We start from the raw sequence: 55354 nt of genomic DNA on the forward strand, positions 1-55354 counted from the left end.
TCGCCGATCGGGATGCCGACCGCCTGAACCGGGGCCAGCCACGCCGGGAAGGCACCCGCGTAGTGCTCCAGGAGCACCGCGAAGAAGCGCTCGATGGAGCCGAACAGCGCGCGGTGGATCATGACGGGGCGCTGCTTGGAGCCGTCCGCGGAGGTGTACTCCAGGTCGAAGCGCTCCGGCAGGTTGAAGTCGAGCTGGATCGTCGACATCTGCCAGGTGCGGCCGATGGCGTCCTTGGTCTGGACGGAGATCTTCGGGCCGTAGAAGGCGGCGCCGCCCGGGTCGGGGACGAGGGGCAGGCCCTGCTTCTCGGCGACCTGGCGGAGCGTCTCCGTGGCCTCCTCCCAGGCCTCGTCCGAGCCGACGAACTTCTCCGGGTCCTTGGTGGACAGCTCCAGGTAGAAGTCGGTCAGGCCGTAGTCGCGCAGCAGGCCGAGGACGAAGGTGAGCGTCTTGTCGAGCTCCTCCGACATCTGCTCGCGGGTGCAGTAGATGTGCGCGTCGTCCTGGGTGAAGCCGCGGGCGCGGGTCAGGCCGTGCACGACGCCGGACTTCTCGTACCGGTACACGGTCCCGAACTCGAAGAGGCGCAGCGGCAGTTCACGGTAGGAACGCCCGCGCGCGTCGAAGATCAGGTTGTGCATCGGGCAGTTCATGGGCTTGAGGTAGTAGTCCACGCCCTCGTCGAGCTGCATGGGCGGGTACATGCCGTCGGCGTACCAGTCCAGGTGACCCGAGGTCTCGAAGAGCTTCCCCTTGGTGGCGTGCGGGGTGTAGACGAACTCGTAGCCCTCTTCCTCGTGGCGGCGCCGCGAGTAGTCCTCCATGACCCGGCGGATGATGCCGCCCTTGGGGTGGAAGACGGCGAGGCCGGAGCCGATCTGCTCCGGGACGGAGAACAGGTCGAGCTCGCTGCCGAGCTTGCGGTGGTCGCGCTTCTCGGCCTCGGCGAGGAACTCCAGGTGCGCCTTGAGCTCGTCCTTGGTGGGCCAGGCGGTGCCGTAGATGCGCTGGAGCATGGGGTTCTTCTCGCTGCCGCGCCAGTAGGCGGCCGCGTTGCGCATCAGCTTGAACGCCGGGATGTTCCGGGTGGTGGGCAGGTGGGGACCGCGGCAGAGGTCCTTCCAGCACAGGTCACCGGTCTTGGCGTCCAGGTTGTCGTAGATCGTCAGCTCGCCGGCGCCGACCTCGACGTCCGCGCCGTCGTCGTGCGAGGCGGAGCCCTTGAGGCCGATCAGCTCCAGCTTGTACGGCTCGTCGGCCAGTTCCTCGCGGGCCTCGTCGTCGGTGACGACACGGCGGGAGAAGCGCTGGCCGCGCTTCTGGATCTCCTGCATCTTCTTCTCGATGGCCTTGAGGTCATCGGGGTGGAAGGGCTTCTCGACGTCGAAGTCGTAGTAGAAGCCGTCCTTGACGGGCGGGCCGATGCCGAGCTTGGCCTCGGGGAAGAGCTCCTGCACGGCCTGTGCCATGACGTGCGCGGTGGAGTGGCGCAGGATGTTCAGGCCGTCCTCGGAGGAGATCTCGACGCCCTCGACCTCGTCTCCCTCGGACAGGGCGTACGACAGGTCCCTGAGCTCGCCTGCCACGCGCGCGGCGATGATCGAGCGCTCGCCGGCGAAGAGCTCGGCGGCCGTAGTGCCCGTCGTCACCACGCGTTCTTCCCGCTCGGAATCGCGCTGGATGATCACACGGACGTCTGACACCGGTCTCTCCTGACTGAAGGGGGCTGCGGCGCCATACCCGAGCGCGCGCACGAGTAAGGATCGTACCGACCCGGGACCGCCCTACGCGAAATCAGTCCCCGCGGTCACCTCCGGAGGCCGCCGCGGTCCCTCCCGCAGGCCGCCGCAGTCCCCTTCCTCGGACGTCCGCAGCCCCTCTCCCAGGCCCCTTCAGTCCCCGCCGCAGGCCTCCTCGAAGAAGTCGATGTTCTCGTGGAGCTCCTTCATCAGCCGGTCCCGTTCGGCGTCGTCGACCTGGACGGGGACGACGCCGTGGGCCCCGGTGAGGCGCCGGAAACCGCCCCGGCTCTCCAGCCGCCCCTGCACCCGTACCGGGAGTCCGACCAGGTGGGCGTGCCCGGCGATCCGGTAGGCCTCCTCGTCGAGGGTGATCCGCACATTCGGCACGTCGGCCCCGGCCAGCACGCGCAGCCGCACCGTGCCGTCGCCGCGCGGCCCGGACCTGCGCAGCCGTACGACCGCTCCCGTGATCCGCACCGGGACGGCGGGTTCCTCGCGCAGGTAGCGGGCGCCCGCCTCGCGCAGCACGGCCAGGTCGCCGGGTGAGAACTCGACGGGCTCGGCGGAGGGCGCGCAGCCCTCGGGCACACCGGCCGCCGGGGCCCACTCGACGGCGATCCGGGCGCCCTCCGTGCCCCGGACGAGGGCGACGAGGGCCTCGGTGAGCTCATGGCTCACTCCTGCTTGGACGGCGGCGTCGAAGGCGTCCATCCCGCCGGTGGCCCGCTGATAGTCGATGGCCTCCCGGGCGGCGAACAGGGCCTGGTGGAGGCGGACGGCCAGAGGGCGGCCGCCGGCGACCGGCACGAACGCGGTGAGCCGGCCGTCGGTGGCGGAGCCGACGAGGACGTTCTCCAGGGCAGCGGCGGCGGAGCGCCGGTGCCGGGCGCCGTGGTAACCGGCCCGGGCACGGGTGGCGAGGGCCGCCGCGAGCAGCATCCGGCGGGCGGCCCCGCGCAAACGGTCCTCGACGGTCCAGGAGGCCGCGCCGGCGGGTCCGGCGGGGACGTCGTGCCACCAGCGGATCTCGTCGCTGGGCACGGCGAGGGAGACGAGGACCTCGCGGGCGGAGGGCGAGCCGCTGCGGGACAGGGCGAGCAGGGCCTCGCCGAGCAGGTCGTCGCTGTCGGGGAAGGCGCGGCTCTCCGGCACCAGGAGGCTGGTGCCGCTGCCGCCGGGCCCGGGCGGGGTCCAGCGGCCGTAGCGTCCGGGGGCGCCGCCGCGCCGCTGCCAGCCGTGCCGGCGCAACAGGGCGCTCAGCACGGCCGGGTCGACGTCGACGGGCTCGGGCAGCGGGTCGCTCCAGGTGGTGTCGGCGGGGTGCGGCCGGACCTGCCTCAGTGGCTCCTCGGTCGGGCGGTGCGTCACGGTTTCCCTCCCGTCCCGACCCGCGTCATGATCTCGCAGAGGGCCCGGTCGTCGAAGATGCGCGAGGTCGGTATCCGCACGGTGGTGCGGCGGCGGCCGGTGATCGGCTGTCCGGCGAGGTTGGTCCAGTAGCAGCAGTGCCTGAGGTCGAGCCGGTCGTGGCTGGCGCGCAGCCAGTCGTCCTGGGAGCGCGGCACCAGCATCACCACCAGGATCTTGTGCACGGACACGGGGGTGCGGGCGAGCTTCGCCAGGTGGTCGTTGTCGAGCGTGAAGGAGAAGGTGCGCCCCGGTGGGTTGGGCGGCACCTGGTAGGTGGCCTTGAGCTGCACCTTGATGGTGACCTCGTCGTCGACCGTGTGCCCGGGGGCGCTGTGGCTGACGTGCCAGTCGATGCCGTTGTCGGGAAAGGGCTGGGACAGCGAGCAGCCGGCGGCCGCCGCGACGGCGTGTAGATAGCCGACCTGCAGTGTCTCCATGCAGGCGGTGGTGGCGAGAGTGCCGCGAGAGGGAGCCGTGCGCTCGGGCAGCAGCCCGCCCCGTTCGGGCTGCGCTATGGCCATGGCCAACAGCCTTCCAGAACAAGTGATTCCCCACTGCGGGCCGCTGAACTGCAACAACCCGTACTCCTGTTGTCTCCTTCCGGCGTACGGCGCAAACAGCCCGGGTATCACCGAATCGGGCAGCGGACGGTGCGTCAACTGCCGACGGTGAACGAGGGGTTGTGTGGCTATGACGACGTGCTGGTACGAGGGGCCGCTGGCCGCCTTCGACACGGAGACGACGGGCGTCGACGTCGAGACCGACCGGATCGTGTCGGCCGCCGTGGTCGTCCAGGATGCGCCGGGTGTCCGGCCGCGGGTGAGCCGTTGGCTGGTGAACCCGGGGGTGCCGGTGCCCGCCGAGGCGACGGCGGTGCACGGACTGACGGAGGAGCACCTGCAGCGCAACGGCCGGTGGCCGGCGCCGGTGGTGTACGAGATAGCGCAGGCGCTGGCCGAGCAGGCGCACGCCGGGCGCCCGGTCGTGGTGATGAACGCGCCGTTCGATCTGACCCTGCTGGACCGGGAGTTGCGCCGTCATCGCGCCTCGGCGCTCGGGCGCTGGTTCGAGTCGGCGCCGCTGTCCGTGCTGGACCCGCGGGTCCTGGACAAGCATCTGGACCGCTACCGCAAGGGCCGTCGCACCCTGACGGACCTGTGTGCGCACTACGGCGTCGCGCTGGACGGCGCGCACGACGCGGCGGCCGACGCCGTGGCGGCGCTGGAGGTCACGCGGGCGGTGGGCCGCCGGTTCGCGTCCCGGCTGGAGCGTCTCGCTCCGGATAAGCTGCACACCCTGCAGGCGGTGTGGCACGCGGCCCAGGCGCGGGGCCTGCAGGCGTGGTTCGCGCGCAGCGGTGTGGACGAGGCGGTCGACCCGGCGTGGCCGCTGCGTCCGGATCTGCCGGCGGCGGCTGCCTGAGCAGCCGGCGCGGGGCCGCGAGCGCATGAAAAAACCGGTCCGTCTGCGACGGACCGGCTGTTTCCGGTGGGCGATACTGGGTTCGAACCAGTGACCTCTTCGGTGTGAACGAAGCGCTCTCCCACTGAGCTAATCGCCCGGGAACGCACTGAACCATACAGGTCCGGGCACGCTTCCTTCAAACCGCTCGGAGGTGCCTGAGGAGTCCGCGCCGCCCGGACCGCATCATCAGCGCGTGGTTGGCGCGGAAGACGGGCCGTCCCGGTACGGCGAGCCGCCGCAGCAGCGGCTTGTTCACGCTGACGACCTGGTCGTACCGCGCGAGACTGCCGCTCCCGTGCGGCGTGACCGTCCAGCGCGCCCAGCCCTCCATGTCCCCGGTCAGGGCGGTCTCCAGCACACCGGCGGCACGGTCGCGCCGCACCTCGCGCGCCGTGAAGGTCATGTCGTACGGCAGGAGGGATCGGACGCGGATCACCCCGGTGGTGTCGTCGAGCCGGGTCACCTCCCGGACCTGGCGCCACCAGCTCGGGTAGCCCTCGGGACGCTCAAGCACGTCGTAGATGGCGGCGGGGGGTGCGGGCAGGGGCCACAGGCTGCGGAAGCGGTATTGGTTCCAGTCCATCCCGGTAGTCTGCCCACGCGCGGCACGGACTGTCTGAGTACGCGCCTGAGTACCCGCACTCATGCCGTGCCGGGTGACGCGGACCACACTGCGATCCATGACCCACCTACCGCCCCCGGCCGAGGAACTGCGGCTCCTCGACGCCGAACTCCGGCAACTGGACGCCCGGCGCTCGCAGTTGCTGACCCGTCGCGCCTGGCTGGTCGCGGCCCTGCGGCAGACGCAGCAGCAGTCGCGGCCTTGGGCCTCGGCGCAGCCCCCGGCCGCCGCACCGCCGCGTCCCGAGACGGCGGCGCCCAGCGTGCAGAACGTACTGCTGGTCCTCGGCGGTGTCCTGCTCACGCTCGCGGCGGCGGTGTTCACGCTGGTCAGCTGGGGGCAGATGGGGATCGCCGGGCGGGCCCTGGTGCTCGGCGCGGTCACCCTGGCCACGCTCGCCGCGCCCGTGGTCCTGCTGAAGCGGGGGCTGCGGTCGACGGCGGAGTCCGTGGCGGGCCTCGGGCTCGCCCTGACGGTCCTGGACGCCTACGCGCTGCACGCGGCGGCCCTCTCCGCGACGGACGGGACCGGGTACGCGGCCGCCGCGTCGGCGGTGCTGGCGGCGACATGGTCGGCGTACGGCCTGCTGCCGGTCACGTCCGCGCTGCGCCTGCCCCTGCCGTCCGCCCTGGTCGCGGCCCAGTTCCCGCTGCTGCTGTGGGCCCTGGCCGCCGACGCGAGTCCGTACACGATCACGGCCGCGTTGCTGGTGACAGCCGGGCTCGACGCGGTGGCGGCGGCGCGGTTGGCCGCCGGGGCGGTGCGGATCACCGCCGGCGTCGGTGCCTACGGCATGGGCGGCTGGGGTGTTCTGGGTGCCGGCTGGCTGTCCTTGACGGCCGGCGGTCCGGGTGACGCCTCCCGTGCCGGGGCGCTGCTCCTGCTCGCGGCGGCGATCGCCCTGGGCGCGGCCTGGCGGGGTCCGGGCATCGGGCACGCTCTCGGCCTCGCGGTCACGGCCGGTCTGCTCGTCGTGGGTGCGCTCGGTGGGGTGGCGCGTTCCGGGCTGCCCTCGGAGTGGGTGGTTCCGGCTCATCTGGCCGTCGGTGTGGCCCTGTTGGCTGCGGTGCGGGTCGAGCGGCTGCCGGACGCGATGCGGACGGGCTTCGCCTGGGCCTCCGGTGCCGTACAGGCGCTGGCGGTGCTGTGGACGCTGCCCGTCGTCGCCGTGGTGCTGCTGGGCCCGGCGGGTTGGCTGGGCCGGGTGTGGAGCGGTGCGCCGTCGGACGCCCGTGCGGCGGTGCTCGTCGAGGCGTCCTGGCCGCCGGACGCGGTGGTGGCTCCGGTCGTGCTGGTGGGCGTGGCGGCGGTGCTCGCCCTGGCGGTCCGTGCGCAGGTGTGGCGTCCGCGGGCCCGGCTCGGTGCTCTCTGCCTGCTGTGGGCCACGGCGCTGACACTCCCGGCGGTCCTGGAGATCCCGTATGTCGCGAGCCTGCTGGTCCTGGGCGTCATGACGGCGGCGGCGCTGTGCGCGTGCCGGGTCACGGCGTCGGCCGCGCGGGTCACGGCCCTCGTCCTGGCCCTGGTCACGGCCGCCGGCCTGACCCTGGCCTCCCTCGCCTCGCAGTCCGCGACCCTCGTCGTGCTGTCCGGGCTGACGGTGCTGTTCGCCGCGGCGTCGTGGCGGGCGGGTGTCGCGCCCTTCACGGCTCCGGCCGCTCTCGTCTGCGCCGCCGCGCTGGCCTCGGCGTCCGGCGCCGCAGCGGACTGGCCCGCGGCCCGAACCGCCCTGCTGGTTCTGCTGGTTCCCGCTGCCGCCGCCCTGCTGGCGGCGCGGCTGGGCGCATCCCGGGCGACGGTGCCCGTCGAGGCCGTGGGAGCCGCCCTCGGGCTGTTCGCCGTGGCGCTCACCGTCACCGACCCGCCGATGCTCGCGCTGGTGCTGGCCCTGTGCGGGGTGATCGCCGCGGGCACGGCCCTGCGCGCCGAGCGGCGTGCCGTCGGCTACGCGGCCACGGCCCTGTTCGTCCTGGCCGCGTGGGTGCGCCTGGCCTCCTGGGACGTCGGCACGCCCGAGGCGTACACGCTCCCGGTGACCGTCCCGGCGCTGCTCGTCGGAGCCCTGCGCCGGCGCCGTGACCCGCAGGCCTCCTCCTGGACGGCATACGGCCCGGGGCTCGCCGCCACGTTCCTGCCGAGCCTCGTCGCGGCCTGGGCCGATCCGCACTGGACGCGGCCGCTGCTGCTGGGCGTCGCGGCGCTGCTGGTCACCCTGCTGGGTGCCCGGCACCACCTCGGGGCACCCCTGGTGCTCGGCGGCGCGGTGCTGACCCTGGTCACGCTGCACGAACTCGCCCCGTACGTCGTGCAGGTGACGGGGGCGCTCCCCCGCTGGGCGCCTCCCGCCCTCGCCGGACTCCTGCTGCTCGCCCTCGGGGCGACGTACGAGCAGCGGATCCGGGACGTCCGGCGGGTGCGGGAGGTCCTGGGGAGGATGAACTAGCCCCTGGCTAGGGCATCTTGTCCCCGAGCAGGGCCAGGTTCTCGATGGCGGCGAGGCCGTACAGCGCGGTGTCGTTGGTGGCCACCCAGGTGGCCTCGCTGCCCGGCACCAGCGCGACCGGGCCGCTCACCTTCTCCGTCTTCCAGGGCGCGGACTCCTTGTAGCCGTCGGAGTTGTAGAACTTCTCCCAGGCCCGCTTGGCGAGCTTCTCGTCGCCGGTCTTGACGGCCGCGTACGCGTCGAGGCGCGAGTGGCCCTGGAAGAGCAGCAGGCTGCCGAAGTCGGAGCCGTAGCGGGCCTTCTGCTCGGCCTTGGTGGCGTTGAAGTAGCGGCAGTAGTCGAAGTACGCCTCGTTGAACTTCGGCATGTCGACCAGGTCGATGAGCTCGGCGCACAGCTCGTTGAGGCCGAAGACGGCCGACAGGTGCGAGACCTCCACCTTGGCCGCCCCGGCGACGGCGAACTTGCCGGTGTCGAGGTCGTACAGGCCGCTGCCCTGGACGAAGCCGTTGGGCTGGGCGGCGATGGTCTCCATCGTGGACAGCACGCGGGCCTTGGCCTTCTCCCACTTGGGGCCCTTGCGCTCCCACTCCGTCAGCCAGGCCGACACCAGGCCGCTCCAGTCCGTGCCGAAGCCGATCGACAGGGCGTGCCGGTCGGGGGTGTAGGGCTCGGTGCGGATCTTGCGGAGCGGGTCGAGGGCGAGGAACGTCTCGTCGGAGTCGACGTTGGCGTGCATGAGGTCGCCGACGCGTTCGTCCGCCGTGAGGAAGTAGTAGTAGCGCCGGTAGGTGGTGTTGGCGATGCGCTGCTGCTTGGCGCTGTCGGCGAAGTGCTGCACCCCATGGCGGGTGCCGAGGCCCGCCCACTTGCCCAGGTGGTAGACGTCGACCTCGCCGGTGTGCCGCGTCATCGCCTCGGCGAAGCGGAAGATGTCGGAGCGGCCGGAGCGCAGATAGGCGAACCAGAGCCACAGGTCCGGCGACAGCTCGGAGTTGTCCCAGGCGTAGCCGCCGATGTCGTACCGCCACTGGTGCCGGAACGTGTCGTAGGTGTGCATGATGTCGCCGTAGTCCCAGAAGCCGTACCAGCGGCGCTGCTCCACCTGGTCCTTGTAGTAGGTGAAGAGGAAGTCGAGGTGATCCTCGATCTTCGCCTTGGCCGGGGTGGAGCGGTCGGGCTCGGAGTACAGGTTCGGGCCGAAGACCTTGGCCTTGATGAGCTGCTTGGGCGGAGCGGCCAGCTGCGGCAGCACGCGGACGGCCTCGACCTGCTCGGCGAACCGGCCGGGGCTCGGGGTGGTCTCGTTGGCCCAGAAGAGGAGTTCGGAGGTGCGGGTGATGCCGTACGGGGTGCCGAACTCCGGCTCGTAGTCCTCGTAGGTGATGTTGAGGCCTTCGAGCTGCTCGGGGAAGGTGTCCTGGCCCATGCCGTCGTGGTAGAAGCGCATGTCCATGGGCTGCGCCTCGGGCGACCAGAGCCAGAGGGTCACCTCGGCCTCGTCGGTGTGGGCGTCCCGGATGTCGAGCTGGGCGGGGAACTTCTCCCAGAAGTCGCGCAGCCCGAAGGAGAACCCACCGCTCGCCCCGCCGACGTACCCGAAGCCGGAGGCGCGCCGGCCACCGCCCGCGGCGACCCAGCCGTGCCCCTTCTTGGTGCGCTTGCGCAGCGTGAAGCCGTCGGCGGACAGCTGCGAGAGGGTGTAGTCGCCCCACTCGGGGATGTACTGCAGCCGGGTCGTCACCCGCTGGTCCCAGGTGGCGGGGTCGGGCAGCTTCCTGCCCTCGAACTGGGCCGCCTGCACGGCCGCTCCGGGGTCCCGGCGCAGTCCGGTGATGCCCTTGACGGCCTCGCGCAGCAGCCCGGTGCCGTCGCCGCCGATGCGGATGTGGCGGTCGTACGACTCGTCCCGCAGGGGCACGGTGAAGCGGACGCCGAGGCCGCGGATGAAGTCGCCACTGGCCTTGCCCGGCTCCTGCTTGCCGTCGTAGGTGATGGTGTGCACCATGCGGAAGGAGTCGGCGCCCGCGTAGAAGTAGAGCCTGATCGAGAAGGGCAGCCAACCGCGGCCGCCCTTGCGGTGCTTGCCGTCGATGCGGACGACGGCGCGGACCGGGCCCGCCTGCTCGACCTCGACCTTGGAGATCGCGCCGTCGAAGCGCTCGGTCCTGACCGCGCCCTGGTCCTCGTCCTCGATCTCGGGCTGGCGGATCAGCACGAGCCGGCCGTTCCTCGCGATCTCCGTGGAGCCCCGGGTGACGGACTTGACGAGGGTGGAGCCGGACGTGCCGATCCTCGCGGTGATGACGCCGGTCGAGATGTCGATGGCGCCGCCGCGCTTGTGCACGGTCACCTTCTTCTCGGGGGCGGCGGGCGTCCCGGCGGCGAGGGTGAGCTTGCCGTCGCCCGAGGCGACCGCATGCGCGGTCCACTTGAGGGAGCCGTCGGGCCAGTAGGCGATCGGCCAGGACTGCACGGGCACGGCCTTGCCGCCCGCGTCCGTCAGCGCGAAGGTCTGGTCCTTCTGGTACGCGCCCTTGGGCCAGGGCACGCCGACGGTGGAGCCGGGTGCGGCGCCGAGGCCGCCGTCCTCCAGCCAGTCCAGGGTCACCGGGTCGGCGTCGGCCGCCTCGGCTCCGGGCGCTGCCTGGGCGTCCTGCGCGCCCAGCGCCCAGCTGAACTGGGCGGCGGCTCCGGTGACGGCGGCCGCCTTGAGGAGGGACCTGCGGGGGATGGGAGACATGGCGATGCTGCCTTTCCTCGTCCGTGCGGGAAGCGAATCCGTGCGCTGGTCAGGGCATGACAGAGAGAGGTGCGGCGCCGGGGCGCCGACCTGGAACATGGGGGGGCACCGCCGTTCAGCGGTGCCGGTACCGCTCCTCCACGGCGACGGCCGCCGCCACCACGGCCCCGAGGACGGGGAGCGCCAGCGGCGCGGCGAACCAGGCGGACACGGCCACCACGGCCAGCCCGCCGACGATCAGGAAGGACCCGGCCGGGTCGAGCACCGTGCGGCGCCCGGCGTGCGCGAGGAGCGTCCGCCAGCGTGCGCCCGGCTCCCAGACCGCCGCCGCACGCAGCCCCGCCACGACGAGCCCGATGAGCGCGACCACGCCGAGGGCCCCGACCAGCGGCCCACCGGGAATCCCCGCCCGGGCCGCCTGCACGTCCACCCAGACCGTGGCCACCGCCGCCCACCCGGCGACCCCGGCGAGCCACCCGCCGCGCAGTGCGGTGCGGAAGTCGGCGCCGAACTCCCGCCGGCCACCGCCCTCATGGGCGGTACAACGCCGCAGATGCCGCGCCCCGGCGGCGAACGCGGCGGGGTAGGTGACGACTCCCAGTGAGGCCACCGCGATCCACACCCCGGTCAGCAGACACTCGGCGAACACCGCGAACCTTCCCCAAGCTCGCGACTCCGCTCGAGCAGGGGACGCCCCATTGGCGAACGGCGACTCGCCCCGTGCCTTCACCCGTGTCCCGGCCATACCCGCCTCAGCCCTTCAGACCCGACGTGGCCATGCCGTCGATCAGATAGCGCTGGAAGGCCAGGAAGAAGGCGAGCACCGGCAGCAGCGCGACCAGAGACATGGCGATCATGCCGCCGTAGTTGGCCAGTCCCTCCTGGTCGACGAACATCTTCAGACCCAGCGAGACCGTGTACTTGTCGGGCTCGTTGAGGTAGATCAGCGGGCCCATGAAGTCGTTCCAGGAGTTGATGAACGTGAAGATCGCACTGGTGATCAGGGCCGGCCGGCTCAGCGGCAGCACGATCGACCAGTAGATCCGGAAGTGCCCGCAGCCGTCGAGCCGGGCCGCCTCGTCCAGCTCCTTGGGCATGTTGCGCATGAACTGCACCATCAGGAAGACGAAGAACGCCTCGGTGGCCAGGTACTTCCCGAGCAGCAGCGGCGTGTAGGTGTTGATCAGCTCCATGTTGCGGAACAGCACGTACTGCGGGATCAGCAGCACGTGGTACGGCAGCAGGAGCGTGCCGATCATCAGCGTGAACAGCAGATTGCGGCCCGCGAACCGGATCCTGGAGAAGGCGTACGCCGTCAGCGAGCAGGACACCAGGATGCCGATGACGGAACCGACCGCGAGAAAGAGCGAGTTGTAGAAGAACGTGGAGACGGAGATGTCGGCGATGCCGTCGGCGAGGCTCGTGTAGTTGGCGATGACGGGGTCGCTCGGCAGAAGGTCCAGGCTGCCGACGATGTCCTCGCTCTTCTTGAAGGACCCGCCGACGACCCAGACCACCGGGTAGAGGATCACCGCGAGGACCAGCAGGGACCCGAGGTGCCAGGCGAGGGAGCCGGGCAGCTTGTGCCGCGACGCCCCGGAGCCGGACGGCTTGACGTCGGTGGTGGCCTGCGCGCTCATCGGGCGCCCTCCTCGTAGTGCACCCAGCGCTTCTGGGACCAGAACAGCACCGCCGTCACCAGGGCGACCGCGACGAGCAGCAGCCAGGCCATCGCGGAGGCCAGACCCATCCGGCTGTTCTCGAAGCCCTGGACGTAGAGGTAGCAGGTGTAGACCATCGAGCCGTCGGCGGGACCGCAGGCGTTGCCGCCCGCACCGCCGCCGACGATGTACGCCGAGCTGAAGATCTGGAAGGAGTGGATCGTCTCCAGCAGGACGTTGAAGAAGAGGACCGGGGAGATCATCGGCAGCGTGATGTTCCAGAACCGCCGCAGCTTGCCCGCCCCGTCGACCTCGGCCGCCTCGTACAGCTCGCGCGGGACCTGCTTGAGACCGGCCAGGAAGATGACCATGGGGGCGCCGAACTGCCAGACGGTGAGCGCCACCAGGCTGTAGATGATCATGTCCGGGTCGCCGGTCCAGCCCCCGACGTCGATGCCGAAGATCTTCTGGGTACGGTCGACGATCGCGTCGTCCGAGAAGATCGCTTTCCACACGATCGCGACGGAGACGCTGGCACCGATGAGCGACGGCGCGTAGAAGGCGGCCCGGTAGAAGGCCTGCCCGCGCCGGCTCTGGGCGAGCAGCAGTGCCACGCCGAGGGCGGCGATCAGCTTGAGCGGCGTACCGACGGCGACGTACCAGAGCGTCACCTGCACCGAGTGGCGCCAGCGCGGATCGCCGAACATCTCGGAGAAGTTGTCGAGGCCGATCCACTGGGGCGCGTCGAACAGGTTGTAGTCGGTGAAGGCGAAGTAGAGCGAGGCGATCATCGGGCCCGCTGTGAGCAGCAGGAACCCGGCGATCCAGGGGGACATGAAGAGATAGCCGGCCAGGTTCTCCCGGCGCCGCCGCCGCTTGAGGGCGGCGGGGCGCTCGGGCTTCACCGGACCGTGCCGCGGCTCGGAGTCCTGGGACAGGTCCTCCATCGCAGGGGCGTGTGTCACGGTGGTTCCCATCAGGTGCCGAGAGCCGTCTTCGACTCGGTGAAGAACTGCTTGACGGCTTCCGCCACCGAGCGCTTGCCCAGGCCGAGTTCCTCGCCGATACGCAGGAACGCCGACTCGCAGATGTCCGCGCCGTTCGGGTGCGGGGTGATCGGCTCGAGGACGCCCGACTTGACGAGGGACTCCTCGTAGGCGGCTATCGCCTGGTTGACCGGGTCGGTCGGCTTGTACGCGTCGAACTGGGCCTGCGTCGCGGGCACGCCCCGGTCGTAGCCCATGATCTTGGCGACCTCGGGGTCGTGCACCATGAAGTCGATGAACTGGGCGACCTCCTTGGGGTGCTGGGTGCGCTTGGACGCGCTCAGCATGAGGGAGCCGAGGTACTGGCCGGTCTTCTTGCCGTCCGTCGTCGGGATCGGGGCCAGGCCGTACTCGCTCTTGCCCTCGGAGGTGTAGCGGACGGTGAAGTTGTCCCAGGTGAACTCACCGCCGGCGAGTTCCCCTGCGACCGCCGACTTGGGCTTGATCTGGGCGACCTTCTTCTGGTTGGCGTACGAGCCGTCCTCGACGCCTTCCTCGGCCTTCGTCCACCAGTCCGTCAGATCCGCCTCGGTGAAGCCGAGCGCGTCCTCGGTGAAGAACGCCTTGCCGTTCTGGCGCAGGTAGAGGTCGTAGAGGTACATGACGTTGTACGGGCCGGTGTCACCGGCACGGCCGGTCTTGTCACGGATCTTCTTCATCGCCGCGTGGTAGTCGTCCCAGGTCCACCCCTGCTCCGGCTTGACACCGGCGCGGGCGTAGACGGGCTTGTCGATGACGAGGGCCATCGAGTTGGAACCGACCGGGACGCCGAGGAGCTTGCCGTCGATCTCGCCGAACTTCTCGAGGCCCGCGCGGAATCCCTCCATCCGGAGGTGGCCGGCCTTGGCCTGCTCGCTGAGATCGAGCAGGACGTTCTTCGCGTCGTATTTCCGGAGGAAGCCGATCGCATTCTGGAACACGTCCGGCGGATTTCCGCCGGAGGCTTGGGTGTTGAACTTCTTCCAGAAGTCGGGATAAGGCTGGAAGTCCGTTTTCACCTTGATCTTCGGGTGCTTCTTGTGGAAGAGCTCGATCGTCTTGTTGATTCTCTGGGCGCGGTCCTCCGCACCCCACCACGCATAACGGATCGTCACCGTCCCGTCCGCGGAGGTCCCTCCGTCACCGCCGCACCCGGTCGTCGCGGCCAACCCCAGCGTGGCTGCCGTGGCTCCGGCCGCCTTCAGGATCGTACGTCTCTCAACATTCCTGCCGTTCACCACGGTTGGACCTCCCCGCACATCGTCCCGCTCGCATGAATCGTTTCAAGTAAGCGCTTGCTGGCACAAGGTACGGAGGGGCTGAGAGTGCGTCAATGATTCGGACAAGATTTTCTCAGCGGAGCGGTGGGTGACACAGCGGGCTGGAGAGGTGGGTCCCGGGGCGGGGGCCGGCGATGTCGCTGGTGGCGGCCGGGCGACCGAGGCGCCGAACGAGGAGGGGCGGCCGGGCCGATTTCGGGCATGACCGGAAGTCGACGGTGGGGGTGGCCGGAGGAGCTGCCGGGGCGGGGGTTCGTTTCAGCCATGCGGCGTCGGAGTGGGGGCGTTGCGGGTGGGGCGGCGACGCGAACGGGCCCCGGAGCACGGGCGGCGTTTCCGGGGTCCTGGCCGGCCCGACGGGCGGATCTCGGCCCCCGCCTGATCGACCCGCGGGACACCCCTTGACGCCCGCCCCCCGACGGTCGCGCCACCCGCCAGTCCGATGCGGCCCCTCCCGCAGGCTCCCGGCACGACCCGCTCGGCAGGGGGCGCGGCAGCCCTCGGCGGCCGGAACTCTGCGTGACCGGGGCGGTCGCGAGCGCCCGGCGGAGGGTCGCCGCCGGACACCTCGAAGCCCCGGCCTGGACGGAGCCTGGCGCGCGGTGTCCTGGCAGGCACAACGACAGCGGCCCACCTGCGTGGTCGCAGGTGGGCCGCCGATCCGGGTGGGCGATACTGGGTTCGAACCAGTGACCTCTTCGGTGTGAACGAAGCGCTCTCCCACTGAGCTAATCGCCCGGACGCAGGAAGAACATTACCCCATGTCAGGGGGTGCCTGTGACGCTCACTGGTCCTTGATCTTCCACGGCATCGTGATGCCGAACTTCCACAGGTAGAAGCCGACCAGGACGCCCACGATCACCAGCCCGATCGACGTCAGGATGATGTTGCGGCGCCGCACCCTGGGATCGAGGGCACGCTGGGCCGCCTCGGTGACCTTCCGCTTGGTCCAGCGGAGCACCAGCTGGGCCCAGACGAACTCCGTCGCCCAGATCGCCATACCGCCGAAGATCACGACCCAGCCCGGTCCGGGAAGGGGCAGCATGATGATGCCGGCCACCACGACCGCGAGCCCGATGATGAAAACGCCGACCTGCCAGCTCACGTGCAGCGCCCGACGGGCCTTGATGAATTCCGGCGCCCGCGAGCCGAGCCCGCGGTCCTGCTCGCCGTGCATCTCGCCCGTCCCCGTCTCGTCCGACGCCACGGCCACCTCGCCCGGCTCGTTACTCCCCGTATTCATACGACCAAACACTACCCGAGCGAAACCAGTCACCGGAATGGACGCACGACGCGAACGATCTCTCGGCCGGAAGAGTTACGTAAAGGCACGCAAAACACTCAGAGGGGTTTACAACGGCACCGTAGGTGGCATGTCGATTTCGCCGACGTGCGAATCCCCGAGCGCACACTGAGCGAAAGGCCCTGGCGCTTATGAACACCACGGTCAGCTGCGAGCTGCACCTGCGCCTCGTTGTGTCGAGCGAGTCCTCCCTGCCTGTCCCCGCAGGCCTGCGGTACGACACGGCCGACCCCTACGCCGTGCACGCCACCTTCCACACCGGAGCCGAGGAAACCGTCGAGTGGGTGTTCGCCCGTGACCTCCTCGCCGAGGGGCTTCACCGCCCTACGGGCACCGGCGACGTCCGCGTCTGGCCGTCGCGCAGTCACGGTCAGGGCGTCGTGTGCATCGCCCTGAGCTCGCCGGAGGGCGAGGCCCTGCTCGAGGCCCCGGCGCGGGCCCTGGAGTCCTTCCTGAAGCGGACCGACGCCGCCGTGCCGCCCGGCACGGAACACCGGCACTTCGACCTCGACCAGGAGCTCTCGCACATCCTGGCGGAAAGCTAGGGCGAGGCCCCCACAAAGCCGCCCGGCGCCGTCGACTCGGGGAGACGGCTCGGGCCCGGACAACCGCACATGGGATGACACCGGCGCCGTTACCGCGGCTCAACGCGGTACGGCGCCGGTTCGCGTCCTGAGCCCCTCCCCCGCTACCGCGACGCGGGAACCGTGGCGGGCCCGGCGGCGTTGTATTCGAAGCCATGTGCGGGCATGAGGGCGGTCCGGCGGTGGTGGAGCCGTTACCATCGGCCAGCATCGACGGGCGCCCGCCCGACCCTCAGGCCAGGGAGCAAATCGTGCTGATCACCCACGACACCCGGTGCGCCCTCGACACCGTGGTCGATCTGGTGAACACCGCACCGGAGGACGACCCGGCGTCGGACGGGCTGCCGGACGTGGCGACCCTCGCGGACTTCGTGCGGAACCACGAGATCAGCGATGTCGGGGTGCTCTCGGAGTTCGACCTCTCCGCGGTGCGCAAGATCCGCGAACGCTTCGCCGCCGTCTTCGCCGCTCCGGACGCCCGGGCCGCGGCCGGCCAGATCAACGAACTGGTCGCGGCCGCCGGCACCACGCCCCGGCTCACGGACCACGACGGCTACGACTGGCATGTGCACTACTTCGCGCCCGGCGCCTCCGTCGCCGACCATCTGGCCGCCGACTGCGGCATGGCGCTGGCGTTCTTCGTCGTCTCGGGCGAGCAGGAGCGGCTGCGGCGGTGCGAGGCGCCCGACTGCCGACGCGCCTTCGTCGACCTGTCCCGCAACCGCTCACGGCGCTACTGCGACAGCCGCACCTGCGGAAACCGGCTGCACGTGGCCGCGTACCGGGCGCGCCGCAAGGAGGCGGCGGGCTGACACCGTCGCCGGGTCGCAGGGCCGCACAGGACGTCGATGCCGACGCGGCCCCGGCGGATGGCGCCGGGGACCGCGGGTACGGCTCACAGCAACAGCAGATCGTGCAACGAGGCCATGAGCAGCAGGCTCCCGATCACCGCCAGGAAGATCATCAGCGGTGGCTGGGACAGGGCGAAGAGGCAACCACGCGGCTCGTCCCGCCGGGGACGTGGCTCGTCCTGCGGCGGTGCGGGGTCGCGCTGTTTCGTCGTGTCGAGCATCTCGCGGCGATGATGACGCAGTCGCCCCGCCGGACGCGATCAGCGCCCTCGTTCCGTGCGGGAGTGCGCCGATTCAGTGAGGTCCGGGGCGGGTTGTGATCACTTCGGCGCACGCGCGGACGCACTGTGACGATTCAGCCCCGGGCGGGGTGCTCCGTCATATGCCGTGCTTCTTGAGGATGGCCTCGATGTCGCTGAAGTCGTCGTCGCCGCGGGACGGCGGCGCGGGCCGGGTCGCCGGGCGGGTGCCCTGGCCCAGGGAGGGCGCCGCGGCGGCAGGGGCCACCGCATCGGACCGGCCGGCCTCGCGGGCCGCCGCCCGGCGCTCCTTGCGGGTGCCGCCACGGCGGCGCTCCACCGCCCGTGTGGTCATGAAGAGCACCCAGGCGACACCGAGCACCCCGAACCCGGCCCAGGCCGTCGGGCTGAACGCCGTGTCGGCCAGCCACTCGACGACTCCCGTCATCACCAGGCCGATCGGAACGAGGGAGTAGGCCGCGATACGGACCGCCGCGAGGTAGCGCTTGCGGTACGCCGTGACGACCGCAATGCCCAGGCCTGCCGCGGACACGGCGGAGCAGACGGTCTCGGCAATCATCCGGTCCTCCAGGCGTGGCGCGGTGGGGTCGGGGCACTTCGTCCCTTCCATCCTGCACCCGCCGTACCCCGGGGGGCCATGCCACGGCCCGACATCAGGGACATCTCCGGGTCACCTCCTCCGCAGGTGCCGGTGCGGACTGCGCCCTCGCCCGCGCTGCTGGGAGACTGTCGGCATGAGCGACTCCTCATCCGACCGTTCCGCCGCCCCCGTCCTCGAGGTCTGGTGCGACCTCCAGTGCCCGGACTGCCGCACCGCGCTGGACGATCTCCATGCCCTGCGCGCCCGCTACGGCGACCGCCTGGAACTGCGGCTGCGGCACTTCCCGCTGGAGAAGAACAAGCACGCCTTCGCCGCCGCCCAGGCCGCGGAGGAGGCGTGGGAGCAGGGCCGCGGATGGCCGTACGCGGAGGCCCTGCTGGGACGAGTGGAGGAGCTGTCCCGTAAGGGGGAACCCTTCCTGGTCGAGGTGGCCCGCGAACTGGACCTGGACGCCGAGGAGTTCGACACCGCGCTGGTCGACGGCCGGCACATCCTGATCGTGGACGCCGACCAGGCCGAGGGCAAGGCGATCGGCGTGACCGGCACCCCGACGTACGTCATCGGCGGTGAGCGGCTCGACGGCGGCAAGAGCCAGGAGGGGCTGCGCGAGCGCGTCGAAGAGATCGCGGACCGGCTGCTGGCCGGGCAGGAGCACTGACCGCCCTCGCCCGGCTCCCGGGCCGCTACAGCAGCGGCTTGTACATGGCGTACTGCTCGGTCTCGTAGCCGAGGGAGGCGTAGAGCCGTTCGGCCGGGGCGTTGCCGGCGAAGACGTTGAGGCCGAGGGTCCGCCTGCCCTCGGCGATCGTCTGGGCCTCGGCGAGCAGCATCAGCGTGCGGCCGTGGCCCTTCCCCCGGTGGGCGGCGTCGGCTTCGACGTCGAAGACGAACGCGCTGCTCTCGCGCACCGCCAGCCACAGCGTGCCCACCGGTGTCCCCAGGTGCTCGACGACGCTGATGAGCACGCCGGGGGTGGCGAGGCCCTCGGGCAGCAGGGTGGCGTGGTCGCGCTCCGACTTGGCCCGGGCTTCGGCCTCCGGGACGCCCCGTTCGATCCAGCTGCGCGCGTAGTGGTCCAGCCCCTTCTCCAGCCAGGGCCCGAACTCCGCCTCGGTCATGGGCCGGGCACGACTGCCGTCCGGCAGGTCGGGCGGGGTGTCGCCGAGCTGCTTCGCCATGCCGCGGTTGCGGACGACGTAGCCGAGCGCCGTGGCGAGCCGGAGGCCCGCCTCGGATGCCGCGGGGACCGTCGCCTCGACGCGGCGGCACCCCCAGCCGCGCGCCACCTCCTCCGCGGCGAGTGCGGCGACGGTGCCCCGGCCCCGCCTGCGGTCCGGTTCGTCGATGTGCAGCTTCGTGATCCGGGCCACCCCGGTGCCGAAGACGGGGTGCGTGCCGAGGTGTATCGCCCCCACGGGACGGCTGTTCACACACACCTGGAAGCGGCGCGAGCGCGTCCCGTCGGCGTTCTGCTGAAGCGGCTCGATCGGCCGCAGGGTCGTGGTCATCAGGGGTGTTCTACCCGCAACCACGGCCCTGGTCAGCCGAATTTCCGGGCCTGTCAGGGGTCGAGATCGTTCCCGGCCCGCTCGTCGAAGATCCGCATGGCCTTGGCGGTCACCGGGCCCGGCGCGCCGGACAGCTCACGGCCGTCGACGCGGTGCACCGCCTGCACGTCCCGCAGGGTGGACGTCAGGAAGATCTCGTCGGCCCGCTCCAGGACGTCCAGCGGCAGGTCGGTCTCCCTGGCGCCGGTCCATTCGACCGTCAGCGCGCGGGTGATGCCCGCGAGGCAGCCCGAGGCGAGCGGCGGCGTGTGGATCTCGCCGTCGAGGACCACGAAGACGTTCGACCCGGTGCCCTCGCACAGCTGCCCCACCGTGTTGCCGAACAGGGCCTCGGACGCGCCCTGTTCACGGGCTCGGGCGAGGGCGACGACGTTCTCGGCGTACGAGGTGGTCTTCAGGCCGGTGAGCGCGCCGCGCTCGTTGCGGGTCCAGGGGACCGTGATCACGGCGGTGGAGTCGGGGCGGCGAGTGGTCTCGCCGAGGGCGACGACCAGGGTCGGGCCGCGGTCGCCGCGGTCGGAACCGAGGGGGCCGTGGCCGCCGGTGTAGGTGATGCGGAGGCGACCGAGCGGCACGGGGTTGGCGTCGAGGACGGCGGCGCAGGCGCGGCGCACCTCGTCGTGGTCCGGGTCCGGCAGGCCGAGGCCGCGCGCGGACCGGGTCAGCCGGTCGAGGTGCCGGGTGAGCGCGAACACCCGGCCGTCCACGGCCTTCACCGTCTCGAAGATGCCGTCGCCCACGGTCAGCCCGTGGTCGAAGACGGAGACGCGGGCGGACTCGGTGTCCTGCAGACCGCCGTCGAGCCAGATCTTCACGTCAGGTCCTCTCCATTCACCTCGTACGCTCCCGACGCTATCGCGAGCAGCCGGGACGCCTTCAGCTCGGTCTCCCGCCACTCCCCCTCGGGGTCGGAGCCCCAGGTGATGCCGGCGCCGGTGCCGAAGCGCAGCATGCCGTCGGCCCGGTCGATCCAGAAGGTACGGATGCCGACGGCCAGCTCTCCGGTCTCCCGGTCGGCGTCGACCCAGCCGATGCCGCCGCAGTACGGCCCCCTGGGCGCCGTCTCCAGCGCGTCGATGATCCGCAGCGCGCTGGACTTGGGCGCGCCGGTGACCGAGCCGGGCGGGAAGGCCGCGTCGAGCAGCTCGGCCCAGCCGGCCCCCTCCCCCAGCTCGCCGCGGACCGTCGACACGAGGTGGACCAGCCCGGGGTGCTTCTCGACGGCACACAGGTCGGGCACCGTGACACTGCCCGTGGCGCACACCCGCCCGATGTCGTTGCGGACGAGGTCCACGATCATCACGTTCTCGGCGTAGTCCTTCTCCAGCAGGTCCGCCTCGGTGCGGCCGGTGCCCTTGATCGGCCCGGACTCGACGGTCCGGCCGTCGCGCCGCAGGAACAGCTCGGGGGACGCGGTGGCGATCTCCACACCGTGCCCGGGCAGGCGGATCGTTCCTGCGTACGGTGCCGGGTTGCCGCGGGCCAGCAGCGCGGTGAGCGCGTCCACGTCGGCGCCGGGCGGGACGGGCGCCGACAGCACCCGGCACAGGTTCGCCTGGTAGACCTCGCCCGCCGCGATGTGTTCGCGGATCCGCCGCACCCCGGCCGTGTACGCGGCGCGGTCGAGTGAGGACGTCCAGTCACCGGCAACGGGACCGCGCCATGCGCCGGGCGCGGGAGCGGGCACGTCCGTCGTCCGGACCTCCGCGAAGCGGGCGCAGGTCAGACGGCCCTCGAAGTCCGCACAGACGGCCCAGAAGCCGCTGGACTCCAGGGCTTCGGGATCGTCGGTGACATCGAGGAGCCCGGTGGCGACACGGTCACCGAAGCGGGCGAGAGGAGGGAGGTCGAGCACGTCGTCGAGTCTAGGGCGGGTGTCCTGCCGGTGGCGGGGGATGTCCCGTCGGGCGGCCCTGTGACCTCGCTGAGCAGGGGAAGCGCAGCACGCTGCACAAACGCGTTTTTGTACTGGCTCCGGAATCCGCTAGAGTTCAACACGTCGCCGGGCCGCGAGAGCGGTCCGAAACGACAGGCGGACGTAGCTCAGTTGGTAGAGCGCAACCTTGCCAAGGTTGAGGTCGCGAGTTCGAACCTCGTCGTCCGCTCGAAGGAAGAGGGGGCTTCCCGGCCCCCTACACTCCTGGTGGAGTGGCCGAGAGGCGAGGCAACGGCCTGCAAAGCCGTCTACACGGGTTCAAATCCCGTCTCCACCTCCAAGGACGATTAGCTCAGCGGGAGAGCGCTTCCCTGACACGGAAGAGGTCACTGGTTCAATCCCAGTATCGTCCACTGGATCTTTCAAGATCCCGACCCGCGCGATTAGCTCAGCGGGAGAGCGCTTCCCTGACACGGAAGAGGTCACTGGTTCAATCCCAGTATCGCGCACGCAGTGCCCATGATCCGATGCACTCGGTGGTCATGGTCCCGAGGACGATTAGCTCAGCGGGAGAGCGCTTCCCTGACACGGAAGAGGTCACTGGTTCAATCCCAGTATCGTCCACACCACACAGGAGCCCCCGGCCGTTCGCGGCCGGGGGCTCCTGTGGTGTTGTGTCACGCCTTCACGTCACGACTCGCTTCAGGACGAGAACAGCATGTGGCCGAAGCTCTTGTTGCGATGGTGACCGTGATGGCCGTGGTGCCCGTGGCCACCGTGCGGGGCGCCCCAGGCGGGGGCCGGTGGGGCCGGGTAGGCCTGCGGGGCGGGCGGGGGCGGCGGGGCGGGCTGGGACCACTGTGCTTCCAGGCGGGTCAGCGACTCCAGCTCGCCGTAGTCGAGAAAGATCCCGCGGCAGCCGCTGCACTGCTCGATCTGGACACCGTTGCGGTTGTACGTGTGCATCGGCGCACGGCACTTCGGACACTGCATGGTCGTTCAACTCCTAGCCGGTCGGTCCTGCTTCACATCTCGCCAGGACAGACTCTGTCCCGCTGTAGTCGGTTGCACCCTACTTCGCGTGGTCCTGCTCCAACTGTGGCGGGACGGTAGCCATTCGGTCACAGGCGTCCACGACCGACTGCTCCACCTCGTCCAGCGGGCGGCCGGCCACGAGCGCCTTGGTGACGGCCCGGGCCGCGGTCTGGGCGGTGAGGGCGCGTGCGGGGACGTCGAGGGCGGGCCAGGGGTCGCCCTCGGCGGGGACGGCGGGGCCGCCGGCCTCCCGGTAGGCGGTGAGGAACCGGGTCCACTCGTCGGGCGGGAGCAGGCCGCAGGCGTACCAGGCTGCGGGGCGGGCGAGGTCCCAGGCGGGGACGCCGACGCCGAGGTCGTCCACGTCGATCAGCAGCCACGGGCCGTCGGGGGCGGGGTGACGGATGAGCTGTCCCAGGTGGAGATCGCCGTGACAGAGGGTGCCGGTGCCGGGCATCGGGGCCTCGGCGCGGGCCCAGGGCGGGAGGGTGGCCCAGGCGCGCAGGACGGGGGCGGCCGCCGGGTGCGGACCGGCCTCGCGCAGCCGGCCGATGGCCTGGGCCGCTTTGACGGGGCCACGCATGAAGGGCAGGTCCGCCGGGGCCGGGGTGCGGTGGAGACGGGCGAGGAGCGTGGCGGCCGCTTCCCAGGGCGCGGCGTCCGGGTCGTCGGGGTCCACGGGGGTGCCGTACGGCCAGAACGTGGTGAGGCGGCCGTGCAGGTCGGCCGGGGCCGGGTCCAGTGGGGGCAGGAGGATTTGGGGGTGGTGGGCGGCGAGGGTGAGGCGCCCGGTCAGTTCGGCCGGGTCGGTGCCCGGGGCGTGGGCCTTCGCGACGGTGTCCGCGTGCCGCACCACCAGGCCGTCGGAGCGGTCGGCGAGCGTGGCCGCGCCGCAGGGGCAGGCCGACGAGCGTGCGTGGGCGGTGGCTCGGGCCTTGGCGGTGAGGTCGGCCAGGAGCGGAACGGCGGCGGAGGTCACCGGCCGAGCGTACGTGCCGACGGTGACCCGGCCGTAGGGAACCATTCGTTCCGGGTGCTCGGCGCTTTCGGGACAAAAGCAATGCCGGCGCAGCTCCCCAGCTGCGCCGGCATTTGTGCCGTCCGCCGCACCCCCGTCCCCACGGGGTTTCATGGGTGGGATGTCCCCGCCCGGACCGCTCTTCCGGGCCTGGGGGTCGCCGCTCAGCGCCCCAGCATCTCTCCCACGGACGACGCCTGTGTGGCCACTGTCTCCCACCCGTCGAAGACGAGGAGGAGCAGGACCGCCAGGGGAAGGGCCATCAGTGTCGCCACCACCGGGTGGCGACGGCCCTGGCGGCGGCGGAACGCGGCGGCGTACACCTTGCGTCCCTCTTCGCGGAGCAGCGTCCGCGGAGCCGTCTGGGCCATGGCCCCTCTCCTGACCGTTATCGGTTGTCGTTGGCAGCGGCGGGCGTCTGACCTCGGGGGACGAGTGCTGCCACCCGCCGCTTGACCTCAAATCTAGGCGTCCGGCCCTCCCCCGGCGTCATGCCCTCGTACCGATTGCCGGGCCTCCCGGAGGATGAGCTGCCACCTGCGATGTACTCCCCTGGGTGGAGACGAGGGCGCGAGTATCAGGGTCTTCCCCGACGGGACGACCGGATCGCCCCTCTTTGTCCGAGCTCTCCTCTCGCGGAACCGGCTGTTCCACCAGAGTCGGCACCCGATTCGCCATGAAGCGGGCGGTACGCACGACCGTCCCTCCCCCACTGCCGAAACGGCGTGGGGACCCCCACCGGGTGACTTCGCTCACTTCCACGACACCTCGGCGTACCGCCGCCTCCACCCTGCGGCCCGCCCTGCTCGCCACCACCTCATAGGTGCGCGTCGTGTTCCCCGCGTCCACGACCATCTCCACGCGATCACCCCTCACAGGACCAATCCCCCTTCTGCGACGGGTGGTTGGGATCATCCACGGCGCGAAGTCCGCCTCTCCGCACCCTCCCTGACCACCTTTCAAGTCTTCCACCCACCACTGACAATCCATCACGCCGAGAGGGCGCGGCCTCTGCGCGCGGGCGGCCGTGGAAACGTAAGCTGTGGCTCGTCACAGGACCGGGCAGCGGGGATGAACATGGCGATGATGCGCCTGAGGCGCGAGGACCCGCGCGTCGTCGGCTCGTTCAAGCTTCACAGACGGCTCGGCGCGGGCGGGATGGGCGTGGTCTACCTGGGCTCCGACAAGAAGGGGCAGCGGGTCGCGCTCAAGGTCATCCGTCCCGACCTGGCGGAGGATCAGGAGTTCCGCTCCCGGTTCGCCCGTGAGGTCTCGGCGGCCCGGCGGATCCGCGGTGGCTGCACGGCCCGGCTGGTGGCCGCCGACCTCGACGCGGACCGGCCCTGGTTCGCCACCCAGTACGTGCCCGGCCCGTCCCTGCACGACAAGGTCGCGGCCGAGGGACCGCTCGGCGCGGCCGATGTCGCCGCCGTGGGTGCCGCCCTGTCGGAGGGCCTGGTCGCGGTGCACGAGGCCGGGGTGGTGCACCGGGACCTGAAGCCGTCCAACATCCTGCTGTCCCCGAAGGGGCCGCGGATCATCGACTTCGGCATCGCCTGGGCCACCGGCGCCTCGACGCTCACCCATGTCGGCACGGCGGTCGGCTCGCCCGGCTTCCTCGCGCCGGAGCAGGTGCGCGGGGCCGCCGTCACCCCGGCCACGGACGTGTTCTCGCTCGGCGCCACCCTCGCGTACTCCTCGATGGGCGACTCGCCCTTCGGGCACGGCAGTTCCGAGGTGATGCTGTACCGCGTGGTGCACGAGGAGCCGCAGCTGCACGGCGTACCCGACGCGCTGGCCCCGCTCGTCCGTGCGTGTCTGGCGAAGGACCCCGAGGAGCGGCCCAGCACGCTCCAACTGTCGCTGCGGCTCAAGGAGATCGCGGCCCGGGAGTCACAGGACCTCTCCGGCGTCCGACCGCCCGCGCCACGCGGCGCCGAGAGCGACCGGCCCGTCGACACCTACCCCGAGCGCACCCGGCGTCCGCAGGGGCAGCAGGGCGGCGGGGTCTCCGGGGCGCAGCGGGGCCGGGGCACTCCCCCGCCGCGGGGTTCCGCCCCGTCCCGGGACGGCCATTCGTCGCCGGACGGTCCGGCCGCACAGAGCGGGGCCGGCGGACGCGGCGGATCCCGGGCGACCGGGGGCGGGAACCGCGGCAGGACTCCGGTACGCGGGGCGGGCGCCTCGCGGGGCGGCACCCCGTCGCGGTCCGGGTCGCGGCCGACGCCCACCGGGCGCAACGGCACGCGATCGGGCAGCGGCAGCCGTCCCGCCCCGCACAGCGGCACCGGGCGACCGGCGAACCGGAACACGGGGACGAAACTGCGTCCCGCCAATCCGCGGTTGCTGCGGCAGAGGCTGTTCGTGTTCGTCGTGGTGACGCTGCTTGTGGCGGTCGGCATCGCCCTGGTGCAGGGCTGCCAGGGCCCGGCGCGGGGACTCGGCGGCGACAGGGGCGGGGTACGGCAGGAGCGCGTCCAGCCGGACGATCACCCGCGGGGCTTCTAGCCGGAGGGCGACGGCGCGGCGTCCGGCGCGGCGTCAGAGCTCCGGCAGGATCCGTTCGAAGAACTCCCGGTCTCCGTCGAAGACCGGGTCCAGCGCCAGGAACTCCTGCGGGGTGACCCAGCGGGTCTCGGCGACCTCGCGGGGGTCGGGGACCACCACACCCGTGTCGGCGCGGGCGGTCCACCAGTGGAGGCGGAAGCGGTGGTCGTCGGTCTCCGACTCCCAGACCTTCGCCTCCGGTACGACGACGAGGCCGACCTCCTCGCGCACCTCCCGGGCGACCGCCTGCTCCTGGGTCTCGCCCGGCTCGACCTTGCCGCTGAGCGGCTGCCAGTAGCCGGGGCGGACGACGGCAGGGCCGCGCCGGACGGCGAGGAGACGATCGCCGCGCAGAAGGACGGCGACGACGGCCTCGCGCTGCTCCACGTGACGTCCTCAGACCTGGGGCCGGCCGGTGGCCACGGCGTAGAAGGCCACGGCCGCCGCCGCGCCCACGTTCAGGGAGTCGACGCCGTGGGACATGGGGATGCGGACCCACTCGTCGGCGGCGACCAGGGCCTGGGTGGACAGTCCGTCGCCCTCGGCGCCGAGCATCAGGGCCACGCGGTCCATGGTGTGCGGGGCGGCCTCGTCGAGGGGCCGGGCCTTCTCGTCGGGGGTGAGGGCGAGCAGGGTGAAGCCCGCCTCGCGGACCGATTCCAGGCCCTTGGGCCAGGTGTCCAGTCGGGCGTACGGGACGGAGAAGACCGCGCCCATGGAGACCTTCACGCTGCGGCGGTAGAGGGGGTCGGCGCAGTCCGGGGAGAGCAGGACCGCGTCCATGCCGAGGGCGGCGGCCGAGCGGAAGATCGCGCCGATGTTGGTGTGGTCGTTGACCGACTCCATGACGACGACGCGGCGGGCGCTGCGCAGCAGGTCGGCGGCCGTGGGCAGGGGCTTGCGCTGCATGGACGCGAGGGCGCCGCGGTGCACGTGGTAGCCGGTGACCTGCTCGGCGAGCTCGGGGCTGACGGCGTAGACCGGGGCGGGGAGTTCGTCGATGACGTCGCGCATGACGTCGACCCACTTGGCCGAGAGCAGCATGGACCGCATCTCGTAGCCGGCTTCCTTGGCCCTTCGGATGACCTTCTCGCCCTCGGCGATGAACAGGCCCTCGGCGGGTTCGCGCTTGCGGCGCAGCTCCACGTCGGTCAGGCCGGTGTAGTCGCGCAGACGCGGGTCGTCGGGATCCTCGACGGTGATGAGATCGGCCACAGGGTGATACTGCCTTGTCCTGGGTGTGGTGCCAACGGCTCGGTACGGGTTGTGTTACCCGGGGTTACTTATCGGGGCGCGGGGGCCGCGGGGCCGACCTTGACGACGTCGCCGATGACGATGACCGCCGGGGGCTTCACGTCCTCGGTCCGCACGGTCTCCGCGACCGTGGCGAGCGTGGCGTCGACGCGGCGCTGAGCGGCGGTCGTGCCCTCCTGGACGAGGGCGACGGGGGTGCCGGCCGGCTTTCCGTGGGCGACGAGCGTCTCGGCGATCTTCCCGATCTTGTCGACGCCCATGAGGATCACGAGGGTGCCGGTCAGCCGGGCCAGGGACGGCCAGTCCACCAGGGAGCGCTCGTCGTCGGGCGCGACATGCCCGCTGACCACGGTGAACTCGTGGGCGACGCCGCGATGGGTGACGGGGATGCCGGCCGCGCCGGGGACCGAGATCGAGCTGGAGATCCCGGGAACGACCGTGCAGGGGATGCCAACCTCGGCGAGGGCCTGGAGCTCCTCCATGCCGCGGCCGAAGACGTACGGGTCGCCACCCTTCAGCCGGACGACCGACTTGCCCTGCTTGGCGTGCTCGATCAGCGCGTTGTTGATGGCCTCCTGGGCCATGAAGCGGCCGTAAGGGATCTTCGCCGCGTCGATCACCTCGACGTGCGGCGGGAGTTCGGCGAGCAGGTCACGCGGGCCGAGGCGGTCCGCGATGACCACGTCCGCCTCGGCGAGCAGACGGCGGCCGCGCACCGTGATCAGGTCCGGGTCGCCGGGGCCGCCGCCGACCAGGGCGACGCCGGGTGTGCGGGTGCGGTGGTGCGGGGCGACGAGCGTGCCGTCGCGCAGGCCCTCGACGACCGCGTCGCGGATGGCGGCGGTGTGGCGGGGGTCGCGCCCCTTGGCCTCGGTGGTGAGGACGGCGACCGTGACGCCCTCGCTGTGGCCGGTGGCCGGAGTCCACGCCGTCGCCCGGTCGGCGTCGTCGGAGCGGACGCACCAGACGCGGTGCCGCTCGGCCTCGGCCGAGGCGGCGGTGTTGGCCTCGGGGTCGCTGGTGGCGATGAGGGCGTACCAGGCGTCCGCGAGGTCGCCCTCCGCGTACGGGCGCCGCTGCCAGGTGATCTCGCCGGCGTCCGCCATGGCCTCGACCGAGGGGGTGGCCTCGGGCGACACGAGGAGAACGTCCGCGCCCGCCGCGATCAGTGCCGGGAGGCGGCGCTGGGCGACCTGGCCGCCGCCGAGGACGACCACGCGACGGCCGGTGAGGCGGAGGCCTACGGGGTAGGCAGGGTGTTCGGCCATGAGGTGCGGCTCCTGTTGCGGCGGTGTTCAGTGCCCTGACGTGCGGATTTTAATGGGCAGGAGGAAAGGCGGCTCGGGTGGTCCAGTGGCTGGGCACCTGGGCCGCCTGTCGGCGGGGGGTCCGAGGGGCGGCTGGGGTGGTCCAGTGGCTGGGCACCCGGGCCGCCCGTGGGCGGGCGTCCAGGATGCGGAACCCCCGCCCACGGAGCCACGTCGACGGCAGCAGCCCTACTTCTCCGTCACTCCTGCGGAGTCGAACGTCGCCACCTCGTGCATCGCCCGTGCCGTGCTCTGGACCAAGGGGAGGGCGAGCAGGGCGCCGGTGCCCTCGCCGAGGCGGAGGTCGAGGTCGACCAGGGGGCGCAGGCCCAGCTTGTTGAGGGCGGCGACGTGGCCCGGCTCGGCGCTGCGGTGGCCCGCGATGCACGCGGCCAGGACCTCCGGAGCGATCGCGCGGGCGACCAGGGCGGCGGCGCCGGCGCTGACGCCGTCCAGGATCACCGGTGTCCGCAGGGAGGCGCCGCCGAGGAGGAGACCGACGATGGCGGCGTGTTCGAAGCCGCCGATCGCGGCGAGCACGCCGATCGGATCGGCCGGGTCCGGCTGGTGCAGTTCCAGGGCGCGGCGCACGACCTCGGTCTTGCGGGCGAGGGTCTCGTCGTTGATGCCGGTGCCCCGGCCCGTGACCTCGGCCGGGTCCGCGCCCGTGAAGACGGAGATCAGGGCGGCGGACGCGGTGGTGTTCGCGATGCCCATCTCACCGGTCAGTAGGGCCTTGTTGCCGGCGGCGACCAGATCGCGGGCGGTCTCGATGCCGACCTCGATGGCCTGCCTGGCCTCCTCGCGGGTCATCGCGGGGCCGGTCGTCATGTCGGACGTACCGGCACGGATCTTGCGGGGCAGCAGACCCGGGGTGGCCGGCAGGTCGGCGGCGACGCCCACGTCCACGATGCACACCTCGGCACCGACCTGGGTGGCGAAGGCGTTGCACACGGCACCGCCGCCGAGGAAGTTGGCCACCATCTGGGCCGTGACCTCCTGCGGCCAGGGGGTGACGCCCTGGGCGTGCACTCCGTGGTCGCCCGCGAAGATCGCGACGGCCGCGGGCTCCGGGATGGGCGGCGGGCACTGGCGGGACAGGCCGGACAGCTGCGCGGAGATGATCTCCAGCATGCCCAGCGCACCGGCCGGCTTGGTCATACGCTTCTGGCGCTCCCACGCCTCGCCGAGCGCCTTGGCGTCCAGCGGGCGAATCTGCGCGACGGTCTCGGCGAGCAGGTCGTGGGGTTCCTCTCCGGGCAGGGCACGGCGGCCGTATGTCTCTTCGTGCACGACCCAGGACAGCGGGCGGCGCTTGGACCAGCCGGCCTGCAACAGCTCGGGCTCGTCCGGGAATTCGTCGACGTAGCCGACGCACAGGTAGGCGATGATCTCCAGGTGCTCGGGCAGGCCGAGGGCGCGGACCATCTCGCGCTCGTCGAAGAAGCTGACCCAGCCGACGCCGAGGCCTTCGGCGCGGGCGGCGAGCCAGAGGTTCTCCACGGCCAGCGCGGCCGAGTAGGGGGCCATCTGGGGCTGGGTGTGGCGGCCGAGGGTGTGGCGGCCGCCGCGGGTCGGGTCGGCGGTGACGACGATGTTCACCGGTGTGTCGAGGATGGCCTCGATCTTCAGTTCCTTGAACTGCTTGGCCCGGCCCTTGGGGAGGGACTTGGCGTAGGCGTCGCGCTGGCGCATGGCCAGTTCGTGCATCGCGCGCCGGGTGTCGGCGGAGCGGATGACGACGAAGTCCCACGGCTGCGAGTGGCCGACGGACGGGGCGTGGTGGGCGGCCTCCAGGACGCGCAGCAGCACCTCGTGCGGGATGGGGTCGCTGCGGAAGCCGTTGCGGATGTCGCGGCGTTCGCGCATGACCTTCAGGACGGCCTCGCGCTCGGCGGGGTCGTAGCCGGGGGCCGCGGGGCCGGTGGACTGTCGGGCTTCTGCCACTGCGGCCGCACTCTCTTCTCGGCGTTCCTGGTCGGCCAGGTCTTCCTGTTCGGCGGCCCGGGTGTCCAGGTCGTCGGCGTTCTGAGCGAGTTCGGCGTCGCCGTCGCGGGGTGCCGGGACGGTGATCGCGGAGGCTGGGGGATCCAGCGTCTCGGGCGGCGCCGGCTGGGACTGCTGAGGGCCCTGCATGTGCTGCTCGGGCTCCACATGCTCCTCGGGCTGCTCGTCCGTGGCGGGGGTGGGGAGTACGACGGTGACGTCCTCGGTGGGTGCCGGGGTGTCCGGGGCCTGGCCGGGCTCGACGGCTTCGGGAGCGGGGGTGGGTGTGACCGCCTCGGGGGCCGGGGCCGGGGCCGGCGCCTCGGAGGTCTCGGGTACGTCGAGCGCCTGAGGTACTTCCGGTGCCTCGGGTACTTCGAGTGCCTGAGCGGCGGTGGCGGGGGCCTCGGTGGGCGCCGTTGCCGCGGGGGGCTGGGCCGGGGCGGTCGCTTCCGGGGTTTCCGGAGCTTCCGGGACTTCCGGCGCCGGAGCTTCCGGGACTTCCGGTGCGGCGGGTGCGGGTGCGGGTGCGTCGGCAGGTAGGGCGGCGGCCTGGGCCACCGGCTCGGGGGCGACGGGAGTGGCGACGGCCTCGGGCGCCGGAGCCGGCTCGGGGGCGGCGACAGCTTCGGAGGCGGGCGCGACCGCTTCCGGGCCGACCGGTTCCGGGCCGACGGCTGCCGGGCCGACCGGTTCCGGGCCGACGGCTGCCGGGCCGACCGGTTCCGGGCCGACGGCTGCCGGGCCGACCGGTTCCGGGCCGACCGGTTCGGCGGCCGGGGCAACGGCGGCCTGGCCGGGAGCTTCAGGGAGGGGGGTGGTGGGATGCGGAACCGTCGCCTCGGGCTCCTGCGCGACTGGCGCGGCGTCAGTTGCCGCCGGGGGCTGAGGGTGAGGCTGGGGCGCTGCTGCTTCGGCGGCGATGTCCTCCGGCGCCGGTGCGGCGGCCTCGGGAGGAGCGGGAGCGACGTCGGCCTCGGGTGCCGCTGCCTCTGGAGCGTGGGCCGCAGCGTCCGGAACCTGGGCGGGAGTCTGCGCGCCGGGGGCCTCGGGCGGCACCACGGCGGCCTGTTGCGGGGCGACGGCCGGCTCGGGGAACGGGACCGCTTCAGGGGCCTGAACGGCCTCCGGAGCAGGGACCGGTGCCACGGCCTGCTCGGGAGCGACCGCCGGGACCTGTGCGACGGGGACGTCCGGGACCTGTGCGACGGGGGCGTCCGGGACCTGTGCGACGGGGACGTCCGGTGCGGGTGCCTGCGGAGTAATGGCGGCGGGCTCACCGCTCTGGACAGGGCTGTCCACGACCGGCTCCGGCGCTGAAGCCGGCTGCGCGACGGCCTCCGGAGCGGCTACGGCCCCGGACTCGGCCTCGACGGCAGCCACCTGGCCCGCGTCCGGACCGGCACCGGCACCGGCACCGGCACCGGCAGGGTCGCCCGCTACGGCGACGTCCTGCTCGGGAACCACGTACCCGCCCTCGGCCACCTGGGCGCCGATCGCCCCGGCGGCGGCGTCACCGGCAGCGGCCAGACCGGCCTGGGCGGCGGCCACCTGACCCGCCACCGCGTCCACGCCCAGCTCCGCGGGGTCGGCCTGCGCGGGCATGACCTGCTCCGCGACGGCGACTTGGGCTCCCTCCGGGCCGACGCCCGCACCAGCGGGGTAACCCGCCAGGGGCTGAGCGACCTCGCCCATGACCGTCGGGCCTCCGTCCACGAGGGCCTGACCGGCCTCGGCGGTGGCCGGCGGCTCGCTCACGGGCTGCTCGGCGGGGGCGGCCTGCTCTGCCTCGGCCGGTGCCGGTCCCGGCGTGGGTGCCGGTTCCGGCGGGGTGGTGTTGCTCGTCTCCGCCGACGCGACCTCCTCCCCGTCCGCCGTCACACTCGTCGCCACGTCCGCCGTCACACCCGTCGCCACGTCCGCCGTGCCGCCGGTCGCGACCGCCTGGGCCGTGCCCATCGGTTCCGTTGCCGGAACAACCGTTTCCGCAGGCGCCACCCCGGCGCTCACCGGCGCCGGGTTCGTGACCGGTGCGCCCCACGGCGCGGCGGGCGGTGAGGCCGCCGCCTCGGGGGCGCGGGGGCCGTCGAGGTATTCGGGGCCCGCCGAGGCGGGCACCGGCTGGCGGACGGGCGCGTCAGCGGGGCCGCGGTCGGCGAGGGAGCGGACCGGGCTGGCGGAGCTGTCGGGCAGCGGCGGGCCGAGGTGCAGGGGCCGGCGCGGGGTGATGGGCGGGATCGGCGGCGGGTCGGGCAGACGGACCGCGCTGAGGTCGACCGAGCCGCTGTCGCGGCCGGAGATCTCGTGCGGGCCCGGCTGGTGCACGGCCTCCAGGACCGGCTCCGGCGCGGGCGGAGGGACCTCGTTGCCCCAGGCGCCCTGGGCGCCCGGCAGCAGCAGGTCTTCTTCCTCGGTCTCGGCGGTGGTCTCGGAGAGGTAGGTGTACGCACCGGGCGCGGAGGTGCCCGGCTGCTCCACCATGCCTGCGCTCTCCGGCAGTCCCTCGCCCGGGACCTGGCCGGTGTCGGTCATGCGTACCCCTCGCCCATCGGTTAGTGCTCCTACGACCTGCTCGCCCGGAACGGCGCACCGACCGCCCCGCAGTGAAGAACGAGCGTGCGTCCCCAGCGGCACGAACGGTCCGCCCGGAAAAGGCGACAAAGCCATTCACTGGCATTGTTGCGGCCGTAGCACCCCCACGGCAGCTTGATCCGCGACGGTTCCGCTGTGGACTGCGCCACGTTGCGCGTCCTCAGGTTCTGCCGTACCACACACACCCCAAAACGGGCGGGTTTTCCGGACATTGACCAACGAAGCGCCGGGCGTCCTTGTGCGGTGCAGCGATCGGCCAGCCTACCGCGCGCAGTACGACAAACCGATCACGGGGACGGTCGTGGGGACGGACGCGGGATCAGACACCGCGCCGCGGCAGCACGCCGCTGAGCAGGAACGCGACGCTCCGTTCCTTCTCCGCCCAGGCCCTGGTGTCGAGTTCGACGGACTGCAGCAGGGCGCATTCGACGCCGTAGCCGTGCTCGGCCAGGTCGCGGCCGATGAGTTCGGCGGCGTCGCGGGTCGCGGCGTGCGTGACGATGCGCTGCGGGCGGCGGTCGGCGACCGCCGAGACGACGGCCGCTCCCCCGCCGCCGACCCGGACGACATCCGGTTCGGGGAGGTTCTCCAGGATGTGCGGGGCGGCGCCGTGCACGATCTGGAGTTGGACGCCGAGGCGGCGGGCGGCGGCGTCGGTGCGGGCGCAGGCGTTCAGGTCGCCGTCGACGGCGAGGACGGCGGCACCGGCGCGGGCGGCCTCGATGGCGAAGGCGCCGCTGCCACAGCCGATGTCCCACACGAGGTCGCCGACGCGGGGCCCGAGGTGGGCGAGTTGGGAGGCGCGCAGCAGCTGGGTCTCGCCCTCGCCGAGGTCCGCGCCGTACGCGTCGGCGGGCAGGGTCCAGCCGCGCGGCCCGGTGGACGGGTCGCGGCCGGAGATCCAGCCCCCGGTCTCCCCCGAGGTGCCGGGCCCGGCCGGGCCGCCGAGGACGATGACGACGTTGGGGTCGCGCCAGGTGTGATCGGCGGCCTTGTCGGAGGTGACGACGGAGACGCGTTCGCGGGCGGTGCCGAGTTCCTCGCAGATCACGAAGGAGCGGTGGACTCCTTCGAGGAGCAGGCCGAGTTCGGCGGGGCCGGCGCCGGGTGAGGTGAGAACCGCGACCTTGGTGTGGGCTCGGCATACGTTGACCGCGCGGCGCAGGGTGCGAGGGTGTGCGACGACCACCTGTGCGTCGTCCCAGGGCATGCCCGCGCGGGCGAAGGCTGCGGCGACGGAGGAGACGGCGGGGACGACCTCCACCTCGAGGCCGAACTCGGGGGCGCGCAGGGTGCGTACGACGCCGAAGAAGCCGGGGTCGCCGTCGGCGAGCACGACGGCCGTGCCGCGGTGGGCGGCGATGCGGCGGGCGGCCAGGGCGACACTGCCGAGGCGGATGCGCTCGGCACCGGCGGGTACCTCGGGGAGCGCCAGGTGGTGGGCGGCACCGGCCACGAGCGTGGCGGCGCCCAGGGCGGCGCTCGCCGCGGCGGTCAGCGGCGAACCGTCCCAGCCGATCACCGTGACCCGGTCGGCCATCGTCGTCAGTCTCCAGGGGTTTTCGCAGGTCGTCTGCGTGGCGTGGTGGGGAGCAGCCCGGGGGCGGGCTCCGTGAGGGTACCCGGTGGAGGTTTCGGAGGGAGCTTCGGTGTCGTCGTCACCGTCGTCCTCCGGGTGGTTCCGGTCAGTCCCAGTCGCCGAAGGACGTGAAGCCGTCGCGGAGCTGTTCGCCGACGCCTTCCAGGTCCTCGGGGAGCAGGCTCCAGACTATGAAGTCGGTGCGCACGTCGGTCCATGTGCCGTCCTCGGCACGGGCCCGGGCTATACAGGCGTTGCGCAGCACGCCCTCGCTGATACAGCCGATCTTCTGGGCGACCTGCTGGGAGGCGGTGTTGTCGGCCGCCGTGCGCAGTTCGATGCGCTCGAACTTCTGGTCCGTGAAGAGCCACTGGGCGGTGACGAGGGCGGACTCGGAGGCGTAGCCCTCGCCGCGGGCCCAGGGGGCGATGATGTAGGACATCTCGGTGGAGCGTACGTGCCAGTCGGTCTTGGAGAGCTGGATGACGCCGACCAGGCGCTGGGTGAGGAACTCCGTGACGGCGAAGTCGAGTCCGCGCCCCTCGGTGCGCTCGGTGGGGGCGTACTCGGTGATCCAGGTGCGGGCGCCGTCCTCCGTGAAGGGCTGGGGGACGGAGGTCCAGGCCGCCACCTGTTCGTCGTTCATCATCGCGGCCAGGGAGGAAACGTCGTCGTCGTCGAGGGGACGCAGCACCAACCGCTCCGTGCTGATGGAGATGTTGGGGAAGGTGCTCGTCATGCGCCGCTCCGTAACCTTCGGTGAACCTTCAGGGCATGCTGAACTGCCCAGCATGCAGCATGAAAGCACTGATCCGCACCACGGGGCCCTTCCCACCGGGTGGGGGAAAGACCCCGTGTGCGCGGGTGCCGGACCTGGCTCAGAAGGAGGCGAGCACCGAGCCGGCGTACTTGTCCTGGATGAACTTCTTGACCTCGGGCGAGGTGAGGAGCTTCGCGAGCTTCTTCACGCGCGGGTCGTCCTCGTTGCCCTTCTTCACGGCGAGGAAGTTGCCGTAGGGGTTGTTCTTCGGGGACTCCAGGATCAGGGCGTCCTTGGAGGGCTTGAGGTCGGACTCGATGGCGTAGTTGCCGTTCACCACGGCGGCGTCCACGTCGTCGAGGGAGCGGGGGGTCTGGGCCGCCTCCAGCTCCTTGAACTTGAGGTTCTTGGGGTTCTTCGTGACATCGGAGGGGGTCGCCTCGTTGCCGACGCCGGCCTTGAGGGTGATGAGCCCGTCGGCGGCGAGGAGCTTGAGGGCGCGGGCCTCGTTGACCGTGTCGTTGGGGATGGCGACGGTCGCACCGCTCTTCAGGTCGCCGGCCTTCTTGACCTTGTGGGAGTAGAGGCCGAGCGGCTCCAGGTGGACCGTGACGACGGGCACGATGTCGGTGCCGTTCTTCTTGTTGAAGTCGTCGAGGTACGGCTTGTTCTGGAAGTAGTTGGCGCCGACGGAGCCGTCCTGCGTCGCCGTGTTCGGCGTGACGTAGTCGGTGAACTCCTTGACCTGCAGGTCGAGGCCCTCCTTCTTCGCCAGGTTGTCCTTGACGAAGTTCAGGATCTCGGCGTGCGGGACGGGGCTGGCGGCGACGATCAGAGGTCCGTCGGTGTCGGAGCTGTCCGCTCCGCAGGCGCTGAGCCCGAGGGTGAGGGCTCCGGCGGCGAGAACGGCGGTGGTGATCTTGGCGGTGTTACGCACGAAAAGTGCCTTTCCTTATGACCTTGCGAGTGGTGCGACCCCGTCGTGGGTGAGGGGGGTCAGGAGGCGGCTTTGAGGAGCCGCAGTTTGGGGGCGGGTCCCGAGTGGGCGCCGCGGCGGTGCAGGGAGCGGGCCGCGTAGTCGCCGGCGAACTGGATGACCGAGATGACGACGGCAAGGATCGCGACGGTGATCCACATCAGCTGGGTCTCGAAGCGCTGGTAGCCGTACCGGATGGCGATGTCTCCGAGGCCTCCGGCGCCGACCGTGCCCGCCATGGCGGAGTAGCCGATGAGGGCGACGATCGTGGTGGTGGTGCTGGAGATCAGCGACGGCAGGGACTCGGGGACGAGCACCTTGCGGACGATGGTCCAGGTGTTGCCGCCCATGGACTGCACGGCCTCGACGAGCCCGTGGTCCACTTCGCGGACGGCCGTCTCGACCAGGCGCGCGAAGAACGGGATGGCGCCGACGGCGAGCGGCACGATGGCCGCCTCGACACCGATGGTCGTTCCGGTGATCGAGCGGGTGAAGCCCATCAGCGCGACCATCAGGATGATGAACGGCAGCGAGCGGGCGATGTTCACGACCTGCCCGATGACCTTGTTGGCGGCGAGGTTCTGGAGCAGGCCGCCGCGGTCGGTGAGGACCAGCAGGACGCCGAGCGGCAGTCCGCCGACGACGGCGATGAGCGTGGACCAGCCGACCATGTAGAGGGTGTCCCAACACGCCTGCTCCAGCAGGGGCTGCATCTCGGACCAGGTCACTTCGCACCTTCCTTCACCAGTTCGGACTCGTGGCCCGGGACGTCGATCTGGAGGCCCCGTTCACGCAGGAAGCCGATGGGCACGACGTTGTCCTCGTAGCGGCCGGGCAGTTCGATGCGCATCCGGCCGACCTGGAGGCCGCCGACGGTGTCGATGGCGGCGCCGAGGATCGATATGTCGATGTTGTAGGTGCGGGCGAGCTGCGAGATGACGGGCTGGGTGGCGCTCTCGCCCTGGAAGGTGACGTCGACGACCGTGCGGTCCTCGCCGGAGGCCTCGCCCCCGAGCGGGAACAGCGCCGAGGCGAGTTCGGAGCCGGGGGTGGCGAGGAGCTCGCTGACCGTGCCCGACTCGACGATGCGTCCGTTCTCCATCAGCGCGGCCGAGTCGCAGACCGACTTCACGACGTCCATCTCGTGGGTGATGAGCAGGACGGTCAGGCCGAGCTGGCGGTTGAGGTCGCGCAGCAGCGCCAGGATCGAGCGGGTGGTCTCGGGGTCGAGGGCGCTGGTGGCCTCGTCGGACAGCAGCACCTTCGGGTCGCCGGCGAGGGCGCGGGCGATGCCGACGCGCTGCTTCTGGCCGCCGGAGAGCTGCGCGGGGTAGGACGAGGCCTTGTCGGCGAGGCCGACCAGGTCGAGCAGCTCCAGCGCCTTGCGTGAGCGTTCCTGCCCGGACTTCCCGAGGATCTCCAGCGGCAGCTCGACGTTGTCCTGGACCGTCCGAGAGGACAGCAGGTTGAAGTGCTGGAAGACCATGCCGATACGGCTGCGCGCCCGGCGCAGTTCCTTTCCGGCGCGCGGGCCGCGGCCGGCCAGGGCGGTGAGGTCCTGCCCGGCGACGGTCACGGTGCCGGAGGTGGGGCGTTCCAGCAGGTTGACGCAGCGGATGAGCGAGGACTTGCCGGCGCCGGACTGGCCGATGACGCCGTACACCTCGCCTTCGCGGACGTGCAGGTCGACGCCGTCCAGGGCGGTGACCTCGCGGCCGCGTGCACGGTAGACCTTGGTCAGACCCGAGGTGGTGATCACTGGGATTCCGTCACTGTCGAGTGCGCGGGCGTGGGTGGGCCCGGGCACAGGTGCATTCGGTCAGGGACGCGACACGGTTCTCGCTGGGAAGTGGAACCGGGGAGAACATGTGCGCGGGGCGGCTTCGGGTCACGCGGCGCTCAGGGCGTGCGGACAGGCCGCGTCTCGCTTCGGGGCGCGAGCTCGGGGGTGGTGCAGGGGCCCTCTAGAAGGCGCACATTCGACACATACAACGAGCACCGGGCGTCATGGTCGCCTCGGTCGCGGGGATGCGGTCGCTCGTCGTGGTCATGCCGTCAGTAAAACATGCGTACGGTCCTGACCGACCCCCCGCTGTCCGGATGCTGGACAGCGGTGGACGGAGACGCCGCCTGTCAGCCGCGCGGGGAGATCTCCACGCCCTGCTCGGTGACCAGTGCGGACAGGGCCGACAGGTTCTCGACGATCAGATCGGCGTGCAGTTCGTGGGCCTGGTGGGTTGTGGTCAACGCCACGGTGGTCATGCCGGCGGCGCGTCCGGCCGCGAGGCCCGCCGGGGCGTCCTCGAACACGACGCAGTGCTCGGGGTCCACGCCGAGCGCGCGGGCGGCGAGCAGGTAGGGCTCGGGGTCGGGCTTGCCGCGCGTGATGTCGTCGGCGGCGACGAGGGTCTTGGGCAGGATGCCGACGGCGTCGAGCCGGGCCTCGGCCAGCCGCCGGGTGGCGGAGGTGACCACGGCCCAGCGCTCGGCGGGCAGCACGTCGAGGAAGGCCCGGGTGCCCGGCAGCAGGCGCACCCCGTCGTTCGGTACGTCGTCCACCTCCAGGTCCTCGATCCGCGCGACGGCCTGGGGCACGAGCTCGGCGGGCAGCAGGTCGGCGGCTATCTCGGCGGCCGGCCGGCCGTGCAGCTCGACCCGCGCGAACTGCTCGGCGGTGATCCCGTACTCCCCTGCCCACCGCGTCCAGCAGCGGTCCACCGAGGCGAGGGAGGAGACGAGGGTTCCGTCGTTGTCGAAGAGCAGGGCCTGGGCGTGGATCGTCATGCCCTCGACCCTACGGTGCGGGCCAGGGCCGGAAGCATCGGGCCTTTTCGGCCGTAATAAGGTCGCAGCATGCTTGATGCCCTGACGCTGGTGACCGGCGTCGCCGCGCTGCTGCTCGCCGTCTGGTGCGGCTGGGCGGCCTACCGCGACCAGCCGACGAAGGACTGGCACTTCATCGGGATGGCCGTGGTCACGCTGCTGTCGCTGATCCAGCTGGCGGTGGGGATCGTGCTGCTCGCACAGGGCGAGAAGCCGGAGCAGGGCACGACGATCTTCGTGGCGTATCTGCTGGGGGCGTTCGCGTGCGTCCCGGCCGCCGGGTTCATGTCGCTGGCCGAGCGGACCCGCTGGGGTTCGGTGACCGTCGCCGCCGGCGGTGTCGTGCTGGCGGTGCTGGAGGTGCGTCTCTATGACATCTGGGGAGGCTGAGGTGAGCCGGCGTCGGCTGATCAGCGGTCCGGGCACGCTGCTGGTGTGGCTGTACGGCGTGATGGTCGTGGGAGCGGTGTCGCGGTCCGCGTATCAGATCGCGACGGAGTTCGACCGGGCGCCGCTCGCGTACGCGCTGTCGGCGGTGGCCGGTGTCGTGTACGGGTTCATCACGTACACGCTGGTGCGGGGTGGGGAGACGGCACGGAGGGTCGCCCTGGCGTGCTGTGTCGCGGAGTTGGTGGGGGTGCTGACGGTGGGGACCTGGACCCTGGTCGAGCCCTCCGCCTTCCCGGACGCGACCGTGTGGTCGGACTTCGGGATGGGGTACCTCTTCATTCCGGTGATCTTGCCGGTGTCCGCCATTTTCTGGCTGCGCAAGGGTGCGCCCGAGGAGGATGCCGCCTGAGGTTCGTCAGGCGGCCGCGGGCCGTGGATGGCTCGTCGTAGTTCCCCGCGCCCTTAAAGAAGGCCGGTCATCACGCCGTCGCCGCGTAGGTGCTCGCCGGCTTCTCCAGGACGATCATCGGTACGCCGTCGGCGCCCTGGGCCGTGCCCACCGTCTCGTAGCCGACCTTGCGGTAGAGGCGGAGGTTGCCCTCGCTGCGGTGGCCGGTGTGGAGGCGGAAGCGGGTGGCGCCGTGCTGGCCGGCGAGGGCCGATTCGGCCGCCCGGAGGAGCCGGGCACCGATGCCGTGACCCTGGAGGCGGGGGTGGACGCAGAGCTTGCCGATCGCTGCGGCGCCGTCCTCGGTGGCCGCGCCGCGGACCGAGCCGACGACCTCATCGCCGAGCCGGGCCACGAAGACGCAGTCGCGCGCGACCTCTTCGCGGACCGAGTCGAGGGTTTGGACGAGCGGGTCGATGCGGTAGTTCCCGTACAGAGCCGCCTCCGGCTGGAAGCACAGGTACTGCAGTCTGAAGATCTGCTCCGCGTCCTGCTCGGTCGCCGCAGAGATGATCACGCTCATGCCCATGTGCGCACGCCTCCCGCTCATCTGATCACCTGTCGTTCCCCACTCCTATCCCCGTCCTCAGCGGGCCGCAACCTCCGGTGAGAGCAATCTCCGGAGACATCCCAGGCATCTGGAACGTTCCGGGCCAAGACTGCCCTGTGAGATACCCAACTCCCCTGCGATTTCCCGGTATGTCGGGTCCTCAGGCGAGAGCAGGGCCTCCATCAGCCGGGGACAGCGGCCCGGGAGGCGGCGCACGGCCTCGCGCAGGGCCCGGCCGCGGGCCGCGGCGAGGGCGAGCTGCTCGGGATCGCGCTGCCCGTCGTCGACCGGTTCGGCGGCGTACGGCCGTTCGAGACGGCTCGTACGGCGGGTGCGGCGCACCTCGGAGCGGACGGCACGGCGGAGCCACTGCTGGGGGTCGGCCGGCGGGTCCTCGGCGTCGAGCCGCTCCAGGAGCCGGAGCCAGACCGCCTGCTCCAGGTCGCCCGGCTCGGTTCCGGTGGAATATGCCTCCGCGGAGGCCTCGGCGGTGAGCAGCGGGCGCAGGGCGGTGACCATGTCGTGCGTCATATGCGGAGCGACGCGGCCGCCCGGGCCGCGGGTTGCCCGGGCGGCCGAAGCTCACTCCACCGGGGGGTGTGAGCTCGGATGTTGACGTGCTCGGATCTTGACGGTGCTCAACCGTTGAAGTCCTCGCGGGCCAGCAGACCCGTGTCGGGCTGGTCGGTGAAGACGCCGTCGATGCCGGTCGCGAAGTACGCCTTGTACGCGCCGAAGACGTCGCCGTAGGCATCCGCGTCCGCGCCCTTGCGGAAGTTCGCGGGCAGGAACGGGTTCTCGTTGCGCATGGTGTACGGGTGCAGGATCAGGCCCACCTTGTGCGCGTCGGAGACGAGGGTCGTCGGCCGGGTCAGGTTGCCCTGGGCGTCGCGCGGGATGACCAGGTCCAGGGTCGGGCCGATGCCCTGCGCGTAGGAGGCGATCTCCCTGAGGCCGGCGGGCTTGACCAGGTCGGCGACCGTGCGCGGGTCGCCGGTCTCGACGAAGTCCCAGGGCCGGGAGTTCGCCGAGGAGAGCAGGACGACGAGCGGGTTGTCGACGATCTTGTGCAGGCGCTGGAGGCTGGTCGGCTCGAAGGACTGGAGGATGACCGGGGAGGTGCGCCGGTCCTTGCGGTGCTTGTGCAGCAGCTTGGCGACACGCTCCTCGAGCGGGAGGCCCAGCCGGCGGAAGTAGGTGGGGTGCTTGAGCTCGGGGTAGATCCACACCTGCTTGCCCCGCTTGCGGGTCTGCTCGTCCTGCCACCTGAGGACCTCTTCGAACGTGGGGATCTCCCAGCGGCCGTTGTAGAGGGTGTTGTGCGGGCGGTTGGCCGGGATGCGCTCGACCGCGCGCAGCGTCTTCAGCTCGGCGAGGGTGAAGTCCTCGGTGAACCAGCCGGTGGTGGAGACGCCGTCGAGCAGTGCGGTCTTCTTGCGGCCGGCGAACTCGGGGTGGTCGGCGACGTCCGTGGTGCCGCCGATCTCCGGCTCGTGACGGCAGACCAGGTGACCGTCCTTCGTCGGGACCAGGTCGCCCGCCTCGACGATGTCGGCGCCCAGGTCGAGGGCCAGCTGGTACGAACCGAAGGTGTGCTCCGGGCGGTATCCGCTGGCGCCGCGGTGGCCGATGATCGTCGGCTTGGGCAGGCTCCGCACTCCGCCGCCGTGCCGGGCGGCGTCGGCACGCGCGGTGCCGGCCATGCCGAGGACCGCTCCGCCGGCGCCGAGCACCGCCGCGCCGAGCAGGGCCCGCCGTCCGGTACCGCTCGTTTCTTCGTTCGACTCCTGCGTTCCCATGAGCGCCCTCCCTGGCCGTTCGGCTCGTCAGTGCGGGCCGATCGTAGGGGCGCGTACATGGCGAGTGGGAGACCTCGGGCGGAACACGCGGGTGATGTCGGATGTCGTAGTGGCTGGTGAGGAGGATGAGTTGACGGTCCGTTGCGTATGTTCGATTCGGTCCGGCCGTTCTGGGAACGCGTCCGATGGCCCCCCGGGGCGATGTGCGTCACATCATGTCGGTCGCGTTACGGACCGTCGGCGGCGCGCCACCGCAGGTAAACACGCGTCAACAGTGCGTAAGGCCTCGGTGAAGTCGCCGTGCCCGATGTGCGCGATGACCGGGGCCACGAGTATCGTCCTCACCTGCACAGACTCATACAGAATCCCTTGACACCGGAGGGCCCGTTGTCCCGCTTCGCGTTCATCAAGGCAGTGCTCGGCCCGATCATGCGCCTGATGTTCCGCCCACAGGTGGAAGGTGCGGAGCACATTCCCGGCGATGGCCCGGTCATCCTGGCCGGCAACCACCTGACGTTCATCGACTCGATGATCCTGCCGCTGGTCTGCGACCGCCAGGTCGTCTTCATCGGCAAGGACGAGTACGTGACCGGCAAGGGCCTCAAGGGCCGGCTGATGGCGTGGTTCTTCACCGGCGTCGGCATGGTCCCGGTGGACCGCGACGGCGGCCGGGGTGGTGTCGCCGCTCTGATGACCGGGCGTCGGGTGCTGGAGGAAGGCCGGATGTTCGGCATCTACCCGGAGGGGACGCGGTCGCCCGACGGACGGCTGTACCGGGGGCGGACGGGGATCGCCCGGCTGACCCTGATGACGGGTGCGCCTGTGGTGCCGTTCGCGATGATCGGCACGGACAAGCTTCAGCCGGGTGGGGCGGGGTTGCCGCGGCCCGGGAAGGTCACCGTGCGGTTCGGTGAGGCGATGGAGTTCTCCCGGTACGAGGGGATGGACCGGGACCGGTATGTGCTGCGGGCCGTGACCGACTCGGTGATGACCGAGGTCATGCAGCTGTCCGGGCAGGAGTATGTGGACATGTACGCGAGCAAGGCGAAGGAAGCGGCGTAGGGCTTTTCGGGCTTTTCGGCGCGGGCGGGGTCGGGGTCGGGCTGCGGGGACCGTCGGCGGGTGCGGGCTGTGGGGACCATGGGCGGGTGCGGGTGCGTGGGGGCTTGTCGCGCAGTTCCCCGCGCCCCTTAAGGCGTGACCTCACGGGCGTGGCCGAGTGGAACCCCGTGCACGTGTGGGCGGGCCTGCCTCGGGCGGCTGCGGGTGCGTGGGGGTTCGTCGCGCAGTTCCCCGCGCCCCTGGGGGCGTGACCTCGAGGGCGTGACTGCGGGGACTCTGTGTCCGTGTCGCGCAGTTCCCCGTGCCCCTGAGGGCGTGACCTCAGGGGCGTGGACATCACCTGTGTTTCGTCGCGCCGCCCTCCAGCCTCTGGCCCCTCAGCAGGAACCAAGCCGCCACCGCCGCTGCCAGCAGGACGGCCGCGCCCACGCCCGCCGCGAGGGCGAGGCCGTCGACGAAGGAGGTGCGGGCCGCGTCCAGCATGGTCGCGGCGCTGTCGGCGGGCATCCGGGCGGCCGCCTCGACGGCACCGCCCAGTGACTCGTGGGCCGCGGCCGGTGTGCCCGCGGGGCCGGTGAAGTCGCGGTAGACGCCGGTCACGATCGAGCCGAGCGCGGCGATGCCGAGCGCGGCACCGAGTTCGTACGCCGTCTCGGACACGGCGGAGGCCGACCCCGCCTGCTCCTTGGGCACGCTGGACAGGATCACGTCCGCCGTCACGGTGAACGAGAAGCCGGCGCCCACCCCGACCACCAGCAGCGCGGTCCCGAGGAGCGGGTAGCCCGTGGACTGGTCGAGCACCGTGAGCGCGGCCAGAGCGAGGCCTATCGCCGCGAGGCCGCCGGAGACGACGGACCGCACCGAGAAGCGCCGGGCCACGCGCCCCGCGATCAGTCCGGCCACCACCGCGCCGATCGCCGCGGGGAGTTCGGCCAGCCCGGCCTCGAACGGGCGCCTGCCCTGGACGAGTTGCAGGTACTGGGACAGGAAGAACACCAGCCCGGACAGGCCGAGGATGGTCAGCAGGTCGGCCAGGACCGCCCCGCTGAAGCCGCGGTTGCGGAACAGCCGCATGTCGAGCAGCGGCGTCGGCAGCCTGAGCTGACGGCGGACGAACCCGTACAGGGCTGACGCGCCCAGCAGACCCGCGGCCAGGGCGCTCCACGCGAAGCCGTGGGTGGCGACCTCCTTGATCGCGTACACGACGCCGATCATGCCGACCAGCGACAGCACGACGCTGACCAGGTCCCAGGGGCCTGGGTTCGCGGTGCGCGACTCGGGCAGCAGCTTGATCCCGACGAGGACCAGGACGACCATCACGGGCAGGTTGATCAGAAAGACCGAGCCCCACCAGAAATGCTCCAGCAGGAACCCGCCGACGATCGGACCGACGGCCGTTCCGGCGGAAGCGGTGGCACCCCAGATGCCGACGGCGAGACTGCGCTCGCGCGGGTCGTGGAAGAGGTTGCGGATCAGGGCGAGCGTGGCCGGCATCAGGGTCGCGCCGGCGACGCCGAGCAGCGCCCGGGCGGCGATCATCATCTCGGGTGTCGTGGCGTAGGCGTTGACCACGGAGATCGCGCCGAACGCCGTCGCACCGATCAGCAGGATCCGCTTGCGGCCGATCCGGTCGCCGAGGCTGCCCATGGAGACGAGCAGACCGGCGATGACGAACGAGTAGACGTCGCCGATCCACAGCAGCTGGGTGCCGGAGGGCTTCAGGTCCTCGCTGATGTAGGGGGTCGCGAGACCGAGGACGGTCGCGTCGACGGCCACCAGCAGCACGGCGAGCACGAGAACGCCGAGCGCGAGCCAGCGGCCCGGGCGCTTCACGGCCTCCGTCGTCATCGTCGGCTGCAGCGTGCTGGTCATGATTCCTCTCTCCTGAGTGCGCCGCCGAGCAGCAGCTCGACGATCATGTGCTGGAAGTCCTTGGGGGCGCCCTTGCCGCTGTGCACCATCCAGGCGCCGGAGGCCAGCAGGCCGTACAGCGCCTCGGTGAGCCAGGCCGGCGTGAGGTCGATGCGGAACTCGCCGCCGAGCTGGCCGCGCCGGAACAGGGCGGAGATCCGGTCGTCTATCTGGGTCCAGCCCGCGTTCAGCTCCTCGCCCTCGAAGAGCTGGTTCTCGGAGTAGAGGAACGCGAGCAGCCCGGCGACGGGCTCGATGGCCGCGACCAGCCGGCGTACGGCCTCGCTCGCCGTGCCCTCGTCGAGCCGGGCGGCGTCCAGCGCGGCCTCGCACTCCGCGATGCCCAGCGACTCCAGCGCGCGGACGAGGGCGTCCCGTCCCGCGAAGTGGCGGTGCAGCGTGGCCCGGCCGATGCCGGCGGCCTTCGCGACCTCGTCCATGGTCGCGGTGGATTTACGGGTCAGCAGGGCCGCGGCGGCGCGCAGCACATGCTCGGGATCGACAGCCATGAGACAAGCATAGTCCATATGAGACATGAATGTCTCATCAGGGGCATGCGTGACTCACGGCTGCCGTACGGGTGCGTGTGTATGACGGGGTGATCAGTGCCAGGGCAGCTGCCCGCGCCGCTCCCAGTACGCGGGCGGCTCCTCCACCAGCACGGCGAGGCGGCTCAGCTGGTCGTCGTCGAGGTCGACCACGGCCGCGTGCAGGTTCGAGGCGAGCTGGCCGGTGGTGGCGGCGCCGGAGAGGACGACACCGGCCCAGGGCTGACGGAGGATCACGGCCAGGGCGATGGCGTCGCAGCCCAGCCCGGTCGCCTCGGCGATCTCCTTGACGACGTCCGGGGCGTGCGGCCCGGCGAGCCGGCCGTTGGCCATGCCCTCCTTGACGATCACGGTGAGCCCGGCGTCGTGCGCCTCGGCGAGAGCGGGGGCGGCGGAGGTCTCCAGCACGTTGTACGTGGACTGCACGGTACGGAAGAGGGGTTCGCCGTCGACCGTCACGGCGAGGGCGGCGCGGATCGCGTCCGCCTGGGCGGGGCCGCTGGTGGAGAAGCCGACGGTGAGGCCCCGCGCGGCGGCTTCCGCGAGCTTCGCGTGCAGTTCCTTGTCGGTGAGGGCCGGGCTGTCCGGGGTCACCGAGTGGATCTGGTAGAGGTCGAGCCGGTCGCCGAGCAGGGCGTCGCTCTCCGCGCGCTGCCGTTCAAAGGTGGCGAGGGTGTGGTCCTTGACCTCGTGCTTCTCGGCGTCGATGGACCAGTCGGCGGTGTAGGTGTAGCCCCACTTGCTGCCCACGACGATGTCGTCGAGGCCGGGCCTGTCCCTGAGCCAGTCGGCGAGGAACTCCTCGGAGCGGCCGTAGGAACGGGCGGCGTCGAAGTAGCGGACACCCTGGGCGTAGGCGGCGTCGAGGAGTTCGTGGGTGCGGGTGCGCAGCGTTTCCACGCTGCGGTCTTCTCCGAGGTCCTGGTCCCGGCCGAGGTTGATGTAGCCGGGGCGCCCTACGGCGGCGAGGCCCAGTCCGATGTGGCAGGTGGGGGTCGTTGCGGTTGCCAGTCGCGCGAAGGGCATCGCGGGCTCCGTTCGGTCGGGTCCGGTACGGCTTGCGACCAACGTACCCGCGATGACCTTCGGCGCTCGCTCGCAGAGCCCGGTTCGAGCGGTACTCCGGCGCGTGCGGGTGCGTCGCGGCTTGTCCCGCAGTCCAGCGCGCCCCTAGAGGGCGCTTCCCTTGGCCACCGCCCACTCGTGCTGGGCCGCCACGTCCGCCTTCACCTCTGCCAGCTGGACGGCGACCGCGCTCGGGGCCGTGCCGCCCCTGCCGTTGCGGGAGGCCAGGGCGCCGGGCACGTTGAGGACCGTGCGGACCTCGGGGGTCAGATGGGCGGAGATCTTGGCGAACTGCTCGTCCGTCAGCCCGTCCAGTTCCTTGCCCTCGGCCTCGGCGACCTTCACGCACTCGCCGGCGACCTCGTGGGCCACACGGAACGGAACGCCCTGCTTGACCAGCCACTCGGCGATGTCCGTGGCGAGGGAGAAGCCGGCCGGGGCCAGTTCCGCCATGCGCTCGCGATGGACGGTGAGGGTGGCCATCATGCCGGTGAAGGCCGGGAGCAGGACCTCCAGCTGGTCGATGGAGTCGAAGACCGGCTCCTTGTCCTCCTGGAGGTCGCGGTTGTACGCGAGCGGGAGGGCCTTGAGCGTGGCCATCAGGCCCGTCAGGTTGCCGATGAGGCGGCCCGACTTGCCGCGGGCCAGCTCGGCGATGTCCGGGTTCTTCTTCTGCGGCATGATCGACGAGCCCGTGGAGAACGCGTCGTGCAGGGTCACGAAGGAGAACTCCTTCGTGTTCCAGATGATGACCTCCTCGGCGATCCGGGAGAGGTTGACCCCGATCATCGCCGTGATGAAGGCGAACTCGGCGACGAAGTCGCGGGAGGCCGTGCCGTCGATCGAGTTGCCGGCCGAGCCGTGTTCAAAGCCGAGGTCCTTCGCCACCGCCTCCGGGTCCAGCCCGAGGGAGGATCCCGCGAGGGCGCCCGAGCCGTAGGGCGAGACCGCCGTACGGGCGTCCCACTGGCGCAGCCGCTCCGCGTCCCGGGAGAGGGACTGGACGTGGGCCAGGACGTGGTGGGCGAACAGGACGGGCTGGGCGTGCTGGAGGTGCGTACGGCCGGGCATGGCCACGTCCGGGTGGGCTTCGGCGAGGCCGATCAGCGCGTCCTGGAGCTCGGCGATCAGGCCGCCGACGATCCGGGCGTGGTCGCGCAGGTACATGCGGAAGAGCGTCGCGACCTGGTCGTTGCGGGAGCGGCCGGCCCGCAGCTTGCCGCCGAGGTCGGGGCCGAGGCGCTCCAGGAGGCCGCGCTCCAGGGCGGTGTGGACGTCCTCGTCAGCGATCGTGCCGACGAAGGAGCCGTCGGCGACGTCCGCCTCCAGCTGGTCGAGACCGGCGATCATGCGGGTCAGCTCGTCGGCCGTGAGCAGGCCGGCCTTGTGCAGCACACGCGCGTGGGCGCGCGAGCCGGCGATGTCGTACGGCGCGAGCCGCCAGTCGAAGTGGACGGACGCGGACAGCTTCGCCAGGGCCTCGGCGGGGCCGTCGGCGAAACGGCCGCCCCAGAGCCGGACATCACCGCTGTTGCTGCTCACCTGCTGCGCTCCTCAATGGGTGTGGATGTGCCACCGCCTTCCCGCCCGGGGGCGTGGAGACGGTCATCACGCTACTGCTCAGGGCAGATCACCGACATGCATGAGTATGCAGAGCTCTGCATGATTCGTCAATCCGGGGCGGACCGGCATGGTCTTCCAGCCGGGCAACGGCAGGCCATTTCCGGTCACGCGAGAGGAATTTGAAGATCCCTTGAACACGGGAAACCGCTTACCCGTACCTCTCGCCGAACGCAGGCGCCGCGTTACGACACCGACGACACCCCCGACCCCTAGTGAGGCATCCGCATGTCCAGGGCTCTTCCGAAGTACAACAAGCGTCGCGTCACGTTCATCGGCGGCGCCGCCGCGGTGGCACTGTCCGGCACGGTGATCGCCGGCTTCGCCCTCGCGGGGGAGACGCCCGACAGCGGCGCCGCGAACGCCCGGACGCTGGCCGGTCCCGGCACCATCAGCTGCCCGGACGTCACCGGCCAACTGCCCGCGGTCCCCGCCTCGGCGAAGGCGGAGGTCGACCGCAACCTGGCCGAGCTGAACAAGCAGATCGCCGAGGCCAACAAGCGCCTCGTCGACACCGTCGGCCAGGGCGGGCCCAACTTCGTCCAGAACGCCATCCTCGGTCCGCTGGAGGACAAGCGCGTCGCCGCCCTCAACCGCATCGAGACGGCCATCGGGCGGGCCGCCGAGAAGCCCGAGGGCCTGGAGGCCTTCGCGACCTGCCGGCTCGACGCCGGTGGCGATGCCGGAGCGGGCGAGGCGGCGGGTGGCGAGGCGGGCTCCGGTGCGGAGGCCGGCGCCGGAGCGGAGGCCGGCGGTGAGGCCGGAGCCGGTGCGGGCGCCGAAGAGGGCGGCGCGGGTGCCGAGGCGGGCGCCGGCGCGGAGGCCGGTGGGGACGCCCAGGAGGGTGACGCCGGTGCGGGCGAGGCGGGCAACGCCGGCGCCGGCACGATCAGCTGCCCGGACGTCGCCTCCCAGCTCCCGGCGATCCCCGCCTCGGCGCAGGCCGAGGTCGACCGGAACCTGACGCTGCTGGACACGCAGGTCGCCGAGGCCAACAAGCGTCTGGTCGACACGGTCGGCCAGGGCGGACCCAACTTCGTCCAGAACGCCATCCTCGGCCCGCTGGAGGACAAGCGGATCTCCACCGTCAACCGCATCGCCACGGCCATCGGCCGCACGGCCGAGAAGCCGGCCGGCCTGGACTCCCTGGCCGCCTGCACGCTCACCAAGTGAGGTGACAGGCGCTGTGGCCGCCCCGTGTGAGCGCCGGCCGGGGCGGCCACTCAGACGCCTGCCCGCGGGGTCCGGCAGAGGTGACCGGGCCCCGCAATTCCTTAGACAGTCAAAAGACTTACGGCAATAATCGTTCGACATGGGAAAGACTTACGAGCGCATAGACGGCCGGCTCCGCACCTTCATCGAGGCGCAGCCGGTCTTCTTCACCGCCACCGCACCTCTGGCCGCCGACGGCACGGTCAACCTCTCCCCCAAGGGCCTGACGGGCTCCTTCGTGGTGCTCGACGAGCTCACGGTGGCCTACCTCGACTTCGCCGGTTCCAACGCCGAGACCATCGCCCATCTGCGGGAGAACGGGCGCATCACCCTGATGTGGTGCGCCTTCCAGGGGCCGCCGAACATCGTCCGCGTGCACGGCAGGGGTGAGCCGGTCTTCCGTGACGACCCCCGCTTCGGGGAACTGCTCGCGCGCTTCCCCGGCATCGACCCGACACCACACGGCCTGCGGGCGATCATCGTGGTCACCGCCGAACTCGTCCGCGACACCTGCGGCTACGGGGTGCCGTTCATGGGGTACGAGGAGGACCGGGATCTGCACGGCAAGCGTTTCGCCCGCGAGGACGACGCGTCGCTGAGCGCCTACTTCACCAAGAAGGAGCACATCGCCACCAGCCTGGACGGACTACCCGGGCTGCCGCTGCCGCTGCCTCCCTCTACCGTCTGAGGCATGCGCCCCGGTGCCGCCGCCCTCGCCCTCTCCGCCCTGGTCGTGCTCGGCTCCGCGCCGCCCGCGCCCGCGCCGCCGCTGCCGGCCCGGATGGCGGACACCGGCGGCGGCACCCAGCTGATCACCGCGGTGGCCCCGGAGCGGGCCTCGACGACGGGCACCGTGACGTGGTGGAACCGGGAGGCCGGACGCTGGGTCAAGAAGGGTTCGGCGCCCGCCCGGTTCGGGGCGAAGGGCCTCGCCGCCGGCGCCTCGCGCAAGCAGGGGACGAACACCACGCCCACCGGCCTCTACGGTCTGCCGTACGCTTTCGGCATCGAGGCGGCGCCGGCCGGGACGGCCTACCCCTACCGCCGGGTGCACCGGGACTCCTGGTGGTGCCAGGACAACGACTCCCGCTCCTACAACCGCTGGACCGAGCCGCGGGCGGCCGACTGCCGGGCCGCCGAGTCCGAGCACCTGATCACGTATCGCGCGCAGTACGCGCACGCGCTCGTCATCGGCTTCAACTACGAGCGTCCCGTGCGGGGGCGGGGCGCGGGCATCTTCCTCCACGTGAACGGGCGCGGGGCGACGGCCGGTTGTGTCTCCGTCTCCGAGAACGCGATGCGGCGGATCCTGCGCTGGGCCGACCCCGCGCGGCGGCCGCACATCGCCGTGGGGACACGGAGCGGGAGCACCGCCGTCACCCGCCTCTGACGGACCGGCGACCACCTGAGTGTTACCGGCGGTCACTGCTGTTCGCACCCGACTCGGTACGCGGCTGAACACTCCCGTGCCGCGGCACGTATCTGTGGGCCAAGGGTCAAGTCCCCACGGAGGAACCGTGACCACCACGCTCGCAGGCGGACGCGCCGCCCGCCGCCAGACGATGCGCCGCATCCGCCCGCGCCGCTCCCCGGCCGTCCCGCTGCTGATCGCCCTCTGGGCCGGTGCCGCGGCCGTGCTGTGGTTGTGGTGGGACAACACACCGTCCCTCGCGGACGACACGAGCAAGATCCTGGCCGCGGGCCGGATCACCGGCCTGCTCGCCGGCTACCTCATGGCGCTGGTGGTGCTCCAGATGGCCCGGGTGCCCGCGCTGGAGCGCCGCGTGGGCACCGACCGGGTCGCGCGCTGGCACGCCATGACCGGCCGCTACACGCTCTGCCTGGTCCTCGCCCACGTCTTCCTCATCATGTGGGGCTACGCCCTCCAGGCGGGCAAGACACTCGGCGACATCGTCCAGCAGACGACCGACTCGATCAACCAGCTGCCGGACATGGGCAAGGCCGCCATCGGCACGGGTCTGCTGTTCCTCATCGGGATCCTGTCGATCGGCGGGGTCCGCCGCCTGATCGGCTACGACACCTGGTACCACGTGCACCTGCTCACCTACGCGGCGGTGTACCTGACGTTCTGGCACCAGATCACCACCGGCAACGAGTTCGCCGTCGAGCCCGCCGCGAAGACCTTCTGGTACGGGCTGTACGGCATGGTGACCGCGCTGGTCGTCTGGTACCGGATCCTCACCCCGATCCGGCTCAACCTGCGGCACCGCATGCGCGTCGAGGCGGTCATCGAGGAGACCCCGGGGATCGTGTCCGTGCTGATCAGCGGGCGCAAGCTGCACCGGATGGGCGCGGAGGCGGGGCACTTCTTCCGCTGGCGGTTCAAGGCGCCGGGCATGCGCTTCAGCTCCCACCCCTACTCCCTGTCGGCGGCGCCCCGCCCGGACATGCTGCGGATCACGGTCAAGGCGATCGGCGACCACACCTCCCGGCTGCGTGAGCTCGAGCCCGGCACCAAGGTGTGGGCCGAGGGCCCGTACGGCGCGATGACCGCGCAGCGCCGCAGCCGCGGCAAGGTGCTGCTGGTCGCGGGCGGGGTCGGCATCACCCCGATGCGGGCGCTGTTCGAGACGCTGCCGGGCGCGTCCGGCGACATCACCCTGCTCTACCGCGCCAACACGACCCAGGACCTGGCCCTGTGGGGCGAGCTCGCCAAGATCGCCGACGAGCGCGGCGCCCGGCTGATGTACGCGGTCAACAGCCCGGAGGGCGAACGCCCCGACATCTCGGCGGAGTCCCTCCAGCGCAAGATCCCGGACATCGACGACCACGACGTCTTCATGTGCGGGCCGCCCGGTTTCGCCCAGTCGGTCTACGAGGCACTGCGCGGCGCGGGCGTACCCGCCCGCCGTATCCATCACGAGTCGTTCGAGATGTGAGCGACGGGACACCAACAGCCCTTCAGGAGTTTGGGAAACATGAGGAAGTCTCACCCTGTCCGGCGTGCCGTGCTCGCCGGCGCAGCCACCGTCTCCGGGATCGTGCTGCTGCTGTCGCTGAAGCCGGCCTCCGACCCGGGCTCCGCCCAGGCGGCGGGGCAGGCGCCGCCCGCGGCGGCCGGGCAGGCCCCGCAGGGCGGCGTGAACGGCGCGGTCACCGGTGACGCGGCGCAGACGCAGTACGGCGCCGTGCAGGTCCGCCTGACGATGAGCAACGGCAAGATCACCCAGGCCGAGGCGGTCCAGGCGCCCAAGGGCGGCCGCAGCGACCAGATCACGGCCAGCTCGGTGCCGCGCCTCAACCAGGCCGTGGTCGCGGCGCAGGGCGCGGAGATCGACGCGGTCTCGGGCGCCACGTACACCAGCGCCGGCTACAAGAAGTCCCTCCAGTCCGCCCTGGACAAGGCGAAGGCGTCCGCCGGAGCGCAGCAGGGCTCGGGGGGCGCGCAGACACTGACCGGTGATGTCGCGCAGACGCAGTACGGGCCGGTCCAGGTGCGCGTGACCGTCGCGGGCGGGAAGATCACCAAGGCGGAGGCGGTCCAGGCGCCCAAGGGCGGCCGCAGCGACCAGATCACCGCGAGCTCGGTGCCCCGCCTCAACCAGGCGGCCGTGGCGGCCGGGAACGCGGACGTCGACGCGGTCTCGGGCGCGACGTACACCAGCGCCGGCTACAAGAAGTCCCTCCAGTCCGCCCTGGACAAGGCTCCGGCCGGGGGCGGTTCCTCCCAGGCCGCGGGCTCGGGAGGCGGCCAGGCCGCGACGCGGATCCTCACCGGCCGTGCGGCGCAGACGCAGTACGGGCCGGTCCAGGTGCGGGTGACCGTGACCGGCGGAAAGATCACCAAGGCGGAGGCGGTTCAGGCCCCCAAGGGCGGCCGCAGCGACCAGATCACCTCCTCGTCCGTCCCCCGCCTCAACCAGGCGGCCGTCGCGGCCGGGAACGCTCAGATCGACGCCGTGTCCGGTGCGACGTACACCAGCGCCGGCTACAAGCAGTCCCTCCAGTCGGCGCTGGACCAGGCCGGTGGCTGACACGGTGGCCGACTCCGCGCAGGCTCCCGCCGCGGTACGTCATGCCGAGGAGACTATGGGGACCGTCTTCTCCTTCGACATCCGCGGCGGGGAACCGGCCGCCGTGCGCGGGGCCCTCGACGAGGCCGTCGCCGGGCTGCACCGGGTCGACGAGGTGTTCAGCACGTACCGCGAGGACAGCCAGATCTCACGGCTCCAGCGCGGGGAGGTGACCGTCGCGGAGTGCGATCCCGAGGTCGCCGAGGTCCTGGAACTGGCCGCCGAGGCGGAGCATCTGAGCGAGGGCTGGTTCAGCACGTCGTACCAGGGCCGCCTCGACCCGACCGGCATCGTCAAGGGCTGGGCGGTCGAGCGGGCGGCACGGCTGCTGGCGGACGTGCCCGGGGTGTGCGGGGTGAGTCTCAACGGCGGCGGGGACGTGCAGTTGCTCGGGACGCCGGGCGGGCAGCGTCCGTGGCGCGTGGGGGTGGCCGACCCGTTGCGGCCTGGGGGTCTCGCGGCGGTCGTCTCCGCGGCGGGGGTGTCGGAACTGTCCGTGGCCACGTCCGGTACGGCGGAGCGGGGGGACCACATCGTCGATCCCCGGACGGGGCGTTCAGCCGTGACCGACCTGGTGTCCGTCACAGTGGTGGGCCCGCGGCTGACATGGGTGGACTGCTGGGCGACGGCGGCGTTCGCGATGGGCTCCCGGGAGGGGCTCGCGTGGCTGGAGTCCCTGCCGGGTGTAGAGGCGCTGCTGATCACAGCCGGCGACGAGGTGCGCTGCACCGGGGGGTTGGCAGCGAGGCTGGGGTGAGCTGTGGCTTGGGGCGTCCGCAACCCGGCGGAACGGGGTGCCGCTCTCCGTGGGACGGGCGTCGCCCCCAGCGGCACGCATGCCCGCAGCGGGGCCGGCCCAGGGGCGCGGGGAACTGCGCGATCAGCCACACACCACCCGCACACGGCCACCCGCGCAACCGCCAAGGCCCTCAGGGGCGCGGGGAACTGCGCGAACGGCCACAGCGCAGCCGCACACAGCCACCCGCGCTCACCCCTACGTCGCGTGGCCGTTCTGCGCCAACCTCAGCAGATGATCCGCCAGGGCCTGCCCACCCGTCGGGTCCCGGCTGATCAGCATCAGCGTGTCGTCACCCGCGATCGTCCCCAGGATGTCGTGCAGCTCGGCCTGATCGATGGCCGAGGCCAGGAACTGCGCTGCCCCCGGAGGGGTCCGGAGGACCACGAGGTTCGCCGAAGCCTCCGCGGAGATCAGCAGCTCCTGCGAGAGCCGCCGCATCCGCTCCTCCTTCGCCGACCCGCCCAGCGGAGCCCGGGGCGTACGGAACCCGCCCTCGCTGGGCACCGCGTAGATCAGATCGCCGTCGTCGTTGCGGATCTTCACCGCGTTCAGTTCGTCCAGGTCCCGGCTGAGCGTCGCCTGCGTGACGTTCAGCCCGTCGTC

Annotated in this window: 52 protein-coding genes and 7 tRNA genes (2 of these 59 running past the window's edge); 20 read left to right on the forward strand and 39 right to left on the reverse strand. The window is 71.8% G+C overall.

The window, feature by feature from the left end; genetic code table 11:
- The 3 genes from thrS to QOL88_RS06830 form a co-directional block, all read right to left on the reverse strand.
- Positions 1 to 1706, reverse strand: partial view of a threonine--tRNA ligase gene (thrS, locus tag QOL88_RS06820; protein WP_097215565.1) — the 5' portion only. The gene continues 271 nt to the left of window position 1, outside the view; the window shows 1706 of its 1977 coding nt (coding positions 1-1706); its start codon is at positions 1704 to 1706; its stop codon lies beyond the left edge, outside the window.
- 189 nt (positions 1707 to 1895) lie between these two features.
- Positions 1896 to 3113, reverse strand: coding sequence for a hypothetical protein (locus QOL88_RS06825; protein WP_097215566.1), 1218 nt, complete (start codon positions 3111 to 3113; stop codon positions 1896 to 1898).
- Positions 3110 to 3676 carry a DUF4365 domain-containing protein gene (locus tag QOL88_RS06830; RefSeq protein WP_097215567.1) on the reverse strand — a complete coding sequence of 189 codons (567 nt, stop codon included), beginning with the start codon at positions 3674 to 3676 and terminating at the stop codon, positions 3110 to 3112. The genes QOL88_RS06825 and QOL88_RS06830 overlap by 4 nt, the downstream gene beginning before the upstream one ends.
- A gap of 169 nt (positions 3677 to 3845) precedes the next feature.
- Here QOL88_RS06830 and QOL88_RS06835 point away from each other — a divergent pair, with 169 nt between their 5' ends.
- Entirely contained in the window at positions 3846 to 4577 is a 732-nt protein-coding gene (locus tag QOL88_RS06835) for a 3'-5' exonuclease (protein WP_097215568.1), read from the forward strand.
- Positions 4578 to 4644: 67 nt separating this feature from the next.
- On the opposite strand, the gene QOL88_RS06840 is transcribed toward QOL88_RS06835, so the two are convergent.
- Together QOL88_RS06840 and QOL88_RS06845 are read right to left on the reverse strand one after the other, a co-directional pair.
- Positions 4645 to 4716 (reverse strand) — tRNA-Val (locus tag QOL88_RS06840).
- A 39-nt stretch (positions 4717 to 4755) separates the two neighbouring features.
- Entirely contained in the window at positions 4756 to 5202 is a 447-nt protein-coding gene (locus QOL88_RS06845; protein WP_097215569.1) for an SRPBCC family protein, read from the reverse strand.
- A 97-nt stretch (positions 5203 to 5299) separates the two neighbouring features.
- Between QOL88_RS06845 and QOL88_RS06850 the strand changes: the two genes are divergently transcribed.
- The gene (locus QOL88_RS06850; RefSeq protein WP_373559271.1) at positions 5300 to 7684 is read left to right on the forward strand and encodes an SCO7613 C-terminal domain-containing membrane protein; all 2385 of its coding nucleotides are present in this window, start codon (positions 5300 to 5302) and stop codon (positions 7682 to 7684) included.
- Between the two features lie 7 nt (positions 7685 to 7691).
- Here the strand turns inward: QOL88_RS06850 and QOL88_RS06855 are convergent, their stop codons facing one another.
- From QOL88_RS06855 to QOL88_RS06885, 7 genes are all read right to left on the reverse strand, one after another.
- Positions 7692 to 10427: an exo-rhamnogalacturonan lyase family protein gene (locus QOL88_RS06855; protein WP_097215571.1), complete on the reverse strand. Its 2736-nt coding sequence runs from the start codon at positions 10425 to 10427 to the stop codon at positions 7692 to 7694.
- Between the two features lie 115 nt (positions 10428 to 10542).
- A complete protein-coding gene (locus tag QOL88_RS06860; protein WP_097215572.1) occupies positions 10543 to 11172 on the reverse strand; it encodes a hypothetical protein in 630 nt (209 codons plus the stop codon).
- 7 nt (positions 11173 to 11179) lie between these two features.
- The gene (locus QOL88_RS06865; RefSeq protein ID WP_097215573.1) at positions 11180 to 12067 is read right to left on the reverse strand and encodes a carbohydrate ABC transporter permease; all 888 of its coding nucleotides are present in this window, start codon (positions 12065 to 12067) and stop codon (positions 11180 to 11182) included.
- Positions 12064 to 13065 carry a carbohydrate ABC transporter permease gene (locus tag QOL88_RS06870; RefSeq protein ID WP_179878787.1) on the reverse strand — a complete coding sequence of 334 codons (1002 nt, stop codon included), beginning with the start codon at positions 13063 to 13065 and terminating at the stop codon, positions 12064 to 12066. Before QOL88_RS06870 ends, QOL88_RS06865 begins: the two co-directional genes overlap by 4 nt.
- Positions 13065 to 14354: an ABC transporter substrate-binding protein gene (locus tag QOL88_RS06875; protein WP_097215574.1), complete on the reverse strand. Its 1290-nt coding sequence runs from the start codon at positions 14352 to 14354 to the stop codon at positions 13065 to 13067. Before QOL88_RS06875 ends, QOL88_RS06870 begins: the two co-directional genes overlap by 1 nt.
- Positions 14355 to 15059: 705 nt before the next feature.
- Positions 15060 to 15131, reverse strand: a tRNA-Val gene (locus QOL88_RS06880).
- A 46-nt stretch (positions 15132 to 15177) separates the two neighbouring features.
- Complete coding sequence (locus QOL88_RS06885; RefSeq protein WP_097215575.1) at positions 15178 to 15636, reverse strand: TIGR02611 family protein; 459 nt, start codon at positions 15634 to 15636, stop codon at positions 15178 to 15180.
- 191 nt (positions 15637 to 15827) lie between these two features.
- On the opposite strand from QOL88_RS06885, the gene QOL88_RS06890 reads away from it, so the two are divergent.
- On the forward strand, positions 15828 to 16241 hold the full coding sequence (locus QOL88_RS06890) for an SsgA family sporulation/cell division regulator (protein ID WP_004002642.1): 414 nt from the start codon (positions 15828 to 15830) through the stop codon (positions 16239 to 16241).
- A 290-nt stretch (positions 16242 to 16531) separates the two neighbouring features.
- A complete protein-coding gene (locus QOL88_RS06895; protein WP_097215576.1) occupies positions 16532 to 17092 on the forward strand; it encodes a CGNR zinc finger domain-containing protein in 561 nt (186 codons plus the stop codon).
- Between the two features lie 83 nt (positions 17093 to 17175).
- On the opposite strand, the gene QOL88_RS06900 is transcribed toward QOL88_RS06895, so the two are convergent.
- Positions 17176 to 17352 carry a hypothetical protein gene (locus QOL88_RS06900; protein ID WP_179878788.1) on the reverse strand — a complete coding sequence of 59 codons (177 nt, stop codon included), beginning with the start codon at positions 17350 to 17352 and terminating at the stop codon, positions 17176 to 17178.
- 157 nt (positions 17353 to 17509) lie between these two features.
- On the reverse strand, positions 17510 to 17950 hold the full coding sequence (locus QOL88_RS06905; protein ID WP_097215577.1) for a hypothetical protein: 441 nt from the start codon (positions 17948 to 17950) through the stop codon (positions 17510 to 17512).
- Between the two features lie 175 nt (positions 17951 to 18125).
- Between QOL88_RS06905 and QOL88_RS06910 the strand changes: the two genes are divergently transcribed.
- The gene (locus QOL88_RS06910; RefSeq protein WP_179878789.1) at positions 18126 to 18650 is read left to right on the forward strand and encodes a DsbA family protein; all 525 of its coding nucleotides are present in this window, start codon (positions 18126 to 18128) and stop codon (positions 18648 to 18650) included.
- 25 nt (positions 18651 to 18675) lie between these two features.
- Here the strand turns inward: QOL88_RS06910 and QOL88_RS06915 are convergent, their stop codons facing one another.
- Genes QOL88_RS06915 through QOL88_RS06925 form a run of 3 tightly spaced genes read right to left on the reverse strand, consistent with a single transcriptional unit; the run spans position 18676 to position 21415 of the window.
- Positions 18676 to 19500 carry a GNAT family N-acetyltransferase gene (locus QOL88_RS06915; protein ID WP_097215578.1) on the reverse strand — a complete coding sequence of 275 codons (825 nt, stop codon included), beginning with the start codon at positions 19498 to 19500 and terminating at the stop codon, positions 18676 to 18678.
- A 53-nt stretch (positions 19501 to 19553) separates the two neighbouring features.
- A complete protein-coding gene (locus QOL88_RS06920) occupies positions 19554 to 20375 on the reverse strand; it encodes an aminotransferase class IV (RefSeq protein WP_097215579.1) in 822 nt (273 codons plus the stop codon).
- Entirely contained in the window at positions 20372 to 21415 is a 1044-nt protein-coding gene (locus QOL88_RS06925; protein ID WP_097215580.1) for a chorismate-binding protein, read from the reverse strand. Before QOL88_RS06925 ends, QOL88_RS06920 begins: the two co-directional genes overlap by 4 nt.
- Before the next feature lie 177 nt (positions 21416 to 21592).
- Between QOL88_RS06925 and QOL88_RS06930 the strand changes: the two genes are divergently transcribed.
- From QOL88_RS06930 to QOL88_RS06950, 5 genes are all read left to right on the forward strand, one after another.
- Positions 21593 to 21665: transfer RNA gene (locus QOL88_RS06930), tRNA-Gly, on the forward strand.
- Positions 21666 to 21702: 37 nt separating this feature from the next.
- Positions 21703 to 21776 (forward strand) — tRNA-Cys (locus tag QOL88_RS06935).
- Between the two features lies 1 nt (position 21777).
- Positions 21778 to 21849: transfer RNA gene (locus tag QOL88_RS06940), tRNA-Val, on the forward strand.
- A 24-nt stretch (positions 21850 to 21873) separates the two neighbouring features.
- Positions 21874 to 21945, forward strand: a tRNA-Val gene (locus QOL88_RS06945).
- A 43-nt stretch (positions 21946 to 21988) separates the two neighbouring features.
- A tRNA-Val gene (locus QOL88_RS06950) sits at positions 21989 to 22060 on the forward strand.
- A 78-nt stretch (positions 22061 to 22138) separates the two neighbouring features.
- Here QOL88_RS06950 and QOL88_RS06955 read toward each other — a convergent pair.
- The 4 genes from QOL88_RS06955 to QOL88_RS06970 all read right to left on the reverse strand — a co-directional run bounded on the left by QOL88_RS06955 (position 22139) and on the right by QOL88_RS06970 (position 24365).
- Positions 22139 to 22429: a TFIIB-type zinc ribbon-containing protein gene (locus QOL88_RS06955; RefSeq protein WP_097215581.1), complete on the reverse strand. Its 291-nt coding sequence runs from the start codon at positions 22427 to 22429 to the stop codon at positions 22139 to 22141.
- Between the two features lie 79 nt (positions 22430 to 22508).
- A complete protein-coding gene (locus QOL88_RS06960) occupies positions 22509 to 23450 on the reverse strand; it encodes a phosphotransferase family protein (protein WP_097222890.1) in 942 nt (313 codons plus the stop codon).
- Positions 23451 to 23653: 203 nt separating this feature from the next.
- Positions 23654 to 23860 (reverse strand): hypothetical protein, encoded by a 207-nt coding sequence (locus QOL88_RS06965; RefSeq protein ID WP_030842984.1) that lies wholly within the window; start codon positions 23858 to 23860, stop codon positions 23654 to 23656.
- Positions 23861 to 23978: 118 nt separating this feature from the next.
- Complete coding sequence (locus tag QOL88_RS06970) at positions 23979 to 24365, reverse strand: DUF8836 family protein (protein WP_097215582.1); 387 nt, start codon at positions 24363 to 24365, stop codon at positions 23979 to 23981.
- A 195-nt stretch (positions 24366 to 24560) separates the two neighbouring features.
- On the opposite strand from QOL88_RS06970, the gene QOL88_RS06975 reads away from it, so the two are divergent.
- On the forward strand, positions 24561 to 25997 hold the full coding sequence (locus QOL88_RS06975) for a serine/threonine-protein kinase (RefSeq protein ID WP_097215583.1): 1437 nt from the start codon (positions 24561 to 24563) through the stop codon (positions 25995 to 25997).
- A gap of 33 nt (positions 25998 to 26030) precedes the next feature.
- Here QOL88_RS06975 and QOL88_RS06980 read toward each other — a convergent pair whose 3' ends face one another.
- The 10 genes from QOL88_RS06980 to QOL88_RS07025 form a co-directional block, all read right to left on the reverse strand.
- Positions 26031 to 26423 (reverse strand): NUDIX domain-containing protein, encoded by a 393-nt coding sequence (locus tag QOL88_RS06980; protein WP_097215584.1) that lies wholly within the window; start codon positions 26421 to 26423, stop codon positions 26031 to 26033.
- Positions 26424 to 26432: 9 nt separating this feature from the next.
- The gene (locus QOL88_RS06985; protein WP_097215585.1) at positions 26433 to 27251 is read right to left on the reverse strand and encodes a TrmH family RNA methyltransferase; all 819 of its coding nucleotides are present in this window, start codon (positions 27249 to 27251) and stop codon (positions 26433 to 26435) included.
- Positions 27252 to 27319: 68 nt separating this feature from the next.
- Positions 27320 to 28558: a uroporphyrinogen-III C-methyltransferase gene (gene cobA / locus QOL88_RS06990; RefSeq protein WP_097215586.1), complete on the reverse strand. Its 1239-nt coding sequence runs from the start codon at positions 28556 to 28558 to the stop codon at positions 27320 to 27322.
- 228 nt (positions 28559 to 28786) lie between these two features.
- The gene (gene cobT / locus QOL88_RS06995) at positions 28787 to 33115 is read right to left on the reverse strand and encodes a nicotinate-nucleotide--dimethylbenzimidazole phosphoribosyltransferase (protein ID WP_097215587.1); all 4329 of its coding nucleotides are present in this window, start codon (positions 33113 to 33115) and stop codon (positions 28787 to 28789) included.
- A gap of 379 nt (positions 33116 to 33494) precedes the next feature.
- Entirely contained in the window at positions 33495 to 34715 is a 1221-nt protein-coding gene (cbiE, locus tag QOL88_RS07000; protein WP_097215588.1) for a precorrin-6y C5,15-methyltransferase (decarboxylating) subunit CbiE, read from the reverse strand.
- Between the two features lie 145 nt (positions 34716 to 34860).
- Entirely contained in the window at positions 34861 to 35493 is a 633-nt protein-coding gene (locus QOL88_RS07005; RefSeq protein ID WP_097215589.1) for a GNAT family N-acetyltransferase, read from the reverse strand.
- Between the two features lie 139 nt (positions 35494 to 35632).
- Complete coding sequence (locus QOL88_RS07010; RefSeq protein WP_097215590.1) at positions 35633 to 36451, reverse strand: MetQ/NlpA family ABC transporter substrate-binding protein; 819 nt, start codon at positions 36449 to 36451, stop codon at positions 35633 to 35635.
- Positions 36452 to 36510: 59 nt separating this feature from the next.
- On the reverse strand, positions 36511 to 37218 hold the full coding sequence (locus QOL88_RS07015; protein ID WP_030842956.1) for a methionine ABC transporter permease: 708 nt from the start codon (positions 37216 to 37218) through the stop codon (positions 36511 to 36513).
- Positions 37215 to 38249: a methionine ABC transporter ATP-binding protein gene (locus QOL88_RS07020; protein WP_097215591.1), complete on the reverse strand. Its 1035-nt coding sequence runs from the start codon at positions 38247 to 38249 to the stop codon at positions 37215 to 37217. Before QOL88_RS07020 ends, QOL88_RS07015 begins: the two co-directional genes overlap by 4 nt.
- 374 nt (positions 38250 to 38623) lie before the next feature.
- The gene (locus QOL88_RS07025) at positions 38624 to 39274 is read right to left on the reverse strand and encodes an HAD-IA family hydrolase (protein ID WP_097215592.1); all 651 of its coding nucleotides are present in this window, start codon (positions 39272 to 39274) and stop codon (positions 38624 to 38626) included.
- Positions 39275 to 39343: 69 nt separating this feature from the next.
- Here QOL88_RS07025 and QOL88_RS07030 point away from each other — a divergent pair, with 69 nt between their 5' ends.
- Both QOL88_RS07030 and QOL88_RS07035 read left to right on the forward strand, forming a co-directional pair.
- Positions 39344 to 39703, forward strand: a complete 360-nt coding sequence (locus QOL88_RS07030) for a hypothetical protein (RefSeq protein WP_097215593.1) — start codon at positions 39344 to 39346, stop codon at positions 39701 to 39703.
- Complete coding sequence (locus QOL88_RS07035) at positions 39684 to 40112, forward strand: hypothetical protein (protein ID WP_097215594.1); 429 nt, start codon at positions 39684 to 39686, stop codon at positions 40110 to 40112. Before QOL88_RS07030 ends, QOL88_RS07035 begins: the two co-directional genes overlap by 20 nt.
- A gap of 70 nt (positions 40113 to 40182) precedes the next feature.
- Here the strand turns inward: QOL88_RS07035 and QOL88_RS07040 are convergent, their stop codons facing one another.
- The 3 genes from QOL88_RS07040 to QOL88_RS07050 form a co-directional block, all read right to left on the reverse strand.
- Positions 40183 to 40680 carry a GNAT family N-acetyltransferase gene (locus QOL88_RS07040; RefSeq protein WP_097215595.1) on the reverse strand — a complete coding sequence of 166 codons (498 nt, stop codon included), beginning with the start codon at positions 40678 to 40680 and terminating at the stop codon, positions 40183 to 40185.
- 57 nt (positions 40681 to 40737) lie between these two features.
- A complete protein-coding gene (locus tag QOL88_RS07045) occupies positions 40738 to 41232 on the reverse strand; it encodes an RNA polymerase sigma factor (protein ID WP_097215596.1) in 495 nt (164 codons plus the stop codon).
- 107 nt (positions 41233 to 41339) lie between these two features.
- The gene (locus QOL88_RS07050; RefSeq protein ID WP_097215597.1) at positions 41340 to 42500 is read right to left on the reverse strand and encodes a glycerophosphodiester phosphodiesterase; all 1161 of its coding nucleotides are present in this window, start codon (positions 42498 to 42500) and stop codon (positions 41340 to 41342) included.
- 387 nt (positions 42501 to 42887) lie between these two features.
- Between QOL88_RS07050 and QOL88_RS07055 the strand changes: the two genes are divergently transcribed.
- Positions 42888 to 43562: a lysophospholipid acyltransferase family protein gene (locus tag QOL88_RS07055; RefSeq protein ID WP_097215598.1), complete on the forward strand. Its 675-nt coding sequence runs from the start codon at positions 42888 to 42890 to the stop codon at positions 43560 to 43562.
- Positions 43563 to 43898: 336 nt separating this feature from the next.
- On the opposite strand, the gene QOL88_RS07060 is transcribed toward QOL88_RS07055, so the two are convergent.
- The 4 genes from QOL88_RS07060 to argH all read right to left on the reverse strand — a co-directional run bounded on the left by QOL88_RS07060 (position 43899) and on the right by argH (position 48628).
- Entirely contained in the window at positions 43899 to 45434 is a 1536-nt protein-coding gene (locus QOL88_RS07060) for an MFS transporter (RefSeq protein ID WP_097215599.1), read from the reverse strand.
- Entirely contained in the window at positions 45431 to 45982 is a 552-nt protein-coding gene (locus QOL88_RS07065; RefSeq protein ID WP_257027594.1) for a TetR/AcrR family transcriptional regulator, read from the reverse strand. The genes QOL88_RS07060 and QOL88_RS07065 overlap by 4 nt, the downstream gene beginning before the upstream one ends.
- Positions 45983 to 46075: 93 nt before the next feature.
- The gene (locus QOL88_RS07070; RefSeq protein ID WP_097215601.1) at positions 46076 to 47047 is read right to left on the reverse strand and encodes an aldo/keto reductase; all 972 of its coding nucleotides are present in this window, start codon (positions 47045 to 47047) and stop codon (positions 46076 to 46078) included.
- Between the two features lie 144 nt (positions 47048 to 47191).
- Complete coding sequence (gene argH / locus QOL88_RS07075) at positions 47192 to 48628, reverse strand: argininosuccinate lyase (protein WP_097215602.1); 1437 nt, start codon at positions 48626 to 48628, stop codon at positions 47192 to 47194.
- A 306-nt stretch (positions 48629 to 48934) separates the two neighbouring features.
- On the opposite strand from argH, the gene QOL88_RS07080 reads away from it, so the two are divergent.
- The 6 genes from QOL88_RS07080 to QOL88_RS07105 all read left to right on the forward strand — a co-directional run bounded on the left by QOL88_RS07080 (position 48935) and on the right by QOL88_RS07105 (position 54709).
- Positions 48935 to 49879, forward strand: coding sequence for a hypothetical protein (locus QOL88_RS07080; RefSeq protein WP_097215603.1), 945 nt, complete (start codon positions 48935 to 48937; stop codon positions 49877 to 49879).
- 139 nt (positions 49880 to 50018) lie between these two features.
- Positions 50019 to 50606, forward strand: a complete 588-nt coding sequence (locus QOL88_RS07085) for a pyridoxamine 5'-phosphate oxidase family protein (RefSeq protein WP_097215604.1) — start codon at positions 50019 to 50021, stop codon at positions 50604 to 50606.
- Between the two features lie 3 nt (positions 50607 to 50609).
- Entirely contained in the window at positions 50610 to 51308 is a 699-nt protein-coding gene (locus QOL88_RS07090; protein WP_097215605.1) for a L,D-transpeptidase family protein, read from the forward strand.
- A 127-nt stretch (positions 51309 to 51435) separates the two neighbouring features.
- Entirely contained in the window at positions 51436 to 52818 is a 1383-nt protein-coding gene (locus QOL88_RS07095; protein WP_179878791.1) for a ferredoxin reductase family protein, read from the forward strand.
- Positions 52819 to 52857: 39 nt separating this feature from the next.
- Positions 52858 to 53913, forward strand: a complete 1056-nt coding sequence (locus QOL88_RS07100) for an FMN-binding protein (RefSeq protein WP_097215606.1) — start codon at positions 52858 to 52860, stop codon at positions 53911 to 53913.
- A complete protein-coding gene (locus tag QOL88_RS07105; protein ID WP_257027595.1) occupies positions 53906 to 54709 on the forward strand; it encodes an FAD:protein FMN transferase in 804 nt (267 codons plus the stop codon). The genes QOL88_RS07100 and QOL88_RS07105 overlap by 8 nt, the downstream gene beginning before the upstream one ends.
- A 237-nt stretch (positions 54710 to 54946) precedes the next feature.
- On the opposite strand, the gene QOL88_RS07110 is transcribed toward QOL88_RS07105, so the two are convergent.
- Positions 54947 to 55354 carry the 3' portion of an arginine repressor gene (locus QOL88_RS07110; RefSeq protein WP_097215607.1) on the reverse strand. 144 nt of this gene lie beyond the right edge of the window, so 408 of the gene's 552 nt are visible here — the last part of the coding sequence; the start codon falls outside the window, past its right edge; the stop codon is at positions 54947 to 54949.

The organism is Streptomyces sp. Ag82_O1-12 (assembly GCF_900182715.1).
Lineage (GTDB): Bacteria > Actinomycetota > Actinomycetes > Streptomycetales > Streptomycetaceae > Streptomyces > Streptomyces massasporeus.

Coding starts and splice junctions, on each gene's coding strand:
- QOL88_RS06830 (WP_097215567.1), bottom strand. CDS start 3,676: ATGGCCATAGCGCAGCCCGAACGGGGCGGGCTGCTGCCCGAGCGCACG.
- QOL88_RS06835 (WP_097215568.1), top strand. CDS start 3,846: ATGACGACGTGCTGGTACGAGGGGCCGCTGGCCGCCTTCGACACGGAG.
- QOL88_RS06845 (WP_097215569.1), bottom strand. CDS start 5,202: ATGGACTGGAACCAATACCGCTTCCGCAGCCTGTGGCCCCTGCCCGCA.
- QOL88_RS06850 (WP_373559271.1), top strand. CDS start 5,300: ATGACCCACCTACCGCCCCCGGCCGAGGAACTGCGGCTCCTCGACGCC.
- QOL88_RS06855 (WP_097215571.1), bottom strand. CDS start 10,427: ATGTCTCCCATCCCCCGCAGGTCCCTCCTCAAGGCGGCCGCCGTCACC.
- QOL88_RS06860 (WP_097215572.1), bottom strand. CDS start 11,172: ATGGCCGGGACACGGGTGAAGGCACGGGGCGAGTCGCCGTTCGCCAAT.
- QOL88_RS06865 (WP_097215573.1), bottom strand. CDS start 12,067: ATGAGCGCGCAGGCCACCACCGACGTCAAGCCGTCCGGCTCCGGGGCG.
- QOL88_RS06870 (WP_179878787.1), bottom strand. CDS start 13,065: ATGGGAACCACCGTGACACACGCCCCTGCGATGGAGGACCTGTCCCAG.
- QOL88_RS06885 (WP_097215575.1), bottom strand. CDS start 15,636: ATGAATACGGGGAGTAACGAGCCGGGCGAGGTGGCCGTGGCGTCGGAC.
- QOL88_RS06890 (WP_004002642.1), top strand. CDS start 15,828: ATGAACACCACGGTCAGCTGCGAGCTGCACCTGCGCCTCGTTGTGTCG.
- QOL88_RS06900 (WP_179878788.1), bottom strand. CDS start 17,352: ATGCTCGACACGACGAAACAGCGCGACCCCGCACCGCCGCAGGACGAG.
- QOL88_RS06905 (WP_097215577.1), bottom strand. CDS start 17,950: ATGATTGCCGAGACCGTCTGCTCCGCCGTGTCCGCGGCAGGCCTGGGC.
- QOL88_RS06910 (WP_179878789.1), top strand. CDS start 18,126: ATGAGCGACTCCTCATCCGACCGTTCCGCCGCCCCCGTCCTCGAGGTC.
- QOL88_RS06915 (WP_097215578.1), bottom strand. CDS start 19,500: ATGACCACGACCCTGCGGCCGATCGAGCCGCTTCAGCAGAACGCCGAC.
- QOL88_RS06955 (WP_097215581.1), bottom strand. CDS start 22,429: ATGCAGTGTCCGAAGTGCCGTGCGCCGATGCACACGTACAACCGCAAC.
- QOL88_RS06965 (WP_030842984.1), bottom strand. CDS start 23,860: ATGGCCCAGACGGCTCCGCGGACGCTGCTCCGCGAAGAGGGACGCAAG.
- QOL88_RS06975 (WP_097215583.1), top strand. CDS start 24,561: ATGAACATGGCGATGATGCGCCTGAGGCGCGAGGACCCGCGCGTCGTC.
- cobA (WP_097215586.1), bottom strand. CDS start 28,558: ATGGCCGAACACCCTGCCTACCCCGTAGGCCTCCGCCTCACCGGCCGT.
- cobT (WP_097215587.1), bottom strand. CDS start 33,115: ATGACCGACACCGGCCAGGTCCCGGGCGAGGGACTGCCGGAGAGCGCA.
- cbiE (WP_097215588.1), bottom strand. CDS start 34,715: ATGGCCGACCGGGTCACGGTGATCGGCTGGGACGGTTCGCCGCTGACC.
- QOL88_RS07005 (WP_097215589.1), bottom strand. CDS start 35,493: ATGACGAGCACCTTCCCCAACATCTCCATCAGCACGGAGCGGTTGGTG.
- QOL88_RS07025 (WP_097215592.1), bottom strand. CDS start 39,274: ATGACGATCCACGCCCAGGCCCTGCTCTTCGACAACGACGGAACCCTC.
- QOL88_RS07030 (WP_097215593.1), top strand. CDS start 39,344: ATGCTTGATGCCCTGACGCTGGTGACCGGCGTCGCCGCGCTGCTGCTC.
- QOL88_RS07035 (WP_097215594.1), top strand. CDS start 39,684: ATGACATCTGGGGAGGCTGAGGTGAGCCGGCGTCGGCTGATCAGCGGT.
- QOL88_RS07040 (WP_097215595.1), bottom strand. CDS start 40,680: ATGGGCATGAGCGTGATCATCTCTGCGGCGACCGAGCAGGACGCGGAG.
- QOL88_RS07045 (WP_097215596.1), bottom strand. CDS start 41,232: ATGACGCACGACATGGTCACCGCCCTGCGCCCGCTGCTCACCGCCGAG.
- QOL88_RS07050 (WP_097215597.1), bottom strand. CDS start 42,500: ATGGGAACGCAGGAGTCGAACGAAGAAACGAGCGGTACCGGACGGCGG.
- QOL88_RS07060 (WP_097215599.1), bottom strand. CDS start 45,434: ATGACCAGCACGCTGCAGCCGACGATGACGACGGAGGCCGTGAAGCGC.
- QOL88_RS07065 (WP_257027594.1), bottom strand. CDS start 45,982: ATGGCTGTCGATCCCGAGCATGTGCTGCGCGCCGCCGCGGCCCTGCTG.
- QOL88_RS07070 (WP_097215601.1), bottom strand. CDS start 47,047: ATGCCCTTCGCGCGACTGGCAACCGCAACGACCCCCACCTGCCACATC.
- QOL88_RS07080 (WP_097215603.1), top strand. CDS start 48,935: ATGTCCAGGGCTCTTCCGAAGTACAACAAGCGTCGCGTCACGTTCATC.
- QOL88_RS07085 (WP_097215604.1), top strand. CDS start 50,019: ATGGGAAAGACTTACGAGCGCATAGACGGCCGGCTCCGCACCTTCATC.
- QOL88_RS07090 (WP_097215605.1), top strand. CDS start 50,610: ATGCGCCCCGGTGCCGCCGCCCTCGCCCTCTCCGCCCTGGTCGTGCTC.
- QOL88_RS07100 (WP_097215606.1), top strand. CDS start 52,858: ATGAGGAAGTCTCACCCTGTCCGGCGTGCCGTGCTCGCCGGCGCAGCC.